This is a genomic window from Dysgonomonas sp. 520, assembly GCF_010501095.1.
Lineage (GTDB): Bacteria > Bacteroidota > Bacteroidia > Bacteroidales > Dysgonomonadaceae > QVMP01.
Genome location: NZ_QVMP01000013.1, coordinates 1 through 57,671, shown reverse-complemented (window position 1 = coordinate 57,671; position 57,671 = coordinate 1). Strand labels below are relative to the sequence as shown.

Here is a 57,671-nt window from a genome sequence, read left to right as displayed (position 1 = left end):
ATCAACACCGACCTGAACATACAATCGGTAATACACTATGCCATAGAATATTTGCAGGTAAAGTACATTATAGTTTGCGGGCATTACAACTGCGGTGGCGTATATGCCGCCATGAAAGCCGAAGACATGGGTATACTAAATCCCTGGCTCAGAAACATTCGGGATGTTTATCGGGTATACGAAGACGAACTGAACAACATCGAGGACGAAAAGGAAAGGTACAACCGATTGGTTGAGCTGAATATTTATGAACAATGCCTCAATGTGATAAAAACAGCGGAAGTGCAAAAATCTTACCTCCAAAACGGGTTTCCGAAGGTTGTTGGCTGGGTCTACGACCTGAATAAAGGATATATACACGATTTAGACATTAACTTTGAAGAAGAACTGAACAGAACAAGAAAGATATACAATTTATACCCCTCTAAATGAAGAAGTCACACTTATTTATGAAAAATACGCTGACATACATATTAATATTAATTTCATTATTGATAGCATTTGCTTTTTCCGGTTGCAAAAAACAAAAAAACGAGAAAGAAGCCAAAACTCTGTTTGTTTCTATCGAGCCTCAGAAATTTTTTCTCGACAACATCGCAGGAGAATTGTTCAGTGTGAAAGCCATTATACCAAATGGTTCCAACCCCGAAGTGTACGACCCAACTCCATCTCAAATGCTGGAAATTGGAAAAAGCAGGCTTTACTTCAAAGTCGGACTTTTGGGTTTCGAGAATACAACCCTCAACAAAATATTGCAGAACAACAAAAACCTGAAAATCGTAAACAACTCCGAATTCATACCTCTTTCCGGAGAGCATCAACACGACGGTGATTGTTCGCATGGGCATGACGGACCCGATCCTCACGTTTGGAGTTCGCCCAATACTGCCCGAATGATGGCAGAAAGCATGTATAAAACCATGATAGCTGAAGATGCATCAAACAAACCGCACTACGATATTGCTTTCAAAAACCTTGAGAAAATATTTGCAGAAACAGACAGTGTCATAAGATATTATCTGGCGGATGCTCCTAGCTGTTCGTTCATAATTTATCATCCTGCACTCACTTATTTTGCAGAAGAATATGGCTTGAAGCAACACAGCATAGAGAGCAACGGAAAACAACCTACACCTTCCGATTTGAAACGGCTTGTAGACATAGCCAGATCGGAAAACATAAAGGTAGTCTTTGTTCAGGCTGAATTTGACAAGAAAAATGCCGAAACGATAGCGAAAGAAATTGGGGCAAAAGTAGTTTCCATCAATTTACTTTCCTACAATTGGGACGAAGAAATGATAAAAATAGCCAAAGCATTATCGGGCAAAAATGAATAAAATACTTGAAATAAATAATCTTTGCGTTGGATACAACAACAAGCCAAATGTTCTGAAAGATGTGAACCTTTCGGTATTCAACAACGATTTCCTTGGCATTATCGGACCAAACGGAGGAGGCAAGACTACTTTGCTGAAAGCCATTCTGGCGCTGATCAGTCCAAGCAAAGGGGAGATTATATTTTATAGTAAAGACAATCGTCCGACAAAAAATATCAACATAGGCTATCTGCCTCAAATAAACAAAATAGACAAACAATTTCCTATTTCCGTTTTCGATGTTATATTGTCAGGAGTCAGCAATCGCAATGGTTTCCTAAAAAAACGTGACAAGGGGGATAAAGAAAAGGTGGAAGCTATTGCTCAAAAAATGGGTGTAAACGAGCTATTGAACAGGGCGATAGGCGAACTATCGGGCGGACAGTTACAACGGACACTCTTGGGTAGGGCAATGGTCGACAACCCCGACATTCTCATTCTGGACGAACCAAACTCTTATGTAGACAAACGATTCGAAACCAATTTCTATCATTTGCTGGAAGAAATAAACGAATCGACGGCTATTATACTGGTTTCGCACGACATTGGCACAATTCTGCCTCTGGTGAAAAATGTTGCCTGCGTAAACGGCAACTTACACTACCATCAGGGCAGCAATATCAGCACAGAATGGCTAGCCGAAACGTTCAGCGAATGTCCCATAGAACTGGTCACACATGGCGATTTTCCCCACCGGGTATTGGACAAACACGCAGGATGCTCTTGCTGCGAAGATGATAGTACAAAACAAAACATATAGCAATTGTGTTTTACCTAAATAGAAATAAATAAAGGCAAAATAAAAATTTACAACTTTACAATAAACAAAAAAACATTTTATTACTATGAAGTACAGTGTTATAACATTAATCGTAGCCCTATCATTCATCTTGTCAGGATGTGGTAGCGTGCCCATCACAGGGCGTAAACAAATGTTGCTGGTTTCCGATCAGGAGGTGCTTACCCTGAGTTTGCAGCAATACGACGAATTCATTAAAACGGCTCCTTTATCTACCGATAAGGCAAACACGGCTCTGGTTGTGAAAGTAGGGAAAAACATAGCTGCCGCCGTAGAAACATATATGAGAGCCAACGGATACGAAAGCGAGTTGGCCAGCTACTCTTGGGAGTTTCATCTGGTGAAAAGCACGGATGTAAACGCTTTCTGTATGCCCGGAGGAAAAATTGTAGTGTATGAAGGAATTTTGCCCGTAACAAGAGACGAAACAGGATTGGCGGTAGTTTTGGGTCACGAGGTGGCACATGCTGTTGCTAAACACTCAAACGAGCGTATGAGTCAACAAGTTGCGGCTCAATATGGTGGCGCTGCGCTAGGAGCAGTACTCAGCGGAACATCATCAACCGTTCAAAATCTGGCCGGTGCAGTTTACGGATTAGGCGCAGAATATGGGGTAATGCTTCCATATTCACGAAAACAAGAGCTGGAAGCCGACAAACTCGGACTGATTTTCATGGCTATGGCCGGATACAACCCATCTTTTGCAAAAGGATTTTGGGAAAGGATGTCGCAGGCTTCGGGCGGAGGTGTTCCCGAATTTATGAGTACCCACCCATCCGACGCAACACGTATCAATCAGATAGACAAAGACTTGTCCGATGCCTTAAAATATTACAAAGGAGGCAATACTAAAACATCAAACTCGTCGGGTTCTAAAACTTCCGACAAGTGGTCGTTCTAATTTAATTGCATACTAGCAAACTTAAAGTGAATACGTTACAAGTTCATTCTTCCTTGAAACAAAATAGTGAAGAATGAGCTTGTAATTGTTAATATATCGGGGAATATATCCAATATACTTTTTATTCAGTTTTTAACAATTCACGATTACATTATAAGCATTTAGCATTATTTTTTTTTGTAATTTTGCGTCTTCTTATTGAATCGTAAAATACAAAATCGTGAACGAAACTAAATACATTTTTGTTACCGGCGGTGTTATTTCTTCTCTGGGAAAAGGAATTATAGCATCATCGCTCGGAAAGCTACTGCAAGCAAGAGGGTACAAAGTCACCATTCAAAAACTTGACCCATATCTCAATATCGACCCAGGCACGCTGAATCCTTACGAACACGGAGAATGTTATGTTACCGTAGACGGTCACGAAGCCGATTTAGATTTAGGGCATTACGAGCGTTTTCTGAACGAACCTACACATAAAGATAACAGCATAACAACCGGCCGTATCTATCAGTCGGTTATCGATAAAGAACGCCGGGGAGACTATCTCGGTAAAACCGTACAGGTGGTGCCACACATCACCGATGAAATCCGTCGGAACATAAAACTCCTCGGAGCAAAATATAAGTACGATTTTGTGATCACCGAAATAGGAGGTACGGTGGGAGACATCGAATCGCTTCCGTTCATCGAAAGTGTTCGCCAGCTAAGATGGGAGTTAGGCAAAAACTGCATGTGCATCCACCTTACATACGTGCCATACATAGCTGCGGCAAAAGAAGTTAAGACCAAACCAACACAACATTCAGTAAAACAACTTCAAGAATCGGGAGTACAACCCGATATGTTGGTGCTCCGCACAGAACATTTGCTGAACAAAGAAATACTGAAAAAAGTAGCACTGTTCTGCAACGTCGAGGCAGACGCCGTTATGCAGTCGGTAGATGTTTCAACCATATACGAAGTTCCTCTAAGAATGCAGGAACAAGGTATGGACGAGATTGTTCTCCGCAAACTAGGTATGCCCATCGGCGAAAAACCGACGCTGCAACCTTGGAGGGAATTTCTTGACAAAAAGAAAAACGCTACCGAAACAATAAAGATAGCATTGGTTGGCAAATATGTTGAACTGCAAGACGCATACAAATCTATCAACGAATCGTTGCTTCAAGCCGCAATATACAACAATCGAAAACTTGATCTCCACTTCATCCAATCGGAAAAACTGACAGAGGAAAATATCGAAAAAAATCTTTCCGGCATGGACGGCGTAGTCATTGCTCCCGGATTCGGACAGAGAGGGGTTGAAGGTAAATTCGTTGCCATCAAATATTTGAGGGAACACAACATACCCACATTCGGAATATGTTTGGGTATGCAATGTATGGTGATAGAATATGCCCGTAATGTGTTAGGATTGGAAGATGCCAATTCTACGGAAATGGACCTGAACACGCCACATAAGGTTATCGACCTGATGGAAGAACAAAAGAACATAACCAACATGGGAGGTTCAATGAGGCTTGGAGCATATAAATGTATTCTACAAAAAGGCTCGAAAACTTATCAGGCCTATGGTCAGAAAGAAATAGAAGAACGCCACCGTCACCGTTTCGAGTTCAACAACGACTATAAAAAGCAATTGGAAGATGCGGGAATGAAGTGTGTGGGAATAAATCCGGAAACAGACCTGGTAGAAGTGGTTGAGATCCCTACCCTATCGTGGTTTGTTGGAACGCAATATCATCCCGAATACAACAGTACTGTTTTGAAACCCAATCCTTTATTTATGAGTTTCATTAAAGCTGTTGTGGAAAATAAGCAAAATAGTAATTAAAATAAATAAGGAAAAGTAACAACAATTAATCAATGGATAAAAACACTATTGTAGGTTTCCTACTCATCATCGTACTCGTTATCGGGTTCTCGATGTATAGCAAAAAGGAAACCCAAGAAATGGATAAGGAGAGAAAGGAAGCTGCTCAAGATCAGGCTGAACAAGCCAACACAACCGAAAATCAGGCTGATTTCGCAACAGAACAAGCTAAAGCTCCGCAAGATAATCCTGTTGATAATTTCTTTGCTTCGCAAACAACTGCTGCAAGTCAAGTAAATGACACAACAGTTGTGGCTACTGCTACCGATTCCATAGCAAAACCCGAAATTGCCCCGGTTGTAACAGAACCCAAAGAGGAGATCGTATCTATCGAGAATGACAAAATAAAGGTAGATATATCTACAAAAGGAGGTCAATTGGTTAACGTTCAGCTAAAAGGATATTCCGACTTCAAGGGAGATTCCCTTGCTTTGTTTGGCAATGACGGATCAATGTCTTTCTTATTGGAAAACAAATCGGGAAAAACATTAAATACGGGAGAAGCCAACTTCACCCCCATAATGGACAAAAACGGCAACTCTCTGACAATGAGACTTACCGCAGGCGAAGGCAGTCATCTTGATTTTGTTTATAGCCTTTCACCCGAAAGTTACATGATAAAATTCGATGTATTGGCAGTAGGCATGAAAGACATCCTGAGCAGGGAAACTCAAAGCACTTTTATCCTTGATTGGAAATACAAACAAAAACGTAACGAAAAAAGTATAAAGAACGAACAGCGATATTCTTCCATTTACTGGAAACTGGAAGGGCAAGATGTTGATAACCTTAGCGAAAACTCCAGCAAAAAAGAAGAAATAAATAACCCGGTGAAATGGGTAGCGTTTAAAGACCAGTTTTTCGCAGCAGTTATTATCAGCGAAAACTCATTCCAGACCTCTGTACTTGATTCAAGAATACATGAAAAAGATTCAACATACTTGAAAACATATGAGGCCACCCTATATGCCCCCGTTAGTTTAGAAAACAATGGCGTACTGAAAACCGGTTATTCTATCTACGCAGGTCCTTTGCAGTATAACCTGCTGAAAAGCTACGATGATGGCATAGACAAAAAGGTAGACCAGTTGGATCTTGACAAATTGGTTCCACTCGGATGGACTCTTTTCCGTTGGGTAAACCAATATTTTGTATTGCCGTTGTTCTCCATCCTCAATTCAATTGGTCTAAGCATGGGGATAGTTATTCTTTTGTTGACTATCATTGTTAAGATAATTATTTCTCCGTTGACATACAAATCGTTCATGTCTTCGGCAAAAATGCGTGTATTACGACCTCAGATTGAAGAAATAAACAAAAAATATCCGAAGCAGGAACAAGCAATGGACAGGCAAAAAGCTACGATGAGCCTGTATAGTAAGGCCGGAGTCAGCCCTATGGCAGGATGCGTGCCCATGCTTTTGCAAATGCCTATACTTTTGGCACTGTTCTCATTCTTCCCTTCGGCGATAGAGTTGCGCCATCAAAGTTTCTTGTGGGCCGACGACCTTTCTTCGTACGACGCCATCATCACATGGAGTGCTAACATACCCCTTGTATCGTGGGCGTTAGGCAATCACCTCAGTCTTTTCTGTTTGCTGATGACCGTAACCAATATTGTATACACCAAATTCAATATGGATGCAACCAATACGGGGCAACAGCAAATGCCGGGAATGAAATGGATGATGTATTTTATGCCTGTAATCTTCTTGTTTGTTTTGAATGATTACCCATCAGGATTGTCATACTACTATTTCATATCAACCCTGATAACCATATTGCTCACCCTTATCTTCCGCTATTCGATAGATGAAGAAAAAGTTTTGGCAAAGCTGGAAGCCAACAAATTGAAACCGAAAAAGAAAAGTGGTTTTATGGCTCGACTGGAAGAAGCTCAACGCCTCCAACAACAGCAACAAAGGGCACAACAAAACAAAGGAAACAGAAAGAAAAAATAAGACCCGTTTTATAACACAAAGAGAAAAGACTATTAATGCATTTGATAGTCTTTTTTCTTTCTGATTTTTATCCTTTTAATAAAGTTTATATTGAAACCGTCTAGACTTTTTCGTTTTATTCAATTTTGTCATCCTGAGAGTATCGAAGGATCTGTTTTTTAGATGTTTCACTACGTTCAACATGACAAAAACTCAAAAATTAAGTATAATTTAAAAAGTCTAGATGACTTCATTGAATAATGTTCTAAATTCGACTTGTTTTTTGATTTTCAATTATTTAAAAATTCCCCTTTAAGGGAAACAACGTTCTAACGTATATTTGTATCTTTCTAATATCAAACCCAACAATATGCTTCAAAAAATAAAATTATACTTATTAGACAAATATCAAAAAGCAGATCAATTTCAGGCTGATAATAGAAAGTATATCTTTTTTGCTATTGTCATTCTTGCATTTCTATCTATATACCTCCTCAACTTTTTTCAACCACTGATAGGCGATGATTGGGAATACAGCTTTTTAAGACATACCCAAACACGGATATCTAGCCTGCACGATATATACATCACTCAATATAGTCATTATTTTGAATGGGGAGGACGCAGTTTGGCACATACAATATTGCAAATCTTATTGTTTATAGGCCAATCGTTGTATAAGATTCTGAATAGTGCCGTATATGTTGTCTACCTTCTGGCCATATATTACATAGCAAATACAGGTAAGATTAAATTCAACCTGCCTCTAATACTTTCAGTCATCCTACTTGTATGGTTTTACCAACCAGCTTTTCATGCTACAATAATATGGATTACAGGTAGTTGCAATTATCTATGGATGGCCACTATATCTCTGCTTTTTTTGTACCCATATTGTAAATATTATCTGACAAACAAGAAATCGGACAAATGGTGGAAAACAATATTCTTTTTTCTATTTGGCGTATGTGCCGGATGGAGTAATGAAAACACATCTGTAGCCTGCGTTTTTCTTTTATTCATTTTATTCTTGTTGATAAAAAAAGAGAAAAACGTAAAAATACCGCATTGGGCTATAAGCGGATTCATAGGTCTTTTAATTGGTTGCGCCTTTCTATTGTTGGCTCCCGGAAACGCCGTCAGACTAGAATCCACTTTAGAAAATCAGAACAGGGCAGAAATGCACTTTGTAGTACAACTTATATACGGTTTCGTCAGGGTTTCAAGAAGTTACATTCTATACGGTTTATCACTCTCTATTATTTATGGAGTTTTTTTAATACTCTATCACTACTTAACCCCGAAAAACAGATACACAAAAGCATTGAACCTATCGTTGCTTTTCTTCTTTTCCGCCATCTTTGCAATATTAAGTATGACGGTTTCGCCCGAAATACCATCCCGATCATACTTCACCATTATCACTTTCATGATAATAGCGGTTTGCATACTATTTGCGAATATAAATTTTCACGCAAAAATGTTCAAGGCTTTGAAACAATTTATCCTCATATTTGTCTCGGTTCTTTTTACATTCCAATATCTTCTCTCGGCCAATGACCTTTCCCTGATAAAAAAACTGTATAGAGAAAGGGAAATAAGTCTGACAGAACAGAAAAATCAAAACATGCGGGATGTTGTGTTAGATATGCCATTCCCCTACTTGAATACAAATTTCTATCAACTAGAAGATATGACCGCCGACACCACTTTCTGGATTAATAAATTTTATGCAAAATATCACGATATAAACTCTGTGGAAATCAAAACAAGTGATAAATAAAAAAAAGAGCATTACCTTTGTATCTTAGAAATTAAATTTGAATGATTGAACAAATTATAGTATTAGACAATGCCGATGCTGTTGTGTTTTTTGGTGTAAACAACAGCAATCTGCAATTATTAAAGACGCTTTATCCCAAACTGCGCATCATTGCACGAGGCAATATCATCAAAGTTATTGGGAATGCCGAAGAGATTCCCGCTTTCGAAGAAAAAATAAGGGAACTGGAACTCTTTTGCATAGATCATAATGTGCTGACCGAAGAAAACATTATAGATATAGTTAAAGGCAAGACTCCCAATGTTGTAAAGCAAGACAACCTGATAATATACGGGATGAGCGGCAAACCAATCTTTGCCCGTAACGACAATCAGCAAAAACTGGTTGAAGCCTTCAACAAAAACGACCTCATATTTGCCCTTGGACCTGCAGGAACAGGTAAGACTTATGTAGCCATAGCTCTTGCCGTGAAAGCATTGAAAAACAAAGAGGTGAAACGAATTATCCTTAGCCGTCCGGCAGTAGAAGCCGGAGAAAAGCTGGGTTTTCTGCCCGGAGACATGAAAGATAAAGTTGACCCCTATCTGCAACCTCTTTACGATGCCTTGGAAGATATGATCACCCCGGCAAAGCTGAAAGATTATATGGAAAATAAAATCGTTCAGATTGCCCCCTTGGCATTTATGCGTGGCCGTACATTGAGCGATGCTATTATCATTCTGGATGAAGCGCAAAATACAACAACTCATCAGATAAAGATGTTTATGACACGGTTGGGGATGAATGCCAAAATGATTGTAACAGGTGACGTTACCCAGATAGATTTACCGCCATCGCAAATGTCAGGTCTGAAACATGCTCTGAAAGTTTTAGACGGGGTTAGCGGAATAGGCAAAGTTGAATTCGGCAAAAAAGATATCGTCCGTCACAAACTTGTGCAACGCATAGTTGATGCTTACGAGAAAGACGACGAACGAAAACGAAAGGAACAATTAAAAAGTAAAAATCCTGAATAAAAACATTCAATATAAACTTAATGTCTATGAAAAAATTATTATTTCTTCTGATGTTCGCTTCTGCGGTCGCATTTGCCCAGAACAACAACCAAAGTATTTTTATCAAAGATCCTGCCTATATGGGACTCAACGGCAAGTTCAGCACTCTTCAGATAACTCATTACGATGGATCGAAAGGAACTAAAGCCAACCCATTCGGAAAAATATCCAGTGTAGAGGTATACACCTTCAACACAAACGGTAAATTACTGGAAAGACGCTCGTATCCTAATCAGTTGAAGAAAGTATTAATGGAAAGAGATACCTACAAGCGCGATAAAGACGGACGTGTAATGGAAATATATAAAGGATTCAATCTCAACGACAAGCACTATGCTTCCGAATCGACATGGCGTAGAATAAGCGTAAACGGCAACAAGGAAAAATGGCAACAAATAGGCGACGATTGGTGGGGCACAAGCTATAAGGATGTAGAATATTCCGATGGCAAGAAAATCATCAAAGAATACGTAATACAAAAGAAAAACGGTCAAGAGTCAAATCAGGCATACATCACTGAAACACTTAACGACCGCAATCAGGTGATACGTTCTCTGAAAAAAACATCATCCAAAACCGACCCTATCAATACAACCATCTGGACATACGATGAAAACGGGCAGTTGTTGAAAGAAGAATTGGAGCAATTGCATAAAGATGGAGCATCAAACAAAACCGAAACGGAGAGTTATACTGTCGACAAAGTTGACAACAAAAACAATCCGACCCAAATAACAGATAGCCAGGGGAGAAAAAGAGTCTACAAATATACCTACCAACAATAGTAGATGCAGGTGGCAAACATTTTTGTCACCTGTTATTTTTTTACCTGAATAAAAGCCGGTCTTAGCTTTTTGTTATTAAATTTGCATGAATTTATAAACAACAATAATTATTATATCGAATAAAGTGTTATTTGATATAATCAGGTATAAATAAACCACGTATCACATTATTCAATATAAATTTTAATATTCTTATCAGAATGAAAAATACTTTAGTGAAGACAGATTATAAGTTTGAAGGACAAACAAACGTATATCACGGAAAGGTGAGGGATGTCTATTCTATTGGCAGCGACCTTTTGATTATGATAGCAACAGACCGCATTTCGGCGTTTGATGTTGTGCTTCCTCAGGGAATACCATACAAAGGACAAGTTCTAAATCAAATAGCAGCTAAATTTTTAGATGCAACTGCCGATATCGTTCCCAATTGGAAACAAGCAACCCCCGACCCTATGGTAACCGTTGGTCTGAGATGTGAGCCATATAAGGTTGAGATGGTAATACGTGGCTATCTGACGGGTAGTGCATGGCGCGAATACAAAGCCGGAGCACGTACACTTTGCGGTATACCATTACCTGACGGGATGAAAGAAAACGAGAAGTTCCTCTCTCCTATCATTACGCCTACAACCAAAGCAGATGAAGGTCACGACGAAAACATCTCGAAAGAAGAGATCATAGCTCAAGGCCTTGTATCAAAAGAAGAGTACGAACAACTTGAAAAATACACCTATGCACTGTTTCAACGAGGTACGGAAATGGCTGCGCAGAAAGGCTTGATTCTTGTTGACACGAAATATGAATTCGGAAAAAAAGACGATAAAATTTACCTGATAGACGAAATACATACACCCGATTCTTCCCGTTACTTCTATGCAGACACGTACAAAGACTTATTTGAAAAAGGAGAAGAACAGCGTCAACTTTCGAAAGAGTTTGTTCGTAAATGGTTAATGGACAACGGATTTCAAGGAAAAGAAGGTCAAAACATTCCTGAAATGACCGAAGAATATTGCAACTCTGTATCGGACAGATACATTGAGCTTTACGAAAAAATTGTAGGCGAAAAATTTGAAAAAGCAGACGCCTCGGACGTAGCAGCAAGAATAGAAAAGAATGTTAAAGACTATTTGAAAAAATAAAATAATTGAATACTTTTACTTTCTGATTAAACCTTTTAATACATGCCAAATCTATACATAATATCAGGGTGCAATGGTGCAGGCAAAACGACTGCCTCATATACCATTTTGCCCGAAATGTTGGATTGCAAAGAGTTTATCAATGCCGACGAAATAGCCAGAGGACTTTCTCCCTTTCAACCGGAGAGAGCCTCTATTGACGCCGGACGCATAATGATAATGAGAATGGAAGAGATGTTGAGGCAAAAACAAGATTTTGCCATCGAAACAACCCTCGCAACCAAATCTTATGCATCGTTTATTAAAAAGGCGCAAAAATTAGGTTATTTCGTAACTTTGTTATACTTTTGGCTCAGTTCTCCGGAATTGGCTATTAAAAGAGTCGAAGACAGGGTCAGGACTGGCGGGCACAATGTGCCCAAAGAAGTGATCAGGCGGAGATATAAATCGGGAATTCAAAATTTGTTTTCTTTATACACTCCTATTTCAGATTATTGGATGGTAGTGAATAACTCTGAAAACCCCTTCAAAATTATTGTTGAAGGAAAAAAAGAAGAAGTGATAGAGGAACATGATAAAGAGATTTTTAACCAAATAAAAAACGTATGAATCGTAAGGAAATAGCTCTGCGTAATAAATTATTAGTAGGTCTTAACTTATCTTACACTCGATTAATCGAAAAGAAGCAAAAAGAAGATGGTAACCTTATCTTCTCCGAAAATGGGAAAATTGTAAAAGTGAAAGCACGCAAATTAAACGCTACTGGTGTTGAAGCACATAAAGCTTAAAAAACTCGTCAAGCAAACCTTTAGATGACGAACAAAGCCGAAAACGTTGTTCCCTACAATTCGTCTGAACGTAAAGGCGTTCAGGTAGAGCGTATGTTCGATTCGATAGCGGAAAACTACGACACTCTGAACCATACCCTCTCGATGGGTATTGACAAGGGATGGCGAAAAAAAAGCATTCTTTCGCTGCAAAGCAAAAAACCTGAAAAAATACTTGATATAGCCACCGGAACGGGAGATTTGGCTATACAGGCTTATGCGCTTCTTCAACCCGAAGAAATTGTAGCTATCGACATCTCCGAAGGAATGATGGAGGTGGGTAGAAAAAAAGTAGCTAAATTTGGTCTTTCCGACAAAATTACTTTCCAAAAACAAGATTGCATGGCTCTGGACATTCCGGACAATTCGTTCGATGCCGCAATGGTAGCTTTCGGAGTGCGGAATTTTGAAAACCTAAACAAAGGCTTGCAGGAAATACTTCGTGTATTGAAACCCGGCGGACAATTAATGATTCTGGAGCTTACAACTCCTCAATACTTCCCTTTAAAGCAAGGCTATTGGCTCTATTCAAAACTTTTCATCCCAACAATAGGGCGATTGATATCGAAAGACAGAACCGCATACAAATATCTCCCTGAGTCTATTCAGGCTTTCATACAGGGCAAAGAGATGGTGGATACACTCACAAAAAATGGTTTCCGAAACGCAAAACACAAAACTTATACTTTCGGCATCTGCACTATGTATCTGGGTGAAAAATGAGGATTTTTCCCCTACAACTTATCTATACAACCCTTTTTCAATAATAAAATCATATACATCAGTTGGCAGGAAAACCCTCATATCCTTTCCGTTAACTATATTCTCACGAATAAAGGTCGAGGATATTTCTACGATTGGAGAGTCAAGCGCCTCTACCCGATTGCGGAATTTAGGCATAATGGAAATACGGGAACCCAAACGGGGATAAACATATATTTTATAGTTTTCTACAATACTTTGATAATCTTTCCATTGGTCAAAAACGCTCCAATTATCGGCTCCGATCAACAAAGAAAACCGATGTTGAGGATACGCTTCTCGCAAAGCATCTAAAGTTTGGATGGTATAAGATGGCCTTGACAAATTGAACTCAAAATCACTGGCTTTCAGCTTATCATAACCCCGCAAAGCCATTTTTGCCATTTCGTATCTAAGCGACTCATTCAAAAGATCAATACTGTCTTTCAATGGATTATGAGGTGTTACGAGATACCAAACCTCGTCAATCTCAGTAAATTCCGTAACAAAATTTCCCAAGATAAGATGTCCTATATGTATAGGGTTGAACGACCCCGAAAATATTGCGATGTTCATCTCTTTAAAAATTCAGAAACAACTGATAAAGCCTCCGCCTTTGCCTGATCTAAGTTGTCATTCAGAATAACAACGTCAAATTGCGGAGCGAAAGTCATTTCATATTCAGCCTTTTCGATGCGTGCCTGAATAACCTCAGGCGAATCTGTTCCTCTGTTCACAAGGCGTCTTTCCAATTCTTCAATAGACGGGGGTTGGATAAATACGGAAAGAGCTTCGTCTCCGTAAAATGCTTTTATACCGCATCCTCCTACAACATCTACATCGAAAATAACGTTTCCTCCATTACTCACAATACGTTCTATCTCCGATTTCAAAGTTCCGTAGAAACGATCGGGATAAACTTCTTCATATTCAAGAAATTCCTCATTATCAATTCGTTCCCTGAATTCTTCCGGAGTAAGAAAATAATATTCAACCCCATCTTTCTCGCAGCCTCTGGGCAAACGGCTTGTTGCAGAAATAGAAAAATGAAGGTTTAAGTTTTGCTTCAATAAATAATTTACTACAGTTGACTTACCTGAACCCGATGGCGCAGAAAAAATGACAAGTTTTCCCATTTAATCTTATAAATGTATTAATTAATCGTTATTTTTTGTGCAAAAATAAGAAAATATAACCAAAAGAGTTCTGATGTTTTTCATATTATTCGATAATCAGAAAAAAAGGGTAACATTCAATATCGTCTCGAAAGTTACCCTTTATCATTTCATCAAATTATAAGGACAATTTATTTAAATAGCCCCTGTTTCTCGTAGCACATTATTTGTTTTCCTTACAGCAAGTGCTGATGCTTCAAATTTAGCCTTTTCGTCGGCTGTTAATTTCAGGTCTATGATTTTTTCCCAACCTTTACGGCCTAAAACAACAGGAACGCCTATGCAAATGTCTTCTTGTCCGTATTCGCCTTCCAACATAATGCTACATGGCATAACTCGTTTCTGATCGTGAAGAATAGATTCTACCACATAGGCTCCGGCCGCTCCGGGTGCATACCATGCCGAAGTTCCCAACAACCCTGTCAAAGTAGCGCCACCAACCATAGTATCGGCTGCAACTTTCTCTATTGTTTCTTGCGTCAACAGTTCCGACACCGGAATTCCTTTATAGTTAGCCAAGCGTGTTACCGGTATCATGGTAGTATCGCCATGTCCACCAATAACCATACCTTCCACCTCATTTGCATTTACTCCTAATGCTTCGCTCAGGTAGTACTTGAAACGTGAACTATCTAAAGCTCCACCCATACCGATGATACGGTGCTTTGGCAAGCCGGTTACTTTTGCAGTCAAGTATGTCATTGTATCCATCGGGTTGGAAATCATCACCAAAATAGCATCGGGAGAATATTTCAGGATGTTTTCAACCACAGATTTTACAATACCCGCATTTACACCGATCAACTCTTCACGAGTCATTCCCGGTTTACGGGGTATACCTGAAGTGACTACCACAACATCCGAATTTGCTGTTGCTGCATAATCATTTGTAACTCCTTTTATGCGTGAATCGAAACCTAACAATTGAATTGTCTGGTTCATATCCATCGCCTTTCCTTCCGATACGCCTTCTTTCACATCCAGCATTACCACTTCGTCTGCTATTTCCTTAAATGCAAGAACATTGGCACATGTTGCACCCACATTTCCTGCACCAACAACAGTTACTTTCGACATAATAGTTAATTTATTTAGTTTATAATTTAGTGACTACATTCAGTATACTCATATTCCCGAAAAGACTGATATAATGATCAAATTATCATTGATACAGCCTCCAATATCAGAGTAACAAAAGTAGGTGCTTATTCTTAAATAAAGAAAGTTTTAATTGTATAAATTCAATCTATTTATTAAAAAAATTGAAAGCCAAAAGGTGTTTTACGGCTTATCTGATAAAAAGGTTTTATATTTGTTCTTATATAAGTACACAATGTTAAACGAATTTGGGTAATGGAAGAGAAAAAAAACAATAAATTAAAATATGTTCTAATTGTTGCCATCATCTTGCTTTTGGCCGGATTGGGGGTTGCCGCGTACTTCATTCTCCAACAAAAGACACAACTGGAAGAGAATCAGGAAATAATTGAATTTTCGAGGCAACAGATCGAGGATGAGTATAAAAACCTTGATGCAGAATATGAAGAGCTGAAAATCGATATACGAAACGACTCTCTGCTTCATCAACTTGAAAATGAACAGACTAAGGTTCAACGATTGATGGAAGAGATAAAAAAACTTGAGGCAACCAAATCGTCCGATGCTAAAGAAATAAAAAGACTTAAGGATGAGTTAACTACACTTCGATCGGTACTGAGATCGTATGTTGCACAAATAGATTCCCTGAATAGAATCAATCAGCAACTGACACAGGAAAAACTTGAAATAACGAACAAATATCAGGAAACAAGCCGTGCACTGAATCAGGTATCGCAAGAAAAGTCGAACCTGTCGGAGAAAGTAACCCTTGCAGCCAAGTTGGATGCCACAAATATCTCGGTAAGAGCAACAAACGCAAAGGGAAAAGACCAGAAAAACATAAAGAAAATTGAGCAATTTGTTGTTTCATTCCTCATCACAAAAAACATTACCGCAGAACCGGGAGAAAGAAACATATATGTGAGAATTATGAAACCCGACGATAGTGTGTTGACCAAAAGTGCATCAAATACATTTGCTTACGAAAACAGACAGGTAAATTATTCGATGAAAAGACTGGTAGAATATACGGGTGAGGAAACCTCTGTTGTAATGTATTGGAAGGTTGAAGAATTTTTAATGCCCGGAACCTATCGTGTCGATATTTTTGCAGACGGTAACAGGATTGGTTCTTCAAGATTTACGCTTTCAGATTAAGATAAGTATAAAAAAAGGTTTGCGACCTAAATCCATATAACTATGATACTAAAAGCATTCAGATACAAAAGGCTTGAGGGTCAGCCTAAAGAGTGGTCGATTGAAGACCGGAACGATGATTTTGTTCAATTCGGAAATATCAATCTGATTGTAGGCAAAAACGCCGCCGGAAAGAGCCGAACTCTAGGGGTAATCAGAGAGATTGCCGAACTTCTGGCATTGGATAAAAAAATTGAAAAGATTCCTTTCAATGATAGTTTCTATCATTTGGTTTTTGATAACGACGGAGATAAAAACGAGTACATCCTGCATGTAAAGGACAGTGTTGTTATTGAGGAACAGATACTTATCAATAAAGAATGTAAATTCGACAGAAAAAAACGCAAAATATATTCGGAAGAAAAAAACGGATTTATAGATTTCGATGAAAATGACAACAAACTTGTCGTATCCAATCATACCAATCCCGAATTTCCCTACTTAGGCAGTTTTTACCTTTGGGGATATTCGCTGCAAAAAGCCAATTTCACCAATCAGGTCGAGAAAAAGAGACTGGCAAACAGCATGGACGAACTGGATAAAAATGTGGAACATACATTGCCCAATCGCAAAGATGTGCTGAACATGGTATATGCCGCAAAAAAAATGTATGGCAAGAATTTCGACCAGAAAATAATCGAAGACATGAAGTTTCTGGACTATCCTATCGACTCCATTGGCATTCAAGAGAGCACGAAAGGCATTGGAATTTATGTGAAAGAGCTTGATCTTGAGGAAAAAACAGGACAGTTGGAAATGTCGCAGGGAATGTTCAGGGCATTGACGTTTATCGTTCAACTAAATATGGCTCTACTCAACAATGTTTCTTTCTGCGTTTTGATTGACGATTTGGGCGAAGGATTGGATTTTGATCGTTCGAAGGGACTGATCGACCTGATTATAAAGAAATTGAAAGATTCGAAAATTCAGGTAATTTTCACCACCAACGATCGTTATATTATGAACGCCATTCCTCTTGAATATTGGTCTGTAATAGAGCGTAAGCCAAATAAAGCGATATTTTATAACTACTACAACTCGAAACAAAACTTTGACGATTTCAAGTATACCGGAATGAGTAACTTCGACTTTCTGGCATCTCAATTTTATATGAACGGATTTTCGATAGATCAGGAAGATTAAGATGAAAAAGATTGCAATATTTGTAGAAGGACAAACTGAGCAGATTTTCGTAACCAGCCTTGTGGAAGAGGCTCTGGGACGAGACAATGTGTCCATCATCCTGAAACGGTCGAGAGGTGGCTCCAGCGTGCCCAGATACGAAATTGCAAAAAAGAAAAACATCCCTCTGAACCCCAAATACACAGCTTTGATTTACGACTGCGGAGCCGACAACAGGGTAAAATCGGAAGTGATGGAAAATGTCGGTTCTCTTGCTAATTCGGGTTACAGCTACATTATCGGGATGCGTGACCTCTACCCCTTACCCACAGAAGATTTGCAACGGTTGGAGCATGGCTTGAAGTTTATTCCTAAGAAGTTCCATAAATATCACGAAGAAATAGACTTCATTGTTGTGGTTCAAGAAATTGAAACTTGGTTTCTTGCCGAATCAAACCACTTGCAAAAGGTAGATAAAAGGCTGACTAGTCATTTCATTAAACGTCATTTAGGCTTCGACCCTTATCACGAAAATGCAATGAAAAGGAAGCATCCGTCTCAGGATTTAGATAGAATATACCGCCTTGTTGGACGCAATTATTCGAAAAAATACTGGCAAGTTCAAAAACTGGTGCACAAACTCGATTTCAACAATCTGGAAAACAATGTCAGATACGATATTCCCGCCCTCAATCATTTGTTGTCGATTTTGGACAAAATGAGAATGTCGAAATAAAAAAAACCTGACTTACAAAAGATTAAGCCAGGATTTCCATTTCTCTTATATAATATCGTTAATATTCGGCAGGTAGTGATTCCAGTTCCACTTTCGAGAACACAGGACCGTCTTTACAGACATATTTATTACCGACATTGCAACGCCCACACTTCCCTACCCCACACTTCATGCGGTTTTCGAGAGTTGTGTAGATATTCTCCGATTTAAAACCGAGCTTTTCAAGTACAGGAAAAGTAAACTTTATCATTACGGGAGGCCCGCAAACAATTGCAATCGTATTTTCGGGAGAAGGGTTCATTTTTTCCAATACGGAAGGAACAAAGCCAACCTCTCCTTTCCAGTCGGGAGTTTCGCCACCCGGGTCAACGGTTGTTACCAGTTTCACGTCAGGCATTTCGTCCCACTCTTTCAATTCGTGCTTATAAACCAGATCGGCAACCGATTTTGCACCATAAAGGATGCTAATATCCTTGAAATTTTCGCGTGTATCCAAGGCATTCCAAATCACGCAACGCATAGGAGGCAAGGCGATACCACCGGCTATGAATAGCAAGTTTTTTCCTTTCCATTCATCAATCGGAAACGTATTTCCATAAGGGCCTCTGAAACCCATCGTGTCTCCTTCTTCCAATTTAGCCAAAGCCGAAGTAACCCGCCCTGCTTCACGGAAAGTACATTCCACATAGCCTTTACGGGTTGGTGAGGAAGCTATACAAAAAGTACACTCCCCTTCGCCAAAAGCCGAGTATTCGGCAAATTGTCCTGCTTTGAAACTAAAATTTTTCTCGTCTTCTTCATCCTTAAATTTCAATCTCAGAGTTTTCACACCCGGAGCCTCTTGAGTTATTTTCTCAACAGTCATTAAATAAGGAAGATATATATTTTTTTCAGTCATCAGTTATCAGTTATCGGTTAACACTTATTTTTCTACATTTTCCAATTTACTAATTGAGCTAAGATGCTCCGCAATATTCATATCCACCGGACAAGCCCTTGAACAGCGTCCACAACCCGTACAGCCTCTTACCGAAAGGCGTTCGGGCATATACGAAAATTTGTGCAACAAACGTTGCCTCCATCTCTGGCTCTGCACTTCACGAGGATTGTGCCCCGATGTATGAACAGTAAACAGGGAGAATCCGCAAGAATCCCAACAGCGAAGCCGGCTTCCTTTACTGCCCTTATTGTCTTCCTGAATGTCGAAACAAGCACATGTAGGACAAACAAATGCACAAGCTCCACAGCCAAGACAACGAGCCGATTGCTGTTTCCAGACCTCGCTTTCGAACATATTGGATATTCGCTGTTGCAGTTCTTCCAAACCGAACTTTTGAGGAACGTTGGCTAAAAATTCTTCCTTGTTTACCTCCGGTGCTGCGTCAAATAGATTTTCATATTTAGATACGAGTTCCTTGCCCTTATCGGTTACCACTTCAACCAAATAACCGTCTTTAATCTTTGTAAGAAGAATATCGCTGCCCTCGGTATTTCCGGGACTTCCGTTCACTGACGTACAAAAACACGCCTCGTCGCACTGCGAACAGCTTAAGGCAATCAGCGTGGTACGTTTCATCCTTTCGTTGAAAGGCGTATCGGGTGTACCCCAATTGAAAATATTTGATAACGGGCGAAATCCGGCTGCATCACAAGGATGCAAACCAAAAACAACTGTTTCGGGAATCACGCTCGAATCGTAATCTTGCAGAGAAACATCCCCCTTATTCTTTGTGTAGGAAAATAGTTTTTCGGTGCGAGGAAATGCAATTGCTTTAGCCGATTGTGTTGTTTGAATATGCTCCATCGAAATTTCGCCGACCGATTTTATATGCTTAAAATCCGTCTTATCGCCCTTTGCCACAGGTGCATAAATATGTTTGCCCTCATCATTGAGTTTGCTCAACCACGTTTTTAATGAGTCTTGGGATATATATTTTCTTTCCATAACTTCTTACAATATAAAGTTTTCTTTGTCATCCGGTTTAAATGTAGAAAGCACATTTCCTTGCTCGTTCGATTCACCGAAATTAGCTGCAACTGTTTTCGTCATCATATGAGTCAGCAAATGAATCGGGATTCCGATAGGACAAGCCGCGCCACACGATCCACAGTCGGAACAACGCCCGGCCATGTGCATCACACGGTTTATTTGCCATTCCATATTGCCCTGCGTCGAAATCCAAGGCTGTATCCATTGCGGGCGATTCACCTCAATGATACATTTTGTACAATAACACATCGGGCAAGCTGCACGGCAAGCATAACATTTGAAGCATTTGGATAATTCGTCTGACCAAAACTGCCAACGTTCAGCCTGAGACATTTCAGACAATTCTTTCAACAATTCATCATCTTTTTGTTTCGATGGGGCTTTCGCTTCGCTCAAATATGTTCTTATTTCGTCCAATCCTTTAAACTCCAGAATAGAACCATCTTCTTTCATTCCTAAAACGATAAGAAGATCTTCTTTCAGTTGGTTTTCGTCGAACAATTGCGAAATACTTTTCAATGCAAAATAGGATGCAGAAATACCAACCCGTTTTCCTCCGACTAAATCTTTACGGGTAAGATAAACTGCCAGATTTCCTTGACACTTATCGTTAAACACAAGATTATCTGCATCTTGCGCCGAATAAGCAAAATATGGACGAGGGTTTCGTGTTCCTTCTTCGTAACCGATGAAAATGTCTATCAGGTCTTTTTCAAAAAGCTCTTTTACTTTACTGTTCAGTTCAGCCATGTTTCACCTCCTCTTCTTTATTTCGAGCCAATTCTTTCGTCAACTCTTCTTCGTTCGCTTCCAAAAAATTAGCCGCCCTACGATATTCCATGTAAGGACCCAGTTCCCGAATGTTCGTAACTGTCTTATTCACAATATCTGCCCATTTAGCTCCCTCGGCAGCCGATACCCACGAAAATTGAATACGATTGATATCAATTCCCATAAAATCGAGCAGACTTCGGAAGAGTATCCAACGGCGACGGGCATGGAAATTTCCTGATGTATAGTGACAGTCATTGGGATGGCAACCCGAAACGATGATACCATCCGCACCATTTGCAAATGCTTTCAGCAACAGCATAAAGTCGATACGCCCCGTACATGGGAAGCGTACAATCTTCACATTCGAAGCATATTTTATGCGGCTGGTTCCCGTCAGGTCGGCTCCGGCATACGTACACCAGTTGCACACGAAAGCTACTACTTTTGGTTCAAATTCGTTATTCATAAACCCCTCCAATCCTCCCCAAAAGGGAGGTTTTTATTTTGTTTTATATATAATAATTTCACTTTTTCCACTTAAACCAGAGATATAATCCCCTTCATTTGGAGATTTAAGGGGTGTTCAAAACAGCCAATACTTCGGCATACATTTGCTCGTTAGAGAAACCTTGAATGTCAATCGACTTAGATCGACAGAAGGAAACACAAGTTCCACAACCCTGACACAGTCCCGGATTCACTCTGGCAACTGTCTTTATCACTTCTCCGGCTCTGTTCTTCACCTCTTCCCGCTCAATTGCCTGATAAGGACATGCCGTCTGGCACATAAAACATCCTACACAAGTAGATACATCGTGCGAGGCTATCCTGTTTACCACAGCCACCAAAGGCTCGCGAGTCAGTTCGTCTTTCGAGAACAACCCAATCACTTTAGCCGCAGCACCGGAAGCCGTTGCCACCGTATCGGGAATATCTTTCGGAGCCTGACATGCACCACACAAATAGATACCTGCCGTATTTGTCTCTACCGGCTTCAATTTGGGATGAGCCTCCGCAAAGAATTTATATGGGTCGTACGATACGTGCATTTTTTGAGCTAATTCTTCTGCCCCGCAATTTGCAACACCCGCACTAGCAAGAACAACCATATCTGCTTCTATTTCAACAGGTTTTGCGCCCAACAACGTATCCACTCCTTTTACTATCAGTTTTCCGTCTTTCTCATAGATACGTGCAACACGTCCACGAACATAGTTTGCTCCGTCTTCTTCTATCGCACGACGAACAAACTCTTCATAGTTCTTTCCTCCTGCACGAATATCCATATAGAAAACTGTGGATTCTCCACCATGCACTTTATGTTGATAAAGCATAGCATGTTTGGCAGTATACATACAACATATTTTAGAACAATATGGAATACCTTTAGCCGGGTCACGAGAACCTGCACAAGCTATAAACACCACTTTCTGAGGCACTTTACCATCTGATGGACGGCGAATTTCGCCTAAGGTTGGTCCTGATGCAGATGCAAGCCTTTCGAACTGAAGACCTGTGATCACATCCTTAAACTGACCATATCCATATTCCGGGAAGAAATCAGGTTTCAGCACATTAAAGCCTGTTGCTAAAACAATTGCTCCGACATTTTCCGTTACAAATTCGTCCGGTTTGTCAAATTCAATTGCTCCCGTAGGACATACTTTTTCGCAAATCTTACATTTGCCGTTCTTATAATAGTTACAATTCTCTTTATCAATCACAGGCTTATTCGGAACAGCCTGAGGGAAAGGCGTATAGATAGCCGTACGCATACCCAATCCTTCGTTAAATTCACTGGGGATCTTCTTCTTCGGGCATTTGTTGTAACAAGCACCGCAACCCGTACATGCTTTAGGGTCAACGCTTTTCGCTTTCAGGCGGATTGTTGCCTTAAAGTTTCCGATGAAACCATCAAGGCTTTCCAATTCGGCATAGTTATAAAGTGTAATGTTCGGATGCTGAGCCACTTCCACCATTCGAGGCGTTAAGATACATTGAGAGCAGTCGAGTGTTGGGAATGTTTCGGATAGTTGAGACATGTGCCCTCCTATCGAAGCCTCTTTCTCAACCAGAATAACCTGATGACCGGCATTCGCAATATCCAAACTTGCCTGAATTCCGGCAATACCACCTCCAATAACCAATGCTTTCTTCGAAACGGGAACTTTTATCTCGTTCAAAGGCTTGTTCAGTTTGGTCTTTTCAACCAACATGCGAACAAGATCAATAGCTTTTTCGGTGGTTTGGTCATTTTTTTCGTGCACCCACGAACAATGCTCGCGCAGGTTTGTCATTTCGCACATAAAAGGATTCAATCCCGCTTCGGCACAAGCTTTTCTGAATGTTGGCTCGTGCATACGTGGCGAGCAGGCAGCTACCACAACCCCTGTCAAACCCTTTTCTTTTATTGCCTCTTTTATAATCGTCTGACCCGGATCGGAACACATATACTTATAGTCGAGACTCACTTCAACGCCTGTTAACTTGGCAGCCTCTTCCGCAACTTTCTTACAATCGACAGTCGCACTGATGTTCTCACCACAATGGCAAACAAATACTCCTATTTTTGACATATTCTTTCTCTGTTTAAAATATTAAGCGAACGTTGGTGCTACAAACAGTTTTTTCAAGCCTAAATCTTCTCTACTCACACCAACCGCCAAACCTATTGCCTGCGTTATATACATTGCAGGTATGTCTATCTTGGTTTTCAAATAACTATTAATATGAGGACGACGCATATCCAGATTCGACTGGCACATCGGGCAAGCTACAATAATAGCTTGCGCACCTCTGTCGTAAGCATCTTTTACTATTTTACCCGAAAGTTTGCCCACGATATCAGTCCGTGAAACAGAAAATCCTGCTCCGCAACACTCTGTCTTATAACCCCAATCCATCGAATCTGCCCCAATTTTTTTCATCAGAATATCCATCGACTGAGGGTCTTCCAAACGGTCAAATTTCAATACATCATGAGGACGGACAAGCAAACAACCATAATAGCATACCACTTTGTGATTGAATGGTTTAACAACTTTTCCCTCTATCTTACCAGCAATATACCTGTCGATAAACTGCATGACATTCAGAATCTCAAGATTTCCGCTAAGAGGCATTTCAAGAATTTCCTCTACTCTATTTTTCAGATCCTGATTCTCGTTCAATTCATGCTGAGTAACACTCAAACGATTGTAGCAGGCTGCGCATGGCACAACAATCTCCTTCAGACCATCTTTCTCTGCCAGTGCCAATACTCTGGCAGGCAGGGCTGTTGCCAATTCATGATTAAGATTGTGAGCGGCAGTTGCACCACAGCAATTCCAATCGGTAATTTCTACCAAATCAATATCGAAAGCCTTTGCTAAAGCCAATGTAGATTGGGCATATTCGGAAGAAGTTCCTTTCAGGGAACACCCCGGGTAGAATCCTATTTTCATTGTTCTATATTGTTAATCAATCGGTTCTAACAACCGACCTCGTTTTTTTAGTTGTAAGTAGTTGTAGGTCTGAGGCCTTTATTTATCTTCTTTTTTAGTTTTATCGAAGATCTCTTTTATTTGTTTCCGCCCCTCTATCCTTTCGGGTAGAATAGGTAGTTTGCCTTTCATAAACATACTTGGCGCAACATTCAAATCTTGCAGTAAATTAAACGTACGCATCTTATATCCTGCCACAAGACCGATCTCATACGAACGCCCCGTGAAACGGATAGGATCGAGAAATGATTTATGAAAAGAGACTATATTTTTTGCTTTCTTACTCACCATTTTCTTCTGTAAAGACTGTTCACGCATATAATCCATCAATCGAGGAATATCAATTTGCATGGGACAGCGAGTCACACAATTCTGACAAGTAATACACAACCATATAGACTCCGACTGTAATACACTTTTGTAGTTTTCGTCGTCGTTAGTTTGCAGCATACGCATTACCATACTAGGCGGATAATCCATCTCGTCAGTCACGGCACAACCTGCGGAACATTTTCCACACTGATAGCAACGATTGACATTTATCCCTGTATGCTCTTTAATTTCGGATATGTAGCCTTGTTTTTCCATATCTGAAGACAGTTTTGGTATTTTATTGATTTAGTTGATCTTATCTAGATATGCTATCTTTAAATATCAAAACATACACAAATTGAAATGTAGAGATAGCAATTCAGCACAAATATAGATAGTTTATCAGTAATAGTCAGCCTCTATAATATGTTTTAAAACATATTTATCAGTTTCAAGATTTTCGATTTTTCTAAAGATAATAAAATAATATGAGGTAGCTAATTATTTAATAATTAATTTTTTAAGATGAAACTTTTTTTAGGAATAGTTAAATAAAATATTTCCTCACAATCTGTAAATTGCTTTTTTTGATTGCAGAGGCGATTCTCTCAGGTCTGTAAAATAAAAGTAGGGACGCAAAATTTCACACCCCTACTTTCGATGATGTTCCAAAAGTAAGATTGCACTATCAAAGTGTTACTGATTTTTGTCATTAAGTCACCTTCGCTCCTCGAACGTTGTTTCTGAGTGCAACGAAGAATCTGTACTTTCTAAAAACAGATCCTTCACTTTGTTCAGGATGACAAAAAGACATTGAAATTTACTTTTGACACAGCCCCCCTACATTCTCAAATAAAATAAACCAACGATATCAACTACCTCTTGGCATCATATATATCTTTAGTCACTAATTCGTTAAATAGCTTGGCTAGTTTATCCGTAACAGCTTCTGCAATCATCTTTCCTTTTTCGGCAGTCGACTTATGAGGGTTACCTATTCCCGTATCGACCGAAACTTTTGACCAATTGCGAGGAATCCAGGCTACGCCCTCATTCAACGATTCTACGGCAAACGGTTTCCCTTCACCATTGCCTGCCAATTCCATTTTCACCAGTTCGGGATAATAATGCAACATGACGGATGTTTCCAATTCTCCCGCATGATCGTCTCTGAATTTCAGATATTTATTCTGCGGCTCTATCGTAAACCAATCGGAAACGGCTATCAGCATTTCAGGGTAATTGACATTCAAATCCCTTATCATCGGCTTAAAGCTATTCCCTCCATGCCCATTCACAATTATAAGAGTCTTTATACCCTGATAATTCAACGACTCCACAATATCGGAAAGTATATGTTTTTGTGTTTCGTAACGAGTATGCAAACAAAATGGAAGTTCACGCTGTCCCGGATTTTGCGATCCTAAAGGGATGGGAGGCAAAACCATTCCCAGAACATTGTATCTATCGTATGCTTTTCCGACCGAATCGACCGCAATAGCATGTGCAAGATAACAATCCGTAAGATAAGGCAAATGATAGTTGTGAGGTTCGGTAGCACCCCAGGGAAGCACTGCGTAAGAGTACGATTTATCTTTGATGTTGCCATACACCTCCCTTTGAAGATTTATGGCAATGTTTCTATCTAACATAATAATTTCTAAAGTTTTAATCTCAAATTTACACAATATATTTATATTAATAACCAGCACAATACAAAAAAAAGAATCCCGACCGATTCATAAAATCAGTCGGGATATCTTTCAGTAAATAAGTAAAGAGGTTATTCTACACCACCTCCAAGTGCTTTATATAAATCGACAGTAGACTGCAACTGTTGCAACTTATCAGAAACTCGTCCTAGCTGAGCTTGCAACAAAGATTGCTCGGCTGTGATAACTTCTATATAGTTGGCCTCTCCGGCTTTCAACAACAATTGGGTATATTCTACCGATTTTTCAAGAGATTCGACCTGCTTGTCACGGAACTCGTTTTTTCGCATCGATGTTTCGTAAGTATACATAATGTCCGATACCTCCTGACCTGCTGTAAGGACAGTTTTTTCGAATGTCAGTAATGCTATTTGCTGTTCAGCTTTCTGTATCTTCAAATTTGCTTTCAATTGATTTCCTGCAAATAAAGGTTGTGTTAAACCTCCGATCAAACTAGCTAAGATATTTTCAGGTTGGAAAAACTTAGATAAAGTATTTGATCCATAACCGATCATACCACTAGTAAGCTTAATAGATGGATATAAACTTGCTTGTGCTGCTACTGCCAACTCGAAAGCAGAACGCATACCCAGTTCGGCACTTTTTACATCAGGGCGACGGGCTAGCATTTGAACAGGCAGTCCAACTTTCAACTCTTGAGGTACAACCTGATCTGCCAACGAACCTCTTGTTATTGGTCCGGGTTTCCTTCCTAGCATTGTACTGATAGAATTTTCCAATTGTTTAATACTATTTTCCAAATCGGGGATACTTACCTCAGTGTTGTATAAAGTTGCTTTTGTTTGCTCAACTGCAGCTCCGTTTTGCATTCCGGCTTTCATCAATTCGTCCATGGTAGTAACCATTTCCCTCAACAAAACTATGGCTTCTTTCGATACTCTCAATTGTTCGTCCAACGAAAGCAATGTGTAATAAGATGTGGCAACACCCGAAATCAGATTGGTTTGCACCAGATTCCGGTATTCCTGACTCGACAAGAACTGCGCAAATGCAGCTTTCTTTTGCCGGCTCATTTTGCCCCACAAATCCAGTTCCCATGTAGTAACCAACCCTAAGCTATAAGCATTGCTATAATCCTTGAGCACATCTCCACTTCTACTATTTCTATTATGCTCTACTTGCGCACCTAAAGCTACGGTAGGGAAAAAAGCAGCTTTTGCTATACTCAAATTTGCTCCAGCTTGTTCGAGACGAGAGCCTGCAATTTTCAGGTCAAAGTTATTCTCCAAACATTCGTCTATCAATGCTTGCAACAAAGGGTCCTTGAAATATTCTCTCCAAGGAATGCTGGCAATCGTAGTTGTATCTGTCGGATTCATATCGCGATACATATTCTCAGTATCAACTTCCGGAGCCTTGTATGATTTTGTGATATTACAGGATTGAAGCCCTATTGAGAGTATAACTCCCAATAGAACATATCCTTTTATATTTTTACTACTCATAAGTTCTTATTTCTTATTTATAAACTCATCATTTGAGTTGATTAAACCTGATTTACTAATCTTATCTTGCAAAGATTGGAATATGATATACAATGACGGGATCACCAATACCCCAATCATGGTTCCGATAAACATACCACCAACTGCACTAATACCAATAGACCTGTTACCTATGGCTCCCGCACCCGATGCAAACATAAGAGGTAATAGTCCGGCAATAAATGCAAACGATGTCATCAAGATAGGACGAAGACGGGCTACAGCTCCGTTTACAGCGGCTTCTACAATACTCATACCCTGCTGACGACGTTGTATCGCATATTCTACAATCAAAATTGCATTCTTTGCCAAAAGACCAATCAACATGATCATAGAAATCTGTACATAAATATTGTTTACAATACCCTGCGATACACCGAATATCATTAAGAAAATGAATACTCCGGCCAAACCAACAGGCAATGAGAACAATACCGCCAATGGTATGATATAACTTTCGTACAAAGCACACAACAACAGATAGACGAAGATGATACAGATTCCGAAAATCAAGATAGTTTGACTTCCACTACCTGCCTCTTCACGGGTCATACCACCAAACTCGTAAGTATACCCATCAGGGAAGATTGTCTTATCCTGATACATTTCGTCTATAACCCTGAGAACGTCTCCCGTACTATAACCTTCCAGCATATTAGGAATGATAGTCACGTCCATTGACGAGTACATATTGAAACGGCTCAATGTTGGAGGCGCACTTATATCCGAAATGCGGATAAATTCAGTAATCGGAGCCATCTCTCCACTTGCGGTTTGAACAAATAATCCGTTCAGATCTTCCAGTTTACTTCTATACTCCGGTGCTGCTTGTACCATCACACGGAACTGCTTTCCATACAAGTTGAAGGTTGACACATACGAACTACCGACATATACCTGTATGGTATTCATCACCTGCGATAGTGTAAGTCCCGCAGCCTTAATTTTTGGTATATCCGCTTCTATTTCTTTTTGAGGGAAGCTTGGGTTGAAGTTGGTCATTGCCATCATAACTTCTTCTCTCTTACCTATTTTAGCTAAGAAATTCTGAGTTACGCCATAAAACTTGTTGATATCTCCACCCATACGGTCTTGCAACTGCATATCTACTCCGGCTCCCAATCCAAACCCTTGAAGCGTTGGTGTTGGGTTGAAGAAGAATGTCGCTTCTTTAATACCGCTTGTTTTCTCTTTCAACAGAGCAGCCACTTCATTGGTCGATAACTCACGATCGTTCCAAGGCTTCATCTTCACAATCAGAGTACCATACGAACTACCCATACCTGCCATGAAGTTTACCCCTGTAATATTAGTCACAGCTTGCACCCCGTCTATACTCTGAGCCAGCTTAACAACTTCTCCCACAATAGAGTCCGTTCTTTCGAGCGAAGCTCCCGCAGGAAGGGTTACGAAACCAATTACACCTCCACTATCTTCATTCGGAACAAATCCTGTTGGAAGAAACTTCATCAAACCAACAAATATAACCGAGGCCACAGCTATTATTGCAACCGTAATCCAACGATGTCCTTTTTTTCCTAAAAATTGCAATGAAGATTTGTATTTCTGCGTTGCACTATTAAACATTACGTTGAACGAATAATAGAAACGTTGCATGAAACTCTTCTTTTGATGCGATTCGTCGTGAGGTTTCAAGAACAATGCACAAAGAGCAGGACTCAAGGTCAAGGCGTTCACCGCCGAGATAAGAATCGAGATTGACAGTGTCAAACCAAACTGTTTAAAGAATATACCCGAAGTTCCTCCAATGAAGCTGACAGGAATAAATACGGCCGACATAACCAGCGTGATGGAAACAATTGCCGGGGCAATTTCCTTCATAGCTGTCATTGTAGCCACCTTCGGATCTTTCTCTCCTGCGTCCAACTGGGCATGGACAGCCTCGACGACGACTATGGCGTCGTCCACAACAATACCGATAGCCAGTACCAGCGCAAACAATGTCAACAGGTTTATAGAGAACCCAAACACCTGCAAGAAGAAGAAAGTTCCCACAATAGCAACAGGCACTGCAATGGCCGGAATAATTGTTGAACGGATGTCTTGCAAGAACACGAACACAACTATAAACACAAGCACAAAGGCTTCTAACAGTGTGTGGATAACTTTTTCAATAGATGCATCCAAGAACTCACTGGAGTCCATCATATAGTTAATTTCAACACCTTTAGGAAATTCCTTTTCTGCTGCAATCAGAACAGCTTTTACGTTATTAATAACTTCTTGGGCATTAGACCCCGCCGTTTGGCTAATAGCGATAAACACCGCCTCGTTCATATTGGTCTGAGAAACCACACTGTAGTTCAAAGAACCTAGTTCTACTTTGGCAACATCCTTCACCCGAAGTATTTGCCCGTCTTGAGAACGAACAATAATATTTCCGAACTGCTCGGCCGATTTCAGTTTTCCGGTATATCTCATCGTATACTGGAACGATTGATCGCTGTTTTGCCCCAATTCACCCGGTGCAGCCTCAATATTCTGATCTTGCAATGCTCCTACAACCTCTTGCGGCGATATTTTGTACGAAGCCATAGCATCCGGCTTCAACCACACACGCATAGAGTAGTCTCTTGCTCCGTAAACGGCAGCCTCACCCACACCATACACACGCTTAATCTGCGGCAAGATGTTGATGTTGGCATAGTTTTGTAGAAATTCCCCATCATAGTCTGGGTTATCTGTTGTCAGCGTCAACCCCAACAAAGTACTGTTTTGCTGTTTAGCCACAGTAACCCCCACTTGCGTCACTTCCGACGGAAGCAATGGAGTTGCACGGGCAACCAGATTTTGTACGTTTACGGCAGCAATATCCGGATTAACTCCTTGTTTAAAGTATATCCTTATAGATGCCTGACCATTACTGGCAGACGAGGTCATATATGTCATACCTTCCACACCATTGATCTGTTCTTCGAGAGGTATTACCACACTATTCATCACCACATCAGCGTTGGCTCCCGTATAATATGCTTGAACCTGTACCGTTGGCGGTGCAATATCGGGGTATTGTTCTACCGGCAAGGTTGCCAAACCGATTATACCTAACACCACGAAGATGATAGAAATAACGGTGGATAGTACAGGTCTTTCTATAAATGTTTTTAGCATTGTATTCTATATTTTATTTAATATAATTTTTCTATTTTTTCACTCTGATTTTCTTTCCGTCAGCCATAGTCACCATACCTTCCGAAACAATTCTGTCGCCGGCTTTCAGACCGTCAGTCACTACGTAGTTTTTCCCATCAGGAGTTGGCAACACACTGATTATTGTCTGCACGGCCATTGTATCGCCCTGAACTTTATAGGCCAGATATTTATCTTGCTGAGTTTTGGTTACACTCTGAGGAATAATAATAGCATTATCCATATATCTCGGAATTATTAGGTTTCCGCTGAATCCACTTCTCAACAAACCGCCTCTATTTGGAAATTCGGCTCTGAAATTCACCGAACCTGTTGCAGAATTTACCAATCCGGCAATTGTTTCGATTTTTCCTTTTTCTTCGTAAATTGTTCCATCTGCCAGTTTCAACGTTACAGCCGGCATATTTTTAATCTTTTCGGACTGAGTGCTACCATCCAAACTATTCAAAAGACTAACCAATTCTTTCTCATTTAAAGAAAAATATGCGAATACATTGCTTGTGTTAGCTACTGTTGTCAACACATTTCCATTGTTAACCAAACTACCCTGGCGATACGAAATAGTACCAACAACACCATCGACCGGACTTGTTACATTTGCCCACGAACGCGACGCTCTTGCATTGTCCAGTGAAGCCTGAGCCTGAGCTTTTGATGCTAAAGCGGTTTGATACGAGTCTTCTGCTGTTTGCAACTGAACGGAACTAACTATTCCTTTTTCTGCCAACGGACGAATCCTATCTACATTTGTTTTTGCAGTATTTACCTGAGCGTTAGCACTATTCACAGCAGCTTCGGCAGTTTTCACTGCTTGTTCCGTTGTTGGCGAATCTATTGTAAACAAAAGTTGTCCACGTCTAACCGCAGAACCTTCGTCCACAAATATTTGCTTGATAAAACCATCAACCCGTGGCCTGATCTCAATATCTTCCTGGCCTTTTATTGTAGCAGGATATACCGATTCTAACTGAGTGTTTTGTTCTTGCAAAACAATCGTTTCATATTCTTGCGGAGTATTGTCTTCTTCTCCAAACCCCATTTTACTTCCTCCACCGCACGATGCCAGTAATAAAACTGAAAGAAAGCTCACACTTAAAATTCTAAAATTCATACCCTTTACTTATTATTTTGATTAACTTAAAAATTTTTCAACTTGTTTATTGTATCCAATAATATTCTCAACTGAGTTCTTAGAGCTTCTTTATCTATATTTTGATAAACCAATTCTTGACCGGACTTCACTTTCTCTATTGCTTTCTCGAAAAGTTTATATCCTTCTTTGGTCAGTTCTATTGATCGAGCTCTGGTGTCCATCTCACTTTTTTTTCTTATTATCAACCTCTTTTTTTCCAAATTACGCAAAATTGTGGATGTTGTCATCGGGTCGATATTGGTTTCTTGTGATAAAAAAATCTGGGTGATTTCTTCTTCTTTTTTTTCAGACAAATGATATATTGCTCCTAATATTTCTATTTGTGAACTAGTGAGGCCAAATTCATCTAAAATTTTCTGACGGCCCCTTTGCCACACCTTAGTTATCTGCCAAATTAAATAACCTATTTCATTTTCAGTACTTTCGTGATTACAAATCTTCCTCATTAATAAATTATGTAAATAAAAAATGCCCACAAAAGTAATAAGTACTCTTATAATAAGTACACTTACAAATGTTTTAAACTGTTAAATTAACTTTTTTTATCATGCACAATCTCTGATTGGGCAACCTACTTTTTCATAAATTCTTTACTATATGTATACTTAGATACCTTATTCCTTGTAAGAAATTTAATACAAAAATATAAACTCTAAAATAGGTTGACAATAGTAAATAGACGAATAGCAGTTTTTTGTCGATAAAAAAGACCGATTCAGCAATTTTATTAAAATAGATTAACGAAATTTGTTCAAATGAAAGATAACTTAATGAATAATCATTCACATTTCTTAGTGGTAAAAACTATACCTTAACCAATTATATAACCATTTTTCTCTATAAAAGTTTTCCAAAAACCAAGATCATATCTATACCAGGCATGACAGCCAAATGGCAACCGACAATTATTCAGTTCGTAGCACAATGCAGGATTCATATCGAAGGAAAAGTTCAATGCTTTTTTATAACCCGGAATACGTATATTATGAAAATACCTGTTTACTTCGCAACCCCAGAAAACATCTTCGGCATACAGATAGTTTCCGTTCGAATTCCGGTATTGATCTATTCTTTTGTTCTTTTCAAACCTGCGAATTATTTCACAACATTTTTCAACCTTTCGCAAGGATAAGCCTCCATTTCCAACTTTATAAAATCCGATGGATATAGCATTGCTTTTGTTTGTATATCGCCGATACAATGCTTTGAGAGTATACCTTATTCTGTTTTTCAAGGTCCACCACGCCCGTCTGTCGTTGTGCAACCAAGGAGCTCCTACATAGTCATAACCTTTTTCAATCCATTCTTTCAATTCATCCCTGAAGACAAAACAATCTAATTGATAAATTAAAATATATTCCGAATCGAGAAAACGCTTATAAAAATCAAGGCTCAACATCAATTTATTGTACCCATCTATACCCTCGAAGTAAGAACTATCGAAATATTCAAACTCTATGACACAATTATTTGCCTCTGCAATAGATTGATAAGAAGATACATCCAGCTTTTCATTGCAAACCAATGTTACTTTATGTTCTCCAAGAATTCTTAAAGCCTGATTGAATGATATTTTTTCATATTCACTCAACTCAGCCTTGTATACGGGTATTACAATCGTTACTGGAGGCATATCCCCTACTCTATTTCTTAGTCTTTTATTTCAACTTTTATGTTCAATTCGTCCAGTTGCTCCTGATCTATAACGGATGGCGCATCAATCATAACATCACGGCCCGAATTATTTTTAGGGAAAGCAATGCAATCGCGAATTGAGTCCAAACCTGCAAATAACGAAACCAATCGGTCTAGTCCAAATGCCAATCCTGCATGAGGAGGTGCACCATATTTAAAGGCATTCAATAAAAATCCGAACTGAGCCTGCGCTTTTTCTTCGGTGAAACCTAGCACTTCAAACATTTTTCCCTGCAACTCGCTATTGTATATACGCACCGAGCCGCCACCAACTTCTACACCATTGATTACCATATCGTAAGCATTTGCCCTTACGGCTCCCGGATTTGAATCCAACAAAGCGATATCTTCTTCTTTAGGACTTGTAAATGGGTGATGTTTTGCAAAATACCTATCCAATTCTTCGTCTTTCTCCAATAGAGGGAAGTCCACAACCCAAAGGCAATTAAACACATCTTTGTTTCTCAATCCCAATTGTTCTCCAACTTCCAAACGCAATTCGCACAACTGTTTTTGGGCTTTCTCAGTTTCTCCGCAGATAATCAGAATTAAATCTCCCGGTTCTGCCTGACAGCGTTCTGCCCACTTCTTCAAATCTTCTTGATTATAGAATTTATCGACCGACGATTTCAGAGTACCATCCATTTCGCAACGAACATAAACCAAGCCTTTTGCCCCTATTTGCGGACGCTTAACAAAATCGGTAAGTCCGTCCAATTGCTTTCGGGTATATGATGCCGCACCTTTGGCACAAATTGCTCCTACATATTCTGAACTGTCAAATACAACAAAATCTTTTCCTGTTGTCAAATCTTTCAATTCAACAAACTTCATTTCGAAACGAGTATCAGGCTTGTCCGATCCATAATATTTCATAGCGTCGGCATAAGTTATGCGAGGAAAATCGGGGATATCAATGCCTTTAATCACTTTAAACAGATGCTTAGTCAAACCTTCAAATGTATTTATCACATCTTCTTGATTTACAAAAGACATTTCACAATCTATTTGAGTAAATTCAGGCTGACGGTCGGCTCTCAGGTCTTCATCCCTGAAACATTTCACAATTTGAAAATAACGATCAAATCCTGATACCATCAACAACTGCTTAAATAATTGCGGCGATTGCGGCAATGCATAAAATTCCCCCGGATTCATACGTGACGGTACAATAAAATCACGTGCACCTTCCGGTGTAGAGCCGATAAGAATAGGCGTCTCAACTTCCAGAAAATTTAATTTATCCAAATAACTGCGTGTTTCGAACGCTATTTTATGCCGCAACTCAAGATTGTTACGAACAGGCGTCCGACGCAAATCCAGATAACGGTATTTCATACGGATATCATCTCCACCGTCCGTATCATCTTCGATGGTGAAAGGTGGGAGTTCCGACTTATTCAATATAGTCAGTTTTTTTACTAATATTTCAATCTCGCCGGTTGGCAAATTATTGTTTTTACTAGAACGTTCTTGTACTAAGCCTGTAATCTGAATCACAAATTCACGTCCCAGCTTATTAGCCTCTTCGTATAGAGTTTCGTTTTCTTCCTTGTAAAAAGCCAACTGAGTAATACCATATCTATCTCGAAGATCTACAAATGTAATACCACCACCTAGTTTTCGTGATTTTTGCACCCACCCAGCAAGAGTTATTTCCTTATTAACATCTTTCAGTCTCAATTCTCCACAGTTATGATCTCTATACATAGTTTTACAATTTTAACAAACCCTATTATTCTTCTATTATTGAGACACAAAATTAAGGAAATTCTTTCTTGAAACGCTATTTTTGAGAAAAAATAGTAAAATTTATTTTGTGATTTAAAATTAAGTCTTACCTTTGCAACGCATTTGAGAAATCAAGCACGGGATGTAGCGCAGTCCGGTTAGCGCACCTGCTTTGGGAGCAGGGGGTCCCAGGTTCGAATCCTGGTATCCCGACGATAAAAGAAAGCAATCATTTGAATATCAGATGGTTGCTTTTTCTTTTCTCTGTATTCTTCTCTGTTATCCCTAATTTTGGTTATATTTATATGGATCAGCCCGAAAAGTTGTGGAGTTAGAAAAAAGAGAGTAGCTTTGCTTTATGGAAACAGGCTACGAACTATTATTACCCGATGGTATACTGACTTATTTTGAAGTAACCCATGCCGAACGCACCTCTACAGCTATCTTAATCTATTTGGATGAGAAGGATTTATCGGAAGAAGAGCGTAAAGGCAAACACCTTCAATCCAAAGGTTTTTACCCACCCGCATCGATACACGACTTTCCCCTTCGAGGGAAAAGTTTAATACTTCACGTCCGTCGCCGTCGCTGGCAGGATATGGACACTGGCAATCCGTATATGCGTGATTGGGAAGTAGTAGCAAAAGGCACTCGTCTAACCGAAGAGTTTGCCTCTTTTTTAAAAGGAACACCTGGATAATACTCCCGTTAGTTGTAGTACATTAGCTAAGTTTTATGGTTTAAACGCACAAAGACTGGAAGAGTGGTATCGTATCTATTTGTCTGGCTTTCTTGAATGGTCGGAGCGTGAACACGCAGACAAATGGCTGTTGTTTCCCGAGAATATAAGCCCTTACCTAAGTATAGATGAGACTTCTTTGAGTGATGATGAACTCTATACAATCATAACCAACAAAGAAGCTAAAGGTAGGAAAGGTTCTATTGTCTCCATAGTACGAGGAACAAAAGCTGAAGATGTTATTGAAGTCTTATTAAGGATTAAAGACAGATTACGGCATAAGGTAAAAGAAGTCACTTTGGATATGGCAGCCAATATGGGAGTAATCGTGACTCGTTGTTTTCCAAAAGCCTCGCAGGTAACAGACCGCTTCCATGTACAAAAGTTAGCCTGTGATGCTCTGCAGGATATGCGGATAGCTTTTCGTTGGAAAGCCATTGAACAGGAAAATAAAGAGATAGCCCTGGCCAAAGAGAATAAGGAATCGTATGTGCCATTGATCCTTGAAAATGGGGATACACATCGTCAACTTCTTATACGCAGTCGTTATTTATTGTTTAAAAATGAAGACAAATGGACTCCCCGACAGAGACAAAGAGCTGAAATACTATTTCACTATTATCCAACATTAGAAGTCGCCTATAAACTAACAATGCAACTAAAAAGTATCTATCATACCACCAAGGATAAAAAAGTAGCCCTCACCCGTTTAGCGCGCTGGTATAATGCCATTGAGGAGTCAGGCTTTGAGCATTTTGGAACGGTGATGCGCTCTGTGCAAGCACACTACAAAACCATATTAAACTTCTTTGATAGAAGAGCTACCAATGCTTCGGCTGAATCTTTTAATGCTAAAATTAAAGCCTTCAGAGCTACACTAAGAGGAGTAAACCATATTCCATACTTTTTATTTAGACTCAAAAATATTTATGCTTAACTCCACAACTTTTCGGGCTGATCCCTAATTTGCTTTTGTACAACGCTTTAACGTTGCACTCACCCCACCACAAAGCATAAAAAAACAGAACTTGTAATAAGCTCTGTTTTAATAAATTATCCAATTTTGCGGAGAGAGAGGGATTCTTTTTTATAAACAACATTCCCTGTATTGATGCAGTTTTTCTGCTATTCTTGGCTGTAATTATAGTAGTTGCATTCTTTTATTAGAATAATCAATAATTAAAACAACGCCATTTATATTATAAATTGATAATTGAAACTATTGTTTTTTAATCATTTAAAACAAATAGTTATGAATTTCAATGTTAATTTCAACGTTAGACCAACAAAAGTAAACAAAGCAGGTTTATCACCACTTGAATGTTCAATCAGTGTTGGAAAAGAAAGAAAATTAATTATTCTTCCAAGAAAAATTAAACCTGAAATGTGGAATCAAAAGTTCCAAATGGTAGAAGGTAATGATGCAGAAACAAATGAAATTAATCTTTTTATCCAAACATCTAGGACAAAGTTATTTGAATGCCAATCTAAATTGATGATGCGCAATATTCCTGTTACTGTCGAAACTGTGAAAGATTTGTTTACAGGTAAAATTAAAGATAAGAACACATCATTGGTGACATTATATCAAGAACATAATGATGAATATATGGAAATGCGTGGTAAGTCTATTACCTATGCTGCTTGGCAAAAACACAGTACCACACTAAAACACATCAAATCATTCTTAAAAGAAAAATACAATCGTGAGGATATTCAGCTAAACGAAATCAACAAATCATTTATTGAAAGTTGGTTCAACTATGTTAGAACTACATTAAACATAGGACACAACACAGCAGTAAACTATATGAAGAATTTGAAGAAGATTTGTTTAAGAGCGTGGAATGATGGTATAATTGATAAGAACCCATTTGCATCTATTAGGCTTTCACTTGAAAAAGTAGATGTTGATTTCTTAACTATGTCTGAGATTAAAAAAATATACAATAAAGACTGCCATTGTGATAGACTTAACCAAGTGAAGGACTTATTTATTTTCAGTTGCTTCACAGGATTAGCATACATTGATACTGCTGAATTTGATGTAGAAAAACACATCAAGATTGATGATAATGGTAATGAATGGATATATAAGAAAAGAGAAAAAACAGGTATATTATCGACAGTTCCTTTACTTCCTGTTGCTAAACAGATATTAGAAAAATATGAATATAAATTACCAATAGTTTCTAATGTTAAAACTAATGCTTATTTGAAAGAGATTGCTGATATATGTGGTATCAAGAAAAATCTGCACTTTCACGTTGCAAGACATTCATTTGCAACATCTGTCACATTAAACAATAAAGTTGCTCTTACATCAGTATCTAAAATGATGGGACACACCAACACTAAAATTACTCAGAGATACGCAAAAGTAATTGAAAGTACATTAGTTGGAGAAATGAATGATGTAGCAAATTTGATTAAAATGTAGGGAATTGAACCCTCAGAGAAAAGGGTTTTGAACCTGTAATTATTCAACCCTTTTTTTATAACTTTATCCCCAACAGAAAAAATAGAATTATGGAAAAGAAATTATGTTTTTGTAAAACTTGTGGTAAAGTATCTGTTGATACAAGAAAAAATAGTAAAACAGGTTCATTTACACCAATTGAAAGTGAAACAGAACTTATTACTGACAAAAATTTAGATGGTAGTATTTGTTATATTTGCCCACAATGTAAAGATGAGAATTTTACTATTATTAAAGATAGTAATGAATTAGTATCTGCACGAGCAAACTATATTACAAAAGAAGCCAAAAGAGTTAAATTTGAGGCTGAACAATCAAGATTAGCAAAAGAAATTACAGAAGATGAAACAAACCCCATCAATTTAACTAACAAAGGTAAATCTAAGAAAAAATCACCATTTAGTAAATAATGATATGGATAAAAAAGAATTGAAAAAATACATTCAGGTCAATAAGAAGTTGGCAAAGGATGCCTATAAGATGGCTGAAAAATTTATATATTGTAGGGAGGATGGTGGTTACGAAGAAACAGTAATTTTTGAAACAAAAAATCCTGAAATAAAATCACCAACAGCAGAGTTTTTACACGAAATAGGGAATTACCTATTCAATATTGGTGAGGAATGTAGAAACAATATAGAGACAGCAGAATATCTATTAAAAGAATTAGAACAACAAACTAAAAAATAGCAGATAGGGGCAACATTCATGTTGCCCTTTCTTTATCAATATCTAAAAATCTATATGATTAAAATTAAGATTGAAGATATTGAATATAATATACCAAATAGCTATTCTGATGTAAAACTAGCTGACTATGAAAAATGGTTTGGTACTGAAATTGAAAACAAAGAAGATGAAGTTGTATTTGTAAGTAAGGTATCAGGAATTGATGTAAATACACTTCAAAATTTACCATTGTCATTTTATAATGATTTGGTTGGAATTATTAGTTTCTCACTTAAAGACAGCATCAAGGAAGCTAAAAACAGCATTGAAATTGATGGAATAACATATACTATCAATAACGAAGAAGAACTAACATTAGCTGAATGGATAGATGTAGAAGAAAGTTTAAAATCAGATGAAGATAAGTTATCTAAAATATTAGCTGTTGTATGCAGACCTGTTGGTGAAACCTATGATACCAACAGATTAGCAGATAGGATTGAATTATTCAAGGGGTTAACTATGGATAAACTGTTTCCATTATTCAATTTTTTTTTGCTCTTAAAAGAAAGATACAATCAGATTATGAATCATTATTCAATGGTTCAGGAACTTCAAAACCAACTTCACCAACTTACAGAGATTTCTCAAAAAAATGGGGTTGGTACAAAGTGGTGGCACAACTTGCGAACAATGATATACAACAAATGGATAGGGTTTTTACATTGGGCGTTATCGAGGTGTTCAACTTCCTTTCGTTTCAAGTTGATAAACAAAATGCAGAAGAAGCTAATAAGAAATTCTTAGAACAATTAAGGACAAACAATAAATAGCAGTAGGGGCAACGTTCATGTTGCCCTTTTTTTATCAATATTATAAATATTAATATGATAGATATTATTGTAGATACATTCAAAGATGTATGTAGACAGCATAAACTTATTAAATCATTCCATTATAATCGCACCTATGAATTAGGTAGTGGCAATGATGCGCATCCCTTAATCTGGCTCGAAGACCCAATGTATATTTCAAATTTTGGGCAAGTGGGGCAAGGTTTAGAAATTAACCTTAACTTTTCTGTATTACTTATTCCACAACAAAATGGTATTACATTTCAGGAATGTCAGAACCTTGCATTTAGTACTGGATTAAATATTATTGAATATATCAAGAAAAATAGTTTGTTGGAGATTAAGCCAAATTGGACTGCATTAACCTTACAACGATATTACGATGATAATACATCAGGAGCAAGATTCTCACTAACTGTTGTACATCCCAATATTACTAACCTATGTTTATTAGATGAACATTTTGATACAGATAAAGAATTTGAGGTTAAAGAATTGATTAATGACTTTGATGTTACCCCTGCATCTAACTGTACAACTTTTGTAAATAAATTGCCTGATTTCAATTTACCAACTACTAGATGAATGCAAAAGTATCTAACATATTAAAAGCAATTCAAGCTGATGTTACTACATTGGCGCAATTGGTATTTGACAGTGATAGCATCAGTAATAATACCAAAGTTAATAAAAATACTCTAAAAGATAGCCAATTAGCAAAGGATGTAGAAGTTCGTGTCTTAGAAACAGGCAATCCCATTATTGAAGTATTGTTCAATCATTATATTGTTTATTTGGAATGGAATCGACCACCCAAACATAAGAAGAAACCACCCATATCAGTATTAAAAGATTGGGCTGTAAAAAATGGTATTCCAGATGATAATGAAACACTTTGGAAAATCAGTTATGCCATTTGGAGGGATGGACACCAAGCAAGACCAATCACAGCTACATTAATAAAAGAGGTTGAAGATAAGTTTGATAAAGAATATTTTGATATGATTTTTGAAGCACTGATTGATGATTTACTTAATTTCTTTACTGATTAATATAGATAGGGCGTTGTCATGGCAACGCCTTAGTTGTGTAAATATCAATACTAAAAACTAAAAATGGTAATTAATACAGATATAGCCACAATCATAGATAGTAATCAAATAACGCTTGTGAATAACCCATCATTCATTAGATTTATTGGTAAAAATGATGATAGTTCAGATATCCCAACTTTTGAAATGTCTGTCAACTTTATTAATGGTGATGGTTATTTTGTTATTCAGGAAGCAAATACAGAGATAAAACACACATTTAAAGGCACTAGAAATAAGAATCTGATACTGAATAATTCAGATATGTTCTATGTATCTGAAAATAACAGCATAACTGCTAACAATATTGCTGCTTGTCTGTTAAGAGATGGTTGGTTTAAAGCATCTTTTGATATTTCAACTGAAGGTAATAAAATTATGATGGTTGGAAAAATGAAAAATCCCAACTATTCATTCTCTATATCTGAGATTAATAACATTGGTTTGTCTTACAATACGCCTGATTACGTTATTACCAACAATAACAGCTTGTATAACAGCACCATTGAATTAGATGTTTATAACGCTGATACCAACAGGTTTATTACTACTGTTACCAAATCATTCATTGATGGTGAAGTGTGGTTCGATATCAACAATATAATGAATAGAACAATGGTTTCTTATCCCAACTTATTATTTAATACTAATAGATTAGTTGATAGTGGTTCTTCAATTTCTTATAATTATAAAAGTAAAAGGACAAAAGATTATGAAATAGAATATTTTTACACAAGTGGTAAAAAATATGTTGTTGATGGATTTAAACGAACATTGGAAGAAAATAACCTTGATGAATATATTTATAATCCCTTAGAAGATAATAAGGTTAACATATTAACCAACAACACCAACAGATATTATAATGTAGGTGAAGATATTACTGCAAATTTCATTTATAATGATTACCAACTGACAGATGATTTCAAAATTGGTTGTCTGATAAAATACTATGAAAATACAAGGTTGGTAAAGGAAGATATTATTGCAGTTGCTGATAATTACCATTTGGTGAATAGTATTTACATCACTGCTGACAAGATTGAATTAACAGAAGATACACAATATTTTGATGTGGTCTTTGTGAAGATACCAACAGCATCCACAACTGATTATTATGAAATTTCTACATCTGTAAGATATACTATATTGGATGTATGCAATACAACTAAGGGGTTCTTATTCCTGAATAAATTAGGTGGTTGGGATTGTTATTATTTCAATTCTGATTTTTCTAATGAGTTTAAAACAGATGCTACAACATCATTCAAGACTTTGCAACCTGAATATAAAGTATCTGACAGCTACCAAAAAGTTGAAAGAAAAGATGTGTCAGAAACCTTTATCATCAAGTCGATGGTAACAAAAGATATTGCTGAATGGTTGAAAGAACTGAGTACATCTAAATATGTATATTCAATTGATGATGAAAACAGATATGTAATTGTAAATGATTTTGATTTATCTGTTTCTGATAAAGATTTGTTTGAGGTTACGATGAAGTACACATTAGCAGATTCGTATAATACTAATATCAAATGAATTTAATTATATTTGATATTCATTTTAATTTAAAACAAGATGGAGATTTTTATTTCTATTATCTCAATTATTCTATCTATTGTAATTAGTATATTAATTATTTACATTTTAGATACATCTATTTTTTGGATAGGTTTATTTTTTAATGCCATAAGAGACAATGATGTTATTGATGAAAATATTGTAAAATTATTCAGTTTCAAATGGCAGATAATGAAAGAAGGATTTTATGGAATGTTAAAAAAGATGATAATACAGTGGTGTATATATATCTTACTTTTTATTCTTTCAACAATATATTTTTTTGGAGTAATAAAAGATTTTATTCTCAGTTTTTAACCACAATATATTATTAGCAGCACTTTCATGGTGCTGCTTTTTTTTATTAGAACCACTTCCTTTTTAACTTAATCTCAATTCCCATCAAAGGAAAATAATAAGTCTTATATTTAGTAAATGGTTTTTTCTTATATAACCAAATACTATAAAGAATAAGAAAAGGAATCCAACCCCACATAAGTAATATCAGTTAGAGATAAAGATTTATTATTAATATTCATTCCATTTAATGACAAGTTCATAAATTTCATTAATAATATTATTGGGTAAATTTTCATATTTAATTTCTTCTGTAGGTATATCTTCTGCATTATCAGTCATATCTTCACAGAATGGCGTTTTATATAAATAAATTTCGTCTTCACTAAAATATCTTATATATAGTTTTTTATATAAAATAGGTTTTGAATCAACATCAGCAGGTTCAAAATCACCATATTTTTCAATAACCTCTTTTATAAAATTTATTTTATCCATACCTATTATATTAGTTTGCCACCAAAGATAATATCAATATTTTAAAATTATAAATGGTTCAAATTGAATTTTATATAAATAATAAACTGATTGATGTTACAGATGCAGATAAGTTGGGTATTCGATTAAACAGGCAGATATTTAAACCTGCTGAATTTACCTCAAAAGACAGTCAAATGTCTTATACTATCACTATTCCAAATACAGTAACTAACAATAAAATATTCAATTATGCTAATGTTGAAGAAGTTAAAGACAAATTCAACATAGAGTATGATGCGAAAGTATATATTGATTTCATTTTGGTGTTCAATGGTAAATTTATGTTGAAAGAAATATCTGAAACTACATATAAAGGCAATTTGTATGTGCCTGTGTATAAGTCAGTAAAAGATATATTTGGTGACAGGACAATGAACGCACCCTCAAACATACCTGATAAAAACAAATGGTGGTTCAACTTCTATTATAACAATGCTGATGTTATTACAGAATGGAACTATGATGTTCAATTAGATATGGCTACTAACAATAAATCAAAAGATTGTATGTTTCCTTTTATTCTCTATGGACTGATGCCAAAAGTAACGAAAGACCCATCAAAACAGGTAAATGGTGAACAAGTGGGTGATTTCACAGATAAAGATTTGTATGATAGCTTCGTCAGAATGGGATTTGAGGATATACCTCCTGCAATGAATGTGATGAATACCATTCAAAAGATGTTTGAAGCTAATGATTTAAGTATTGAGGGTACAGCGTTTCAGGATGATAAATTAAAACACCTGTATATGTCTTATTCCAACCCATCTGATTATAACCAAGAATGGAACTATGGCAATCTATGTAATATAAATGTTAGTGGGAATTGGGAAACAATAAAAGATAAAAACAGATATATATCTTTATTCCCATCTACCCACAACTTACCAAAATACGAGAGGTTATTAACCAAAAATTCAATGAATGGTACACATTATTATGTAGTTGATTTGTTGGACTCTATCAATAGTACCATTACTTATACTGACAGTGGTTCAAATATTACTTACAATGAATGGCAGTATGAGCAAAATGATGACAGGTATATCAGAAAGAATTGTTTAATCACCATACCCAAAAGTGGATGGTACAAAGTAACCTTAAATTCTCAATTATATCTTTGTGATGGTGGTGAAAATCAAAATTGGACTGACCCCATAACCAAACAACGATATATACAAACAAGGACTGAAAGAAATAGTAAATGGAATAATTGGTTTGGTCAAAAAGAATATGAAATACAGGTATTAAGGGATTATGCAGAAAGTGATTTTGGGTTAGATAATCGTGGTATTGTTGGTTATTACTTTAAACCCAACTTACCACAAAACAATACATTCAATGGTAATTCAACAGATAATTACCCTAAATATTTTCCACAGAATCAAAAACCATTGATTGTTGACCCATCAGCAGATTCAAGATTCGTTTGTGGGTTACATTTTGGGAGAAGAAAGGGAAATGAAAATTACAATCCAAAAGTAACAGATGGTGCAACAACCTGTAATACAATGTATGTAAAAAGTGGTTGGAGTTGGGATAATACATTTTACCAAAAACAAAGAATATATAATCTGTATGACAATAACCATTGGGTTCACTTCTGGGGTGATATAGAAGCAGAATTAAGTGATGTAGAAGCAGATGATGATGTTGCAACCCTTGCTTGGAATAGTGGAGATGTGTATAAGAATAGATGTATTTTAAATGATATTTCTTTACCACAATCAATTGAAACTTATGATTTAAAAAGTGGTGGAGGTCAGGCATCCTGTATTATCTGGTTAGAAGAAGGTGAACATCTGACAGTTGCAGCAGTTGGTGAAAGTGGTGTATATCGCAGGGAAGGACACAGCGTTAAACGTGATTATGGTTGTTGGGTTGCTGACAATATTAATTTTTCTCTGTCAATAGAACCATTCAGGACTGACATTACCTATAATAAGCAATTATCGAATGGAGAACCATCATTAGATGACAATGGAAACCCTGTCACCCACAGTTGGAATGACAGCATTTTTACAGAAGATGGATTTTTAAAAGATAAAATCAACTTATTCAGTTTCTTACCCTCTGAAATTAAGGTAAATGATTTTATAGATAATATTTGTAAGGCTTTCAATCTTCGATTATCCCAACCAGAAAAGGGAAAATTCAGATTGGATGTGAAACAGGTAAAAGAATTGGGTAAGAATGGAGTTGTGGATTTTGAAAATAAATTCAATATTAAACAACGCACCAATGAACCATTGGGATTACCATCTGAAATTAATATCAAATTCTCTATCAATGAAGATGAAGAAGGATATGTCAGCACTAATGAAGATGGTGGTGGAACGTTTGTTACAGGTGCAGTTGATGGTTCTACAATTGAACAATCTTCAACATTCAGTTATTGTTGGTACAAGGATATTCGATTTACAAAACGAGATAACACAATTGCAATTGATGCAGTGCCAATTATATCTAAGCACGAAGTATGGGAGAATCCAACACCAGATGATTATAGCGAAATGCAGAAGAAATGGTACACAGATTTACCATTAAGGTTTTTTTATCCTGATGATGTTATTGGTATTGATGGTGATTATGATTTCAATAGTAGAATATTTAAAATTGGCTCTCAATACGCTAATCTAATGAGGGTTAAGAATGATTACGATATTACGATGAAGAATATCTTGGATTATAAGAATGTGGAACATAGTATTTTAAATAATTATTTTACCCTGATTACCACTAATGATACCAATTATACAACAATCGAAACCTATCTGACAGCAGAGGAATATGAATTATTGGATGGAAGAAACTTAATAAAGTTGAATAGTGATTTGTATTATGTATCAGAAATCAGTGGTTACGACCCACTAATGAAGCAAAAGACACAAATAAAACTTATTAGAAAAATATAAAAATCTTATTGTCAAATGGTAATACAAAGCAGAAGCATCATGTTTCTGCTTTTTTTATCCCCTATCACCAAATATCAATATCTAAAAAATGATATAATGGCTGATAAGAAAGTCTTTAAAATTGAGATAGATGGGGTTGAAAAATCATATAATGATGTAATAAAACTAAGTGAGGCATTAAATGCTATTAATAGTGTTAATGCTACTGTTGCTACAAGTAATGAACAAGTTGCAGCATCAAATAACACTGTTACCCAATCCCAACAAGAAGTAAGTAAGGCACAACAAGAATATGAGAGAATCCAACAACGTATTCAAGCATTGGAATCTGAATCTACACGTATTAATATTGAAGCCAACCAACAACTAAGGGACAGGCGAGCAGAAGTTACAGCCACTGTACAAGCCAATACAGCACAGGAGGGTAGTGTTCGCCAAATGGCAGCCCAATTGAAATTACTGAGGGCGCAATATGATAATCTGAGTAAGGCAGAAAGGGAAAATGCAGATGTTGGTGGTGCGTTATTGGCTCAAATACAAGAATTGGATGCAGCACACAAGGCAGCCAAAGAAGCAACAGGAAGACACCAAGAATCTGTTGGTGATTACACCATTGCAGGCAAGGCAATGAAACAGGAATTGGGCGAGATTGAAGAAAAACTTGCTGCTATGATATTGGCAGGGGAAGGTAATTCTGAGATGTTCCAAGAATTGGTACAACGTGCTGGGGAAATCAAACAAAGTATTAGTGATGCAGGTGCAAGCATTGATGAATTTGCTTCACATTCGCAAGGGTTGAATGATGTTATCAGTGTGGGTGAAACCCTTACTGCAACATTTGGAACTGCAACAGGTGTAATGAATATGTTTGGTGTTGCCAATGAGGATGTTGAAAAATCCATACAAAAAATGATGGGTGTAATGACAACCCTTCAATCATTACAGACATTACAGAATACACTTACAACCAAAGGAACATTAGTAAACACATTATATACTAAGGCATTAACTGCATTGGGGATTATTAAAAAAAGTAATACTACTGCAACAGTGGCTGAAACTGCTGCTGAAACAGCCAATACTGCATCAACCACTGCTAACACTGCTGCACAGGGAGCAAATGCAACTGCTACCATTGCTCAAACTGTTGCTACTAAGGCAGCCACCATTGCCACAACCTTATGGAATGCTGTTTTGGCAGCTAACCCATTGGTATTAATAGCTATGGCATTAGCAGGTGTTGTTGCTGCAATTATTGCATTTAGTGATGAAACTGATAATGCTACTGTTAGTACAAGAAATCTTAATTATGCCTTGAATGAAACCAAGTACATTTTATCTGAATTGGAATATCAATTAAATTTTCAAACTCGATTGATGGCAGCACAAGGTAAAAATCAACGTGATATTCTTCAATACACCATTGACAAGCGCAAAGAAGAAGTTGATTTAGCCAAAAAGGGATATGAAGATATGAAATCTGCATTTTCAAAGATGAATGCAGAAGAAAGAGAAGCCAATAAACAAGCCTTACAGGACAGTAAAGATATTTACCAATCACAAGAAAAAGCATATCAGGATTCATTAGATAATATGGTAATTTATGATGCACAACAAAAAACTGATGCAAAGAAAAAACGTGAACAAGATGGTAAACAGGCAGGGCAACAATACAAACAGAATTTAGAAAATTATAAAAAGACCTTAAAGTCTTATTTGGAAGAATCCAACAAAATGTGGTTGTTAAATGAGAATACAAGAATCAGTAATTTAAAAGATTCAGCTAATAATATGACTGCTGTCACCAAAGATGAATTAAAAGTTAGGAATCAGGCAATAAAAGATGCTTATAACCAAGAACTAACCTATGCTTCTACTTTGGCTGAAAATGAACAAAAGGTATTGAAAGAAAAATATGACGCTCTTATTGTTCAGGCAGAAAAATTAGGACAAGACACAACAGCCATCACAGAGGAATATAATAAGCAGAAAGACGAATTAGATACCAAATCATTTAATAACCAGAAGAAAATACTGAATGACAGGAACAAAGCAGTAAAAAAATCAAATGATGATTATTTAAAATCTGAAACTGACAGGATAAATAAACTAAGGGATGAACAAAATAAGGCAATTGATAATGAAACAAAACAGATTGAATATCAATTAAATACTATCAATAATTTAAAAGAAAATGCTGTTGCAAGAAGTGGTAAATTTAACCTGATTGATGTTGATGCTACTAAAAATAACCTTAAAGAAGTTGGTAATGAATTAAATAAATACCTGAAAACCTTAGATAGTAGTAAAAAACAAATTGAAAGGTACTATGATGCCCTTATTTCAACTTATGACAAAGACAGTCAGGAACATAAAGATGCTGTTGAAAACAAAAAACAGGCTCTGAACGATTTGGATAATAAGATAAAAACCACCAATAAAGATATTGCTGATAATACACAAGCTGCAACACAGGTGATTAATGATTATTGGGATGATTTATCTACAAAAATAGGTGAGAAAGTTCAGGTTATCAGTGATTCAGTTGGTTCAGTCTTTGAAACAATGTCAATGTTCTTCGATATGCAATTGGAAGAAGCCAATGCAAAATTGGATGAAGTAACTGAAAAATATGAAGCTGCTGTTGAATTGCAAGAAGAAAGTAATGAGAGGTTGAAAGCTCTGAATGAAGAAGCCAAAACAGCACAGGGAGGTCGTGCCTTAGTGGTGCAAGATGAAATTCAGCGTGAAATGGCTCTAAATAAAGAACTTGCAAATCAAGAAAAACAATTAGCTAAAGAAAAGGAAAAGAGAGAAAAAGAAGCTGCTAAAATCGAAAGGCAACAAAAGAAAACTGAAATGATGGGTAATATTGTTCAAGGAACTGCCAATACAGCATTAGCAGTTATTAATGCCTTAACTGTTTCTCCATTCCCATTAGGGTTAGCATTAGCATCTGTTGCTGGTGCAATGGGTGCAGCACAAGTGGGTATTATGTCAGCACAATTAAGCAAACTTGAAAAAGGTGGTCTTATCAATGGTAAACCACATTCACAAGGAGGTGCAAGAATTGAAGGTACTAACATAGAAGTTGAAGGAAATGAATATGTTGTAAATAAACGTACTACTATGAAAAATGTAGGTTTATTATCCTATATCAATTCACAAGACAGGGAATTAGGTGTTGGGGATTTTATTAACTATTACGATGATAATACAGGTAAGATTGTACCAACATCAGGGTTCAAACAAATGTATGAGGATGGAGGACAATTGGTTAATCTGAATAATATTGCAAGTACTAATAATAGTAATGAAGAAATATTATCAGCAATTAAAAATATTAATTTCAATCCAACTGTATCAGTAACAGATATAAACAGGGTAAATGACCAGATGGCAACAGTTAGGGATAGTGCAGGGTTTAGTTAACAAAAAGTTATTACCAAATGACAATAATATTTTTTTTAGATAGGGCGTTCACATGAACGCCTTTTTTTATGTTTTTCCTGTTATTTTTATTGTAATAAACTTGTATCGTAAACAAAAGTTTATTATCTTTGAAGTGTTGAAATAATAATTCTAAATGATATGGACAAAAAAGAAACAAAACAATTCCTACTCCATAGGCGAATGGAGTTAAAAGCAAAAATTGAAAGATTGAGGTATTTATCAGAAAATTCAAAACTGAATTTGGAAAATGAAATTAATAAACTATTAGATGCCATCAATACAATTGATAAAGCATTAGAAAAATTAGAGAAGTAAAAACAAAAGCACCTCGAAAGGGGTGCTTATAAGAATTTTAAAATATGAAATTATCAGATAAATTAAAAGAAGCCATACCCAACTTGAATAATAATGATTTTGAAGTATTTAAGAAAACAGTGGATGAATTATTAGCATTGGCGAGTAATGACAAAGAAAAAGATTTAATTGCTGAATTTATTGGTGATACTATTAATGCAGATACAGAACAATTAATATTGGAAGCTAAGACCTTATGTATGAAGGTTCAATTAGAAGAATTAAATGATATTGTTCCTTATTCTTACATCGCAAAACATTATTTTAATAAATCAAAATCTTGGTTATCCCAACGTGTTAATGGTTATGATGTGAATAGAAAAAAGGCTAAATTCACAAATGAAGAATTGAACACATTTGAATTAGCCTTACACGATATTAGCAAAAAATTAGGTTCAATTACTATTTAGTAATTATTATTTCAACACCAAAAACCTGTATTGAACCTGTATAGGTTTTTAAGCACCCTTTCATGGGTGCTTTTTTTATTCTCCTTTCTTTTTTATCATAATATCAATAGAATAAAATATTGATATGATAATAACTACAACTTCAAAAAGTGTGAAAATAGAAGATAGCAATATTGTATATACAGGTGGTTTATCTGCATTTACATATACATATTCTATACCAACTGATAGTGTAACATTCTACCAAAATAACAAACTGATTGCAACAGGCGTATTATCTGATACAACCATTAATGGAACTCAATTAACTGAAACCAACATTGATACAGAGTTAGAAAAGGTTTTTAAGACGCCATCAGGAGGTAGTGATGGCAAGGTAACTTTACCTAACAATATTAAATTTGGTTATGCTGAATGGGAGGAAGTTCCAAATAATTACGATACAAGTCAGATTACTAATATGACTCAAATATTTTATTATAATACTGCACTAACAACAATACCAATGTTGAATACGAGCAATGTAACCAATATGTATTATGCTTTTTATTATTGTTGGTCATTACCATCTATACCATTATTAGACACAAGCAATGTAACAAATATGGAAGCAACGTTTATTGGTTGTTCTGCACTAACAACAATACCATTAATAAACACAAGCAATGTAACGAACTTTTATAATACATTTTCAGGTTGTTCAGCATTAACATCTATACCTCAATTAGACACAAGTAAAGCTACATCAACAAGGGAAATGTTTAATAACTGTACATCTTTAACATCTATACCTCAATTAGACACATCAAATGTAATTGAAATGAGAAATATGTTTTTCAAGTGTACCAAATTAACTACTATTCCTGCTTTAAATGCAGGTGAAATATTAAATAAATCTGCTGTTGGTAATGTCTTTAACCAATGTGCAGCACTTACAGATTTTGGTGGATTACAAGGGATAAGGGTAAGTTATAGTTTATCATTCTCAAATAATCTGACTGTTGATTCTTTAATGAATTGTATTAATGGGTTAGCTGATTTAACAGGTTCAACAACAATGGTATTAACAATAGGCTCTACCAATTTAGCTAAATTGAGTGCTGAACAAATTGCAATAGCAACAGATAAAAATTGGACTTTGGCGTAATAAAAAGAAAATCAATAAAATATATGAAAACACAAACAGTAAAAACAATAAAAATAGTAGCAGATGAAGGATATATCTTCTGTAACCTTGATAAATCACAGGTATATGGAGATACTTTATATCTAGGCAAAAATGATTCTGCTGAAAACTACATTGAAATCACCATCGAAGAAGGTGAAGAAATAAAAGCAGAATTGGAAAAGCTAATTGATTAAATTAAATTAATTCAAATGGCTATAAGGGTTGCAGTGATTGTAACCCTTTTTTAATTACTACAATATCAATAGAGTAAATATAAACTATTGATATGACAAAAGATATTCCAATATATAAATGTGAAATTGAAGATTATGATGAAACAGGCATCTATGCAATCAGCTTTGTTGATTTTCCTGCTGTTGAGGTCGATTTTGTAGCTCTATCCAAACAGAAAAAAGAACAGAAACTACACCTAAATTCTGATAAACAGATTCTAACAGGTGTTGTACTCCAACCTGAACAACTGATATACAGATATGATGACAAGAATGGTGAATATTACATTACCTATTCTGCACCACAAATAGAAAAGATTGCACAAAAAATGATGAAAACAGGTGTTGCACTTCATAACACCACCCACCAACACGAAGCACCATTAACAGGCAATTATTTAGTTGAATTGTGGATTATCCAAGATTCTGATAATGATAAAGCCAACGCATTAGGATTTAAAGGATTACCCAAAGGAACATTGATGTGTAGTTATAAAATTTCAGATTCAAAATATTGGAATGAACAAATCAAAAGTGGCAATGTGAAAGGGTTTAGCCTAGAAGGAATGTTTTATCAGGAAAAATTAAGAAAAACAAAAAGTGATTTATCAATAAATCACAAGGTTATCAAAAATAAAAAGAAAAATAATAGTATTACTATGAATAAAAACACAAACAAAAATTTATTATCAAAAATAGGGCGTTTTTTCCTTGATATTGAAGATGTTGAAATTGCTGATGCTGCTGATGCAGGTGAAACAGTAAGAATATTTACATTAAAAGATGGTTCTGAAATAGCTGTTGATGAAGATGGTTATGCAACAATTGATGGAGAACAAGCACCATCAGGTGAACATATCTTATCTGATGATTCAATAATTGTAATTGATGAAGATGGGTACTTGGTGGAAACAAAAGAAACAGATGATGTTGCTGATGAATCAGAAGAAGCAGTTGCACCAACTGAATTAAAGAAATCGAAAAGAGTAAAACAGGAAGATGAATCTGTTGAAAATGAAACTTTTGAAATTGATATTGATGGCACAATGCACCCTGTAACTAAGGAAGTTGCAGATTATGTTGCTTCATTGTTAACTAAGATTGCAGAATTGGAATCTACTGTTGCAGATGATGCAGTTGAATTGAGAAAACTAAGAAAAACTACACCATCAACTAAACCTGCTAATGTAAGACAAGCAACAAAGAAAGTTGATTATACAAAAATGAGCAAGGCAGAAAAATTAGCATACCAATTATCTGCATTTCAGAAAAAATAAAAATTGGTTATCAATAACTTAAAGAAAAACACAAAGGGGTTGCAGGGATGTAACCCCAATAAAAGAATAAAAAGAAAAACACAAACAATACTATGGCAGTAGATATAACAAATACAACTTATCAACCTACTAGACAACCTGATTTTTTCACAAAATTGATGTTCAGCAATAAAACGTCTGAACACGTAAATATTATACCAAATGTGAAATACAAAACCTTGTTAAATACATCTGAAATTGAAGATGATGTATTGCAAGCTGATATGGGTAGCTGTGGATGGTCCCCTTCTGGTAATATTAAGTTCAGTGAGAGAGAATTAGAAGTTAAACCTTACATTATCAATTTTGAACAATGTTTAAAAGATTTTGAAAAATCTTGGTTGGGTGAGATAATGAAACCAGGCGCAAACTTGGATGAAATGCCATCAGAGGTAGAAGAACAGGTTATGTACTTATTATCCAATAAATTAAGCAAAGAAATTGAAAATAAAATATGGAATGGTACAGCATCAACATCTGAGATTGATGGATTTATAACATTGTTAGATAATGCAACTGACACAAACAAAGTAACAGGTGTGGCTTTAACCAAAGCTAATATCTTAGGTGAATTTGAAAAGATTTATTTGGCTCAAACAGATGATGTATTAGGTGCATCAGAAGATTCAGAATTGAAATTCTATGTATCAAAAAAAGCTGAAAAATTAATCAAATTGGCATTAGCAGATGTAAGCAACGCAAATATTGTTATCAACCAAAATTGGTTAAATACAGGTGATTCAATCTCTTATATGGGATATGAAATAATTGCTTTAACTGCAATCCCTGCTGATGTAATTGTATTCGCAAATTGGCACAATTTAGCTTATGGTACTGACTTGATTTCAGATAAAACTGAATTAAGAATAGGTATGTTCCCTGCACCAGAAGATGATAAATATTTCGTTAAAGGTAGATTGAAAATTGGTACACAAGTTGCCTTCCCTGATGAGGTTGTATTATACAAATAATCAGATAATTAATAAGAAAACTATAAGGGTGGATGAATAACCCACCCTTTTCAATAAATAAAAAGAAAAACACAAACAATACTATGGCAAAATGTCAAATAAATAGCTCTATAACAAAATCTTGTGATTATAATTTATCAGGTATTGCACGTTTGTATCTTACCAATTTCAATGAGAAATCGACATATACAACTGATGCTGATGGTTATATCACTGATATCACATTAGAGGCAACAGATAAATATTTCAAATTTGATTTTAACAACGAAACTGCATTCTTCCAAGATGATTTGGTAGTTAGTAATGGTAATAAATACAGACAAATTACAGTTCAGGCAGTTATCAGCAACAATGATATTGATATGTTATCACAGGTAACACCACTTGATTTAGGTAAATTCACAGTGGTATTGGTTGATAAAGCAGGTAAATGTAATTTAGTTGGTCGTATAAATGGAATCGAGGCGACAGCAAACAATTATAATAGTGGTTCTGCTGTTGGCGATGCGCAGGGATGGACTGTAACAATGGTTGGAGTAGAACCAGAAGTACATACCTTATTAATAGATGAAACAGTTGTTAGTTCATTAGTTTAAAAAAATTAATAATAGGATATAGAGGCACCATTAACATGGTGCTTTTTTTGTGTTAATACCTCAAATATCAATATTCTAAATATTTGATAATGAATAACTGCAATATTAACCAAGATATATTAAATAACTGTTTGGATTATCGTACAGGTGGGATATATAAAATTTATCTTCTTCCTTATGAAGATTTTCAGGCAGTCAGAACTTCAAAGGGTTCATTTAAACCAACAGCATTTAATCATAGTTTTGATAACCTAACTGAATACAGCACCATATTATCAACTTCAAAATTCTACCAATTAGAAGCTGATGAAACAGCCAATTTTAAACATACCTATTACAATCACTATTATACACAATCACTGACGACTAAGGTCAGAAGAATAGATAAGGAGTTGGATTTGTTGTTATCTAAAAATAAAAATAAAAAGTTCTTCGTCCTGTTTTTCCCAAATCTTCATAATAAATATTGGAAGGGCAAAGTCTTAACTTCTGATTTCTGCTTTACGATGGGTGATGAAAATGGCGCATCTGTATCTATTGAATTACTAATTGAGCAAGTAACAGGTGATAATGTATATAACATTACATTTTCTTCAAATAGCTATAAGCCATTATCAGTAATGGAAAATTACAGGATGAAGACATTAGATGATTATATTTTGAATATAAAATATATACCAACATTATTTGAATGTCAGGGATTTACAAATTACGAAGTTGCACAATATGCTTATTGTGTTACCAACGACAGCAATGAATATGCTGTTGATAAGGATGGTAGGTTATGTAGTGATAGTAATAATAAACAAGCTATACATATATATAATAATATCAATAATGATGTTGATGTAAGTAATTATGATATAGTGGGTTCATTTGATATAGATACTGCCTTTGATGGTCGTAAAGTAAGGAAGTATAACACAACTTGCTACAATAAATACAATTACCAACTTTATTTTACCAACGACCAAGAACAAAGGATTGTTGAAGAATTATTTAATTATGAAGGTGGTTCAAAATCTTATCCTATTACTGTATTGGGTGGAAATTATAAATATTCTGTTGTTTCAATCCCATCTTGGATAAGTTATACTATTGGTGCTGATGATACATTAACCATAAATGTAACCAACAACGAAGCAGAATCAATACGAAGTGGAACAATTATATTACAGCATAATGATAAGCCTGATTTACAGTTAACTATCAACATAACACAGGCAGAAAATGTTATCATTATCCCTGAATTTGATTATCTGGTGTTCAGATATTATTGGGGTGAAGGTGATGGCAGAGATTTAGATACATCAACTGTATTTATGAATACTAATATTGCATTACCTAATGATATTCAATTAGATAATTCTGCTGTTGGGTGGAATATGTCAGGTAATAGGAATCTTGATGTTGCTAGTTATTTGGTATGGGGTGGTGACAATACAGGTAGTGGTAATGAATGTACTTACATCAATATGAACACCTTAGTCACTCATTATGACAGCCTGCCTGATGTGGTTGAAGTAAATGTATATGCTAATTGGTTTGGTACTCGTTTAAATGGCAATTGTGCATTCTTCCTGAACGCTTATAAAGGTGGTGCAATGGTTCAGGATGGCTATAATTTTGAAAATGTAGGTGGTGATAATGTATTATTTGAAGCTGTTGGTGTGAGTATTACAACACAAGGTGGTGGTAATGCTACTGACTATCAGAATAATTATACCAAAATTGGTACTATTTTTTACAACAAGAAAACAAGAACTGCAACTTATGTGATTGATGCAGAAATAACAGCATAATGTATAATTGGATATAAAAAGCAGAAACATGAAATTTCTGCTTTTTTAATTTGTCATTCTGAACATAGTGAAGAATCTATTTTATTATCAATATATTAAAATTTGATATGGCTAAACAAGACACAATTGATATAATCAAG

Annotated in this window: 53 protein-coding genes and 1 tRNA gene (1 of these 54 running past the window's edge); 36 read left to right on the top strand and 18 right to left on the bottom strand. The window is 36.5% G+C overall.

Annotated elements, in window-relative coordinates; genetic code table 11:
- The 13 genes from D0T56_RS09420 to ubiE all read left to right on the top strand — a co-directional run.
- Positions 1 to 432: the 3' portion of a carbonic anhydrase gene (locus D0T56_RS09420; RefSeq protein ID WP_163319894.1), read on the top strand. Its footprint begins 216 nt before the window's first position; 432 of the gene's 648 nt are visible here — the last part of the coding sequence; its start codon lies off the left edge, out of view; its stop codon occupies positions 430 to 432.
- Between the two features lie 17 nt (positions 433 to 449).
- Positions 450 to 1,337 carry a metal ABC transporter solute-binding protein, Zn/Mn family gene (locus D0T56_RS09415; protein WP_255491141.1) on the top strand — a complete coding sequence of 296 codons (888 nt, stop codon included), beginning with the start codon at positions 450 to 452 and terminating at the stop codon, positions 1,335 to 1,337.
- The gene (locus D0T56_RS09410) at positions 1,330 to 2,136 is read left to right on the top strand and encodes a metal ABC transporter ATP-binding protein (RefSeq protein ID WP_163319893.1); all 807 of its coding nucleotides are present in this window, start codon (positions 1,330 to 1,332) and stop codon (positions 2,134 to 2,136) included. The genes D0T56_RS09415 and D0T56_RS09410 overlap by 8 nt, the downstream gene beginning before the upstream one ends.
- Positions 2,137 to 2,221: 85 nt before the next feature.
- Positions 2,222 to 3,076 carry a M48 family metallopeptidase gene (locus tag D0T56_RS09405; protein WP_163319892.1) on the top strand — a complete coding sequence of 285 codons (855 nt, stop codon included), beginning with the start codon at positions 2,222 to 2,224 and terminating at the stop codon, positions 3,074 to 3,076.
- 220 nt (positions 3,077 to 3,296) lie between these two features.
- Complete coding sequence (locus D0T56_RS09400) at positions 3,297 to 4,913, top strand: CTP synthase (protein ID WP_163319891.1); 1,617 nt, start codon at positions 3,297 to 3,299, stop codon at positions 4,911 to 4,913.
- 32 nt (positions 4,914 to 4,945) lie between these two features.
- Positions 4,946 to 6,913: a membrane protein insertase YidC gene (yidC, locus tag D0T56_RS09395; RefSeq protein WP_163319890.1), complete on the top strand. Its 1,968-nt coding sequence runs from the start codon at positions 4,946 to 4,948 to the stop codon at positions 6,911 to 6,913.
- A 349-nt stretch (positions 6,914 to 7,262) separates the two neighbouring features.
- Positions 7,263 to 8,675 (top strand): DUF6056 family protein, encoded by a 1,413-nt coding sequence (locus D0T56_RS09390; RefSeq protein WP_163319889.1) that lies wholly within the window; start codon positions 7,263 to 7,265, stop codon positions 8,673 to 8,675.
- Between the two features lie 41 nt (positions 8,676 to 8,716).
- The gene (locus tag D0T56_RS09385; protein ID WP_163319888.1) at positions 8,717 to 9,691 is read left to right on the top strand and encodes a PhoH family protein; all 975 of its coding nucleotides are present in this window, start codon (positions 8,717 to 8,719) and stop codon (positions 9,689 to 9,691) included.
- Positions 9,692 to 9,717: 26 nt separating this feature from the next.
- Complete coding sequence (locus D0T56_RS09380) at positions 9,718 to 10,515, top strand: hypothetical protein (RefSeq protein ID WP_163319887.1); 798 nt, start codon at positions 9,718 to 9,720, stop codon at positions 10,513 to 10,515.
- A gap of 200 nt (positions 10,516 to 10,715) precedes the next feature.
- The gene (locus D0T56_RS09375) at positions 10,716 to 11,660 is read left to right on the top strand and encodes a phosphoribosylaminoimidazolesuccinocarboxamide synthase (RefSeq protein ID WP_163319886.1); all 945 of its coding nucleotides are present in this window, start codon (positions 10,716 to 10,718) and stop codon (positions 11,658 to 11,660) included.
- Positions 11,661 to 11,702: 42 nt separating this feature from the next.
- Positions 11,703 to 12,269 (top strand): zeta toxin family protein, encoded by a 567-nt coding sequence (locus D0T56_RS09370; protein WP_163319885.1) that lies wholly within the window; start codon positions 11,703 to 11,705, stop codon positions 12,267 to 12,269.
- A complete protein-coding gene (locus D0T56_RS09365) occupies positions 12,266 to 12,448 on the top strand; it encodes a hypothetical protein (RefSeq protein WP_163319884.1) in 183 nt (60 codons plus the stop codon). Before D0T56_RS09370 ends, D0T56_RS09365 begins: the two co-directional genes overlap by 4 nt.
- 24 nt (positions 12,449 to 12,472) lie before the next feature.
- Positions 12,473 to 13,210 (top strand): bifunctional demethylmenaquinone methyltransferase/2-methoxy-6-polyprenyl-1,4-benzoquinol methylase UbiE, encoded by a 738-nt coding sequence (gene ubiE / locus D0T56_RS09360; RefSeq protein WP_163319883.1) that lies wholly within the window; start codon positions 12,473 to 12,475, stop codon positions 13,208 to 13,210.
- 18 nt (positions 13,211 to 13,228) lie between these two features.
- On the opposite strand, the gene nadD is transcribed toward ubiE, so the two are convergent.
- The 3 genes from nadD to mdh form a co-directional block, all read right to left on the bottom strand.
- Positions 13,229 to 13,804, bottom strand: a complete 576-nt coding sequence (gene nadD / locus D0T56_RS09355) for a nicotinate (nicotinamide) nucleotide adenylyltransferase (RefSeq protein WP_163319882.1) — start codon at positions 13,802 to 13,804, stop codon at positions 13,229 to 13,231.
- Positions 13,801 to 14,364 carry a guanylate kinase gene (gmk, locus tag D0T56_RS09350; RefSeq protein ID WP_163319881.1) on the bottom strand — a complete coding sequence of 188 codons (564 nt, stop codon included), beginning with the start codon at positions 14,362 to 14,364 and terminating at the stop codon, positions 13,801 to 13,803. Before gmk ends, nadD begins: the two co-directional genes overlap by 4 nt.
- A gap of 174 nt (positions 14,365 to 14,538) precedes the next feature.
- Complete coding sequence (mdh, locus tag D0T56_RS09345; RefSeq protein WP_163319880.1) at positions 14,539 to 15,480, bottom strand: malate dehydrogenase; 942 nt, start codon at positions 15,478 to 15,480, stop codon at positions 14,539 to 14,541.
- Positions 15,481 to 15,756: 276 nt separating this feature from the next.
- Between mdh and D0T56_RS09340 the strand changes: the two genes are divergently transcribed.
- Genes D0T56_RS09340 through D0T56_RS09330 form a run of 3 tightly spaced genes read left to right on the top strand, consistent with a single transcriptional unit; the run spans position 15,757 to position 18,556 of the window.
- Positions 15,757 to 16,659, top strand: a complete 903-nt coding sequence (locus tag D0T56_RS09340) for a hypothetical protein (RefSeq protein WP_163319879.1) — start codon at positions 15,757 to 15,759, stop codon at positions 16,657 to 16,659.
- 42 nt (positions 16,660 to 16,701) lie between these two features.
- Positions 16,702 to 17,841 (top strand): ATP/GTP-binding protein, encoded by a 1,140-nt coding sequence (locus D0T56_RS09335; RefSeq protein ID WP_163319878.1) that lies wholly within the window; start codon positions 16,702 to 16,704, stop codon positions 17,839 to 17,841.
- A 1-nt stretch (position 17,842) separates the two neighbouring features.
- Positions 17,843 to 18,556, top strand: coding sequence for a DUF4276 family protein (locus D0T56_RS09330; protein WP_163319877.1), 714 nt, complete (start codon positions 17,843 to 17,845; stop codon positions 18,554 to 18,556).
- Positions 18,557 to 18,614: 58 nt separating this feature from the next.
- Here the strand turns inward: D0T56_RS09330 and D0T56_RS09325 are convergent, their stop codons facing one another.
- The 14 genes from D0T56_RS09325 to aspS form a co-directional block, all read right to left on the bottom strand.
- Complete coding sequence (locus tag D0T56_RS09325; protein ID WP_163319953.1) at positions 18,615 to 19,457, bottom strand: FAD/NAD(P)-binding protein; 843 nt, start codon at positions 19,455 to 19,457, stop codon at positions 18,615 to 18,617.
- 21 nt (positions 19,458 to 19,478) lie between these two features.
- Complete coding sequence (locus D0T56_RS09320) at positions 19,479 to 20,501, bottom strand: 4Fe-4S dicluster domain-containing protein (RefSeq protein WP_163319876.1); 1,023 nt, start codon at positions 20,499 to 20,501, stop codon at positions 19,479 to 19,481.
- A gap of 6 nt (positions 20,502 to 20,507) precedes the next feature.
- Positions 20,508 to 21,296, bottom strand: a complete 789-nt coding sequence (locus D0T56_RS09315) for a 4Fe-4S dicluster domain-containing protein (protein WP_163319875.1) — start codon at positions 21,294 to 21,296, stop codon at positions 20,508 to 20,510.
- Positions 21,289 to 21,786 (bottom strand): hydrogenase iron-sulfur subunit, encoded by a 498-nt coding sequence (locus tag D0T56_RS09310; protein WP_163319874.1) that lies wholly within the window; start codon positions 21,784 to 21,786, stop codon positions 21,289 to 21,291. Before D0T56_RS09310 ends, D0T56_RS09315 begins: the two co-directional genes overlap by 8 nt.
- A 106-nt stretch (positions 21,787 to 21,892) precedes the next feature.
- A complete protein-coding gene (locus tag D0T56_RS09305) occupies positions 21,893 to 23,896 on the bottom strand; it encodes a CoB--CoM heterodisulfide reductase iron-sulfur subunit A family protein (protein ID WP_163319873.1) in 2,004 nt (667 codons plus the stop codon).
- A gap of 21 nt (positions 23,897 to 23,917) precedes the next feature.
- Complete coding sequence (locus D0T56_RS09300) at positions 23,918 to 24,763, bottom strand: CoB--CoM heterodisulfide reductase iron-sulfur subunit B family protein (protein ID WP_163319872.1); 846 nt, start codon at positions 24,761 to 24,763, stop codon at positions 23,918 to 23,920.
- Between the two features lie 78 nt (positions 24,764 to 24,841).
- On the bottom strand, positions 24,842 to 25,390 hold the full coding sequence (locus D0T56_RS09295) for a 4Fe-4S dicluster domain-containing protein (RefSeq protein ID WP_163319871.1): 549 nt from the start codon (positions 25,388 to 25,390) through the stop codon (positions 24,842 to 24,844).
- Positions 25,391 to 25,989: 599 nt separating this feature from the next.
- On the bottom strand, positions 25,990 to 26,766 hold the full coding sequence (locus tag D0T56_RS09290; protein ID WP_163319870.1) for a creatininase family protein: 777 nt from the start codon (positions 26,764 to 26,766) through the stop codon (positions 25,990 to 25,992).
- 131 nt (positions 26,767 to 26,897) lie between these two features.
- Positions 26,898 to 28,292: an efflux transporter outer membrane subunit gene (locus tag D0T56_RS09285; protein ID WP_163319869.1), complete on the bottom strand. Its 1,395-nt coding sequence runs from the start codon at positions 28,290 to 28,292 to the stop codon at positions 26,898 to 26,900.
- Positions 28,293 to 28,298: 6 nt separating this feature from the next.
- Positions 28,299 to 31,463 (bottom strand): efflux RND transporter permease subunit, encoded by a 3,165-nt coding sequence (locus tag D0T56_RS09280; protein WP_163319868.1) that lies wholly within the window; start codon positions 31,461 to 31,463, stop codon positions 28,299 to 28,301.
- A gap of 31 nt (positions 31,464 to 31,494) precedes the next feature.
- Positions 31,495 to 32,613 carry an efflux RND transporter periplasmic adaptor subunit gene (locus D0T56_RS09275; RefSeq protein ID WP_163319867.1) on the bottom strand — a complete coding sequence of 373 codons (1,119 nt, stop codon included), beginning with the start codon at positions 32,611 to 32,613 and terminating at the stop codon, positions 31,495 to 31,497.
- 26 nt (positions 32,614 to 32,639) lie between these two features.
- Entirely contained in the window at positions 32,640 to 33,101 is a 462-nt protein-coding gene (locus D0T56_RS09270) for a MarR family winged helix-turn-helix transcriptional regulator (protein WP_163319866.1), read from the bottom strand.
- A gap of 365 nt (positions 33,102 to 33,466) precedes the next feature.
- Entirely contained in the window at positions 33,467 to 34,288 is an 822-nt protein-coding gene (locus tag D0T56_RS09265; RefSeq protein ID WP_163319865.1) for a DUF5672 family protein, read from the bottom strand.
- Positions 34,289 to 34,305: 17 nt separating this feature from the next.
- Complete coding sequence (aspS, locus tag D0T56_RS09260; RefSeq protein ID WP_163319864.1) at positions 34,306 to 36,060, bottom strand: aspartate--tRNA ligase; 1,755 nt, start codon at positions 36,058 to 36,060, stop codon at positions 34,306 to 34,308.
- A gap of 159 nt (positions 36,061 to 36,219) precedes the next feature.
- On the opposite strand from aspS, the gene D0T56_RS09255 reads away from it, so the two are divergent.
- The 10 genes from D0T56_RS09255 to D0T56_RS09210 all read left to right on the top strand — a co-directional run bounded on the left by D0T56_RS09255 (position 36,220) and on the right by D0T56_RS09210 (position 43,455).
- A tRNA-Pro gene (locus D0T56_RS09255) sits at positions 36,220 to 36,294 on the top strand.
- 145 nt (positions 36,295 to 36,439) lie between these two features.
- On the top strand, positions 36,440 to 36,781 hold the full coding sequence (locus tag D0T56_RS09250; protein WP_163319863.1) for a transposase: 342 nt from the start codon (positions 36,440 to 36,442) through the stop codon (positions 36,779 to 36,781).
- Entirely contained in the window at positions 36,774 to 37,757 is a 984-nt protein-coding gene (locus D0T56_RS09245; protein ID WP_163319952.1) for a transposase, read from the top strand. Before D0T56_RS09250 ends, D0T56_RS09245 begins: the two co-directional genes overlap by 8 nt.
- A gap of 315 nt (positions 37,758 to 38,072) precedes the next feature.
- Positions 38,073 to 39,260, top strand: coding sequence for a site-specific integrase (locus D0T56_RS09240; protein ID WP_163319862.1), 1,188 nt, complete (start codon positions 38,073 to 38,075; stop codon positions 39,258 to 39,260).
- Between the two features lie 89 nt (positions 39,261 to 39,349).
- A complete protein-coding gene (locus D0T56_RS09235; protein WP_163319861.1) occupies positions 39,350 to 39,709 on the top strand; it encodes a hypothetical protein in 360 nt (119 codons plus the stop codon).
- A 4-nt stretch (positions 39,710 to 39,713) separates the two neighbouring features.
- On the top strand, positions 39,714 to 39,989 hold the full coding sequence (locus tag D0T56_RS09230; protein ID WP_163319860.1) for a hypothetical protein: 276 nt from the start codon (positions 39,714 to 39,716) through the stop codon (positions 39,987 to 39,989).
- A gap of 54 nt (positions 39,990 to 40,043) precedes the next feature.
- Positions 40,044 to 40,775, top strand: a complete 732-nt coding sequence (locus tag D0T56_RS09225) for a hypothetical protein (RefSeq protein ID WP_163319859.1) — start codon at positions 40,044 to 40,046, stop codon at positions 40,773 to 40,775.
- Positions 40,776 to 40,855: 80 nt separating this feature from the next.
- Positions 40,856 to 41,407 (top strand): hypothetical protein, encoded by a 552-nt coding sequence (locus tag D0T56_RS09220; RefSeq protein WP_163319858.1) that lies wholly within the window; start codon positions 40,856 to 40,858, stop codon positions 41,405 to 41,407.
- Positions 41,404 to 41,874: a hypothetical protein gene (locus tag D0T56_RS09215; protein WP_163319857.1), complete on the top strand. Its 471-nt coding sequence runs from the start codon at positions 41,404 to 41,406 to the stop codon at positions 41,872 to 41,874. Before D0T56_RS09220 ends, D0T56_RS09215 begins: the two co-directional genes overlap by 4 nt.
- A gap of 63 nt (positions 41,875 to 41,937) precedes the next feature.
- Positions 41,938 to 43,455 carry a hypothetical protein gene (locus tag D0T56_RS09210; protein WP_221412347.1) on the top strand — a complete coding sequence of 506 codons (1,518 nt, stop codon included), beginning with the start codon at positions 41,938 to 41,940 and terminating at the stop codon, positions 43,453 to 43,455.
- 549 nt (positions 43,456 to 44,004) lie between these two features.
- Here D0T56_RS09210 and D0T56_RS09205 read toward each other — a convergent pair.
- Positions 44,005 to 44,271 carry a hypothetical protein gene (locus tag D0T56_RS09205; RefSeq protein ID WP_163319855.1) on the bottom strand — a complete coding sequence of 89 codons (267 nt, stop codon included), beginning with the start codon at positions 44,269 to 44,271 and terminating at the stop codon, positions 44,005 to 44,007.
- Positions 44,272 to 44,324: 53 nt separating this feature from the next.
- Here D0T56_RS09205 and D0T56_RS09200 point away from each other — a divergent pair, with 53 nt between their 5' ends.
- From D0T56_RS09200 to D0T56_RS09155, 10 genes are all read left to right on the top strand, one after another.
- Positions 44,325 to 47,228: a hypothetical protein gene (locus D0T56_RS09200; RefSeq protein WP_163319854.1), complete on the top strand. Its 2,904-nt coding sequence runs from the start codon at positions 44,325 to 44,327 to the stop codon at positions 47,226 to 47,228.
- 96 nt (positions 47,229 to 47,324) lie between these two features.
- The gene (locus D0T56_RS09195; protein WP_163319853.1) at positions 47,325 to 50,660 is read left to right on the top strand and encodes a hypothetical protein; all 3,336 of its coding nucleotides are present in this window, start codon (positions 47,325 to 47,327) and stop codon (positions 50,658 to 50,660) included.
- Between the two features lie 159 nt (positions 50,661 to 50,819).
- Positions 50,820 to 50,996, top strand: coding sequence for a hypothetical protein (locus D0T56_RS09190; RefSeq protein WP_163319852.1), 177 nt, complete (start codon positions 50,820 to 50,822; stop codon positions 50,994 to 50,996).
- A gap of 44 nt (positions 50,997 to 51,040) precedes the next feature.
- Positions 51,041 to 51,445, top strand: coding sequence for a DUF5053 domain-containing protein (locus D0T56_RS09185; RefSeq protein ID WP_163319851.1), 405 nt, complete (start codon positions 51,041 to 51,043; stop codon positions 51,443 to 51,445).
- Between the two features lie 151 nt (positions 51,446 to 51,596).
- Positions 51,597 to 52,592, top strand: coding sequence for a BspA family leucine-rich repeat surface protein (locus tag D0T56_RS09180; protein WP_163319850.1), 996 nt, complete (start codon positions 51,597 to 51,599; stop codon positions 52,590 to 52,592).
- Between the two features lie 23 nt (positions 52,593 to 52,615).
- A complete protein-coding gene (locus tag D0T56_RS09175) occupies positions 52,616 to 52,807 on the top strand; it encodes a hypothetical protein (RefSeq protein WP_163319849.1) in 192 nt (63 codons plus the stop codon).
- Between the two features lie 92 nt (positions 52,808 to 52,899).
- Positions 52,900 to 54,123 carry an XkdF-like putative serine protease domain-containing protein gene (locus D0T56_RS09170; protein WP_163319848.1) on the top strand — a complete coding sequence of 408 codons (1,224 nt, stop codon included), beginning with the start codon at positions 52,900 to 52,902 and terminating at the stop codon, positions 54,121 to 54,123.
- A gap of 92 nt (positions 54,124 to 54,215) precedes the next feature.
- Positions 54,216 to 55,133, top strand: coding sequence for a phage major capsid protein (locus D0T56_RS09165; protein ID WP_163319847.1), 918 nt, complete (start codon positions 54,216 to 54,218; stop codon positions 55,131 to 55,133).
- Positions 55,134 to 55,216: 83 nt separating this feature from the next.
- Positions 55,217 to 55,729 (top strand): hypothetical protein, encoded by a 513-nt coding sequence (locus D0T56_RS09160; protein ID WP_163319846.1) that lies wholly within the window; start codon positions 55,217 to 55,219, stop codon positions 55,727 to 55,729.
- Positions 55,730 to 55,818: 89 nt separating this feature from the next.
- Complete coding sequence (locus tag D0T56_RS09155; RefSeq protein WP_163319845.1) at positions 55,819 to 57,531, top strand: BACON domain-containing protein; 1,713 nt, start codon at positions 55,819 to 55,821, stop codon at positions 57,529 to 57,531.
- The last annotated feature ends 140 nt before the right edge of the window (positions 57,532 to 57,671 follow it).

Excerpts from the sequence above, each read along its gene's own strand:
- aspS (WP_163319864.1), bottom strand. The coding sequence starts at position 36,060 with ATGTATAGAGATCATAACTGTGGAGAATTGAGACTGAAAGATGTTAAT.
- yidC (WP_163319890.1), top strand. The coding sequence starts at position 4,946 with ATGGATAAAAACACTATTGTAGGTTTCCTACTCATCATCGTACTCGTT.
- D0T56_RS09410 (WP_163319893.1), top strand. The coding sequence starts at position 1,330 with ATGAATAAAATACTTGAAATAAATAATCTTTGCGTTGGATACAACAAC.
- D0T56_RS09340 (WP_163319879.1), top strand. The coding sequence starts at position 15,757 with ATGGAAGAGAAAAAAAACAATAAATTAAAATATGTTCTAATTGTTGCC.
- gmk (WP_163319881.1), bottom strand. The coding sequence starts at position 14,364 with ATGGGAAAACTTGTCATTTTTTCTGCGCCATCGGGTTCAGGTAAGTCA.
- D0T56_RS09320 (WP_163319876.1), bottom strand. The coding sequence starts at position 20,501 with ATGGAAAGAAAATATATATCCCAAGACTCATTAAAAACGTGGTTGAGC.
- D0T56_RS09295 (WP_163319871.1), bottom strand. The coding sequence starts at position 25,390 with ATGGAAAAACAAGGCTACATATCCGAAATTAAAGAGCATACAGGGATA.
- D0T56_RS09250 (WP_163319863.1), top strand. The coding sequence starts at position 36,440 with ATGGAAACAGGCTACGAACTATTATTACCCGATGGTATACTGACTTAT.
- D0T56_RS09385 (WP_163319888.1), top strand. The coding sequence starts at position 8,717 with ATGATTGAACAAATTATAGTATTAGACAATGCCGATGCTGTTGTGTTT.
- D0T56_RS09275 (WP_163319867.1), bottom strand. The coding sequence starts at position 32,613 with ATGAATTTTAGAATTTTAAGTGTGAGCTTTCTTTCAGTTTTATTACTG.
- D0T56_RS09330 (WP_163319877.1), top strand. The coding sequence starts at position 17,843 with ATGAAAAAGATTGCAATATTTGTAGAAGGACAAACTGAGCAGATTTTC.
- D0T56_RS09285 (WP_163319869.1), bottom strand. The coding sequence starts at position 28,292 with ATGAGTAGTAAAAATATAAAAGGATATGTTCTATTGGGAGTTATACTC.
- D0T56_RS09270 (WP_163319866.1), bottom strand. The coding sequence starts at position 33,101 with ATGAGGAAGATTTGTAATCACGAAAGTACTGAAAATGAAATAGGTTAT.
- nadD (WP_163319882.1), bottom strand. The coding sequence starts at position 13,804 with ATGAACATCGCAATATTTTCGGGGTCGTTCAACCCTATACATATAGGA.
- D0T56_RS09305 (WP_163319873.1), bottom strand. The coding sequence starts at position 23,896 with ATGTCAAAAATAGGAGTATTTGTTTGCCATTGTGGTGAGAACATCAGT.
- D0T56_RS09185 (WP_163319851.1), top strand. The coding sequence starts at position 51,041 with ATGAAATTATCAGATAAATTAAAAGAAGCCATACCCAACTTGAATAAT.
- D0T56_RS09280 (WP_163319868.1), bottom strand. The coding sequence starts at position 31,463 with ATGCTAAAAACATTTATAGAAAGACCTGTACTATCCACCGTTATTTCT.
- D0T56_RS09375 (WP_163319886.1), top strand. The coding sequence starts at position 10,716 with ATGAAAAATACTTTAGTGAAGACAGATTATAAGTTTGAAGGACAAACA.
- D0T56_RS09315 (WP_163319875.1), bottom strand. The coding sequence starts at position 21,296 with ATGGCTGAACTGAACAGTAAAGTAAAAGAGCTTTTTGAAAAAGACCTG.
- D0T56_RS09365 (WP_163319884.1), top strand. The coding sequence starts at position 12,266 with ATGAATCGTAAGGAAATAGCTCTGCGTAATAAATTATTAGTAGGTCTT.
- D0T56_RS09205 (WP_163319855.1), bottom strand. The coding sequence starts at position 44,271 with ATGGATAAAATAAATTTTATAAAAGAGGTTATTGAAAAATATGGTGAT.
- D0T56_RS09225 (WP_163319859.1), top strand. The coding sequence starts at position 40,044 with ATGATTAAAATTAAGATTGAAGATATTGAATATAATATACCAAATAGC.
- D0T56_RS09335 (WP_163319878.1), top strand. The coding sequence starts at position 16,702 with ATGATACTAAAAGCATTCAGATACAAAAGGCTTGAGGGTCAGCCTAAA.
- D0T56_RS09160 (WP_163319846.1), top strand. The coding sequence starts at position 55,217 with ATGGCAAAATGTCAAATAAATAGCTCTATAACAAAATCTTGTGATTAT.
- D0T56_RS09190 (WP_163319852.1), top strand. The coding sequence starts at position 50,820 with ATGGACAAAAAAGAAACAAAACAATTCCTACTCCATAGGCGAATGGAG.
- D0T56_RS09235 (WP_163319861.1), top strand. The coding sequence starts at position 39,350 with ATGGAAAAGAAATTATGTTTTTGTAAAACTTGTGGTAAAGTATCTGTT.
- D0T56_RS09390 (WP_163319889.1), top strand. The coding sequence starts at position 7,263 with ATGCTTCAAAAAATAAAATTATACTTATTAGACAAATATCAAAAAGCA.
- D0T56_RS09240 (WP_163319862.1), top strand. The coding sequence starts at position 38,073 with ATGAATTTCAATGTTAATTTCAACGTTAGACCAACAAAAGTAAACAAA.
- D0T56_RS09165 (WP_163319847.1), top strand. The coding sequence starts at position 54,216 with ATGGCAGTAGATATAACAAATACAACTTATCAACCTACTAGACAACCT.
- D0T56_RS09220 (WP_163319858.1), top strand. The coding sequence starts at position 40,856 with ATGATAGATATTATTGTAGATACATTCAAAGATGTATGTAGACAGCAT.
- D0T56_RS09265 (WP_163319865.1), bottom strand. The coding sequence starts at position 34,288 with ATGCCTCCAGTAACGATTGTAATACCCGTATACAAGGCTGAGTTGAGT.
- D0T56_RS09415 (WP_255491141.1), top strand. The coding sequence starts at position 450 with ATGAAAAATACGCTGACATACATATTAATATTAATTTCATTATTGATA.
- D0T56_RS09230 (WP_163319860.1), top strand. The coding sequence starts at position 39,714 with ATGGATAAAAAAGAATTGAAAAAATACATTCAGGTCAATAAGAAGTTG.
- D0T56_RS09170 (WP_163319848.1), top strand. The coding sequence starts at position 52,900 with ATGACAAAAGATATTCCAATATATAAATGTGAAATTGAAGATTATGAT.
- D0T56_RS09370 (WP_163319885.1), top strand. The coding sequence starts at position 11,703 with ATGCCAAATCTATACATAATATCAGGGTGCAATGGTGCAGGCAAAACG.
- mdh (WP_163319880.1), bottom strand. The coding sequence starts at position 15,480 with ATGTCGAAAGTAACTGTTGTTGGTGCAGGAAATGTGGGTGCAACATGT.
- D0T56_RS09380 (WP_163319887.1), top strand. The coding sequence starts at position 9,718 with ATGAAAAAATTATTATTTCTTCTGATGTTCGCTTCTGCGGTCGCATTT.
- D0T56_RS09290 (WP_163319870.1), bottom strand. The coding sequence starts at position 26,766 with ATGTTAGATAGAAACATTGCCATAAATCTTCAAAGGGAGGTGTATGGC.
- D0T56_RS09310 (WP_163319874.1), bottom strand. The coding sequence starts at position 21,786 with ATGAATAACGAATTTGAACCAAAAGTAGTAGCTTTCGTGTGCAACTGG.
- D0T56_RS09210 (WP_221412347.1), top strand. The coding sequence starts at position 41,938 with ATGGTAATTAATACAGATATAGCCACAATCATAGATAGTAATCAAATA.
- D0T56_RS09200 (WP_163319854.1), top strand. The coding sequence starts at position 44,325 with ATGGTTCAAATTGAATTTTATATAAATAATAAACTGATTGATGTTACA.
- D0T56_RS09195 (WP_163319853.1), top strand. The coding sequence starts at position 47,325 with ATGGCTGATAAGAAAGTCTTTAAAATTGAGATAGATGGGGTTGAAAAA.
- D0T56_RS09300 (WP_163319872.1), bottom strand. The coding sequence starts at position 24,763 with ATGAAAATAGGATTCTACCCGGGGTGTTCCCTGAAAGGAACTTCTTCC.
- ubiE (WP_163319883.1), top strand. The coding sequence starts at position 12,473 with ATGACGAACAAAGCCGAAAACGTTGTTCCCTACAATTCGTCTGAACGT.
- D0T56_RS09175 (WP_163319849.1), top strand. The coding sequence starts at position 52,616 with ATGAAAACACAAACAGTAAAAACAATAAAAATAGTAGCAGATGAAGGA.
- D0T56_RS09215 (WP_163319857.1), top strand. The coding sequence starts at position 41,404 with ATGAATGCAAAAGTATCTAACATATTAAAAGCAATTCAAGCTGATGTT.
- D0T56_RS09405 (WP_163319892.1), top strand. The coding sequence starts at position 2,222 with ATGAAGTACAGTGTTATAACATTAATCGTAGCCCTATCATTCATCTTG.
- D0T56_RS09155 (WP_163319845.1), top strand. The coding sequence starts at position 55,819 with ATGAATAACTGCAATATTAACCAAGATATATTAAATAACTGTTTGGAT.